The sequence below is a fragment of the Pseudomonas asturiensis genome, from assembly GCF_900143095.1.
GTDB lineage: Bacteria > Pseudomonadota > Gammaproteobacteria > Pseudomonadales > Pseudomonadaceae > Aquipseudomonas > Aquipseudomonas asturiensis.
In genome coordinates this window covers 458267-500749 of the sequence record NZ_FRDA01000003.1, presented here as the reverse complement: position 1 = coordinate 500749, position 42483 = coordinate 458267, and the positions used below count along the sequence as shown (strand labels likewise).

Annotated in this window: 44 protein-coding genes and 1 tRNA gene (1 of these 45 running past the window's edge); 21 read left to right on the top strand and 24 right to left on the bottom strand. The window is 58.9% G+C overall.

The genetic code is table 11. From position 1 onward, the window contains the following. Positions 1-198 (top strand): transposase (locus BUB69_RS08065; protein WP_141121831.1); only part of this gene is annotated, 198 nt, incomplete at its 5' end. A gap of 141 nt (positions 199-339) precedes the next feature. On the opposite strand, the gene BUB69_RS08060 is transcribed toward BUB69_RS08065, so the two are convergent. Genes BUB69_RS08060 through BUB69_RS08045 form a run of 4 tightly spaced genes read right to left on the bottom strand, consistent with a single transcriptional unit; the run spans position 340 to position 3029 of the window. Continuing rightward, positions 340-1092, bottom strand: coding sequence for a 5-oxoprolinase subunit PxpA (locus BUB69_RS08060; RefSeq protein WP_073164297.1), 753 nt, complete (start codon positions 1090-1092; stop codon positions 340-342). Positions 1093-1132: 40 nt separating this feature from the next. Then, positions 1133-1657 carry a DUF2937 family protein gene (locus BUB69_RS08055; RefSeq protein WP_073164294.1) on the bottom strand — a complete coding sequence of 175 codons (525 nt, stop codon included), beginning with the start codon at positions 1655-1657 and terminating at the stop codon, positions 1133-1135. Positions 1658-1698: 41 nt separating this feature from the next. Beyond that, positions 1699-2487, bottom strand: coding sequence for a class II glutamine amidotransferase (locus tag BUB69_RS08050; protein WP_073164291.1), 789 nt, complete (start codon positions 2485-2487; stop codon positions 1699-1701). 59 nt (positions 2488-2546) lie between these two features. Further along, the gene (locus BUB69_RS08045) at positions 2547-3029 is read right to left on the bottom strand and encodes an MFS transporter (RefSeq protein WP_073164372.1); all 483 of its coding nucleotides are present in this window, start codon (positions 3027-3029) and stop codon (positions 2547-2549) included. Between the two features lie 133 nt (positions 3030-3162). On the opposite strand from BUB69_RS08045, the gene BUB69_RS08040 reads away from it, so the two are divergent. From BUB69_RS08040 to BUB69_RS08010, 7 genes are all read left to right on the top strand, one after another. Further along, positions 3163-5223, top strand: a complete 2061-nt coding sequence (locus BUB69_RS08040; protein WP_073164288.1) for a S9 family peptidase — start codon at positions 3163-3165, stop codon at positions 5221-5223. A gap of 82 nt (positions 5224-5305) precedes the next feature. Next, positions 5306-5782, top strand: coding sequence for a cyclic nucleotide-binding domain-containing protein (locus BUB69_RS08035; protein WP_073164285.1), 477 nt, complete (start codon positions 5306-5308; stop codon positions 5780-5782). A 65-nt stretch (positions 5783-5847) separates the two neighbouring features. Then, positions 5848-6222 (top strand): YajD family HNH nuclease, encoded by a 375-nt coding sequence (locus tag BUB69_RS08030; protein ID WP_024686287.1) that lies wholly within the window; start codon positions 5848-5850, stop codon positions 6220-6222. Between the two features lie 186 nt (positions 6223-6408). Next, the gene (locus BUB69_RS08025; RefSeq protein ID WP_073164281.1) at positions 6409-8148 is read left to right on the top strand and encodes a copper resistance system multicopper oxidase; all 1740 of its coding nucleotides are present in this window, start codon (positions 6409-6411) and stop codon (positions 8146-8148) included. 23 nt (positions 8149-8171) lie between these two features. Continuing rightward, complete coding sequence (locus BUB69_RS08020; RefSeq protein WP_141121833.1) at positions 8172-9053, top strand: copper resistance protein B; 882 nt, start codon at positions 8172-8174, stop codon at positions 9051-9053. A 49-nt stretch (positions 9054-9102) separates the two neighbouring features. Continuing rightward, a complete protein-coding gene (locus tag BUB69_RS08015; RefSeq protein ID WP_024686284.1) occupies positions 9103-9603 on the top strand; it encodes an RNA methyltransferase in 501 nt (166 codons plus the stop codon). Positions 9604-9680: 77 nt separating this feature from the next. Beyond that, complete coding sequence (locus tag BUB69_RS08010) at positions 9681-10061, top strand: YgaP family membrane protein (RefSeq protein ID WP_073164275.1); 381 nt, start codon at positions 9681-9683, stop codon at positions 10059-10061. A 4-nt stretch (positions 10062-10065) separates the two neighbouring features. Here BUB69_RS08010 and BUB69_RS08005 read toward each other — a convergent pair whose 3' ends face one another. Then, complete coding sequence (locus tag BUB69_RS08005; protein ID WP_073164272.1) at positions 10066-10515, bottom strand: YcgN family cysteine cluster protein; 450 nt, start codon at positions 10513-10515, stop codon at positions 10066-10068. Between the two features lie 211 nt (positions 10516-10726). Between BUB69_RS08005 and BUB69_RS08000 the strand changes: the two genes are divergently transcribed. Next, positions 10727-11320, top strand: coding sequence for a nitroreductase family protein (locus BUB69_RS08000; protein ID WP_073164268.1), 594 nt, complete (start codon positions 10727-10729; stop codon positions 11318-11320). Positions 11321-11460: 140 nt separating this feature from the next. Here the strand turns inward: BUB69_RS08000 and BUB69_RS07995 are convergent, their stop codons facing one another. The 5 genes from BUB69_RS07995 to BUB69_RS07975 all read right to left on the bottom strand — a co-directional run bounded on the left by BUB69_RS07995 (position 11461) and on the right by BUB69_RS07975 (position 17597). Continuing rightward, positions 11461-12393, bottom strand: coding sequence for a D-2-hydroxyacid dehydrogenase (locus BUB69_RS07995; RefSeq protein ID WP_073164265.1), 933 nt, complete (start codon positions 12391-12393; stop codon positions 11461-11463). A gap of 72 nt (positions 12394-12465) precedes the next feature. Beyond that, a complete protein-coding gene (locus tag BUB69_RS07990) occupies positions 12466-12759 on the bottom strand; it encodes a YcgL domain-containing protein (protein ID WP_073164261.1) in 294 nt (97 codons plus the stop codon). After that, positions 12756-13889: a ribonuclease D gene (gene rnd / locus BUB69_RS07985; protein WP_073164258.1), complete on the bottom strand. Its 1134-nt coding sequence runs from the start codon at positions 13887-13889 to the stop codon at positions 12756-12758. Before rnd ends, BUB69_RS07990 begins: the two co-directional genes overlap by 4 nt. A gap of 141 nt (positions 13890-14030) precedes the next feature. After that, on the bottom strand, positions 14031-15671 hold the full coding sequence (locus BUB69_RS07980) for a phosphoethanolamine transferase (RefSeq protein ID WP_073164254.1): 1641 nt from the start codon (positions 15669-15671) through the stop codon (positions 14031-14033). 234 nt (positions 15672-15905) lie between these two features. Further along, positions 15906-17597 (bottom strand): NAD-dependent malic enzyme, encoded by a 1692-nt coding sequence (locus BUB69_RS07975; RefSeq protein ID WP_073164250.1) that lies wholly within the window; start codon positions 17595-17597, stop codon positions 15906-15908. 382 nt (positions 17598-17979) lie between these two features. On the opposite strand from BUB69_RS07975, the gene BUB69_RS07970 reads away from it, so the two are divergent. After that, positions 17980-18546 carry a manganese catalase family protein gene (locus BUB69_RS07970; RefSeq protein WP_073164246.1) on the top strand — a complete coding sequence of 189 codons (567 nt, stop codon included), beginning with the start codon at positions 17980-17982 and terminating at the stop codon, positions 18544-18546. Between the two features lie 56 nt (positions 18547-18602). Here BUB69_RS07970 and gvpU read toward each other — a convergent pair whose 3' ends face one another. Then, positions 18603-19073: a gas vesicle accessory protein GvpU gene (gene gvpU / locus BUB69_RS07965; protein ID WP_073164242.1), complete on the bottom strand. Its 471-nt coding sequence runs from the start codon at positions 19071-19073 to the stop codon at positions 18603-18605. A 309-nt stretch (positions 19074-19382) separates the two neighbouring features. On the opposite strand from gvpU, the gene BUB69_RS07960 reads away from it, so the two are divergent. Next, entirely contained in the window at positions 19383-20753 is a 1371-nt protein-coding gene (locus BUB69_RS07960; RefSeq protein WP_073164239.1) for a GntT/GntP/DsdX family permease, read from the top strand. A gap of 12 nt (positions 20754-20765) precedes the next feature. Here BUB69_RS07960 and BUB69_RS07955 read toward each other — a convergent pair whose 3' ends face one another. Beyond that, the gene (locus BUB69_RS07955) at positions 20766-21959 is read right to left on the bottom strand and encodes a XylR family transcriptional regulator (RefSeq protein ID WP_073164236.1); all 1194 of its coding nucleotides are present in this window, start codon (positions 21957-21959) and stop codon (positions 20766-20768) included. Between the two features lie 167 nt (positions 21960-22126). Here BUB69_RS07955 and xylA point away from each other — a divergent pair, with 167 nt between their 5' ends. From xylA to BUB69_RS07935, 4 genes are all read left to right on the top strand, one after another. After that, positions 22127-23443, top strand: coding sequence for a xylose isomerase (gene xylA, locus BUB69_RS07950; protein WP_073164231.1), 1317 nt, complete (start codon positions 22127-22129; stop codon positions 23441-23443). A gap of 168 nt (positions 23444-23611) precedes the next feature. Then, positions 23612-24613 carry a D-xylose ABC transporter substrate-binding protein gene (gene xylF / locus BUB69_RS07945; RefSeq protein ID WP_073164228.1) on the top strand — a complete coding sequence of 334 codons (1002 nt, stop codon included), beginning with the start codon at positions 23612-23614 and terminating at the stop codon, positions 24611-24613. A 109-nt stretch (positions 24614-24722) separates the two neighbouring features. Next, positions 24723-26279, top strand: coding sequence for a D-xylose ABC transporter ATP-binding protein (xylG, locus tag BUB69_RS07940; RefSeq protein WP_073164225.1), 1557 nt, complete (start codon positions 24723-24725; stop codon positions 26277-26279). Next, positions 26280-27416, top strand: a complete 1137-nt coding sequence (locus tag BUB69_RS07935) for a sugar ABC transporter permease (protein ID WP_073164221.1) — start codon at positions 26280-26282, stop codon at positions 27414-27416. Between the two features lie 15 nt (positions 27417-27431). Here the strand turns inward: BUB69_RS07935 and BUB69_RS07930 are convergent, their stop codons facing one another. Further along, positions 27432-27833, bottom strand: a complete 402-nt coding sequence (locus tag BUB69_RS07930) for a type II toxin-antitoxin system MqsA family antitoxin (RefSeq protein WP_073164218.1) — start codon at positions 27831-27833, stop codon at positions 27432-27434. Positions 27834-27835: 2 nt separating this feature from the next. Beyond that, entirely contained in the window at positions 27836-28138 is a 303-nt protein-coding gene (locus tag BUB69_RS07925; RefSeq protein ID WP_073164215.1) for a type II toxin-antitoxin system MqsR family toxin, read from the bottom strand. Between the two features lie 575 nt (positions 28139-28713). Between BUB69_RS07925 and BUB69_RS07920 the strand changes: the two genes are divergently transcribed. Then, positions 28714-29040: a hypothetical protein gene (locus BUB69_RS07920; RefSeq protein WP_073164212.1), complete on the top strand. Its 327-nt coding sequence runs from the start codon at positions 28714-28716 to the stop codon at positions 29038-29040. 100 nt (positions 29041-29140) lie between these two features. On the opposite strand, the gene BUB69_RS07915 is transcribed toward BUB69_RS07920, so the two are convergent. From BUB69_RS07915 to dapA, 5 genes are all read right to left on the bottom strand, one after another. Then, positions 29141-29230 (bottom strand) — tRNA-Ser (locus BUB69_RS07915). A 93-nt stretch (positions 29231-29323) separates the two neighbouring features. Further along, on the bottom strand, positions 29324-30034 hold the full coding sequence (gene purC, locus BUB69_RS07910; RefSeq protein WP_024686265.1) for a phosphoribosylaminoimidazolesuccinocarboxamide synthase: 711 nt from the start codon (positions 30032-30034) through the stop codon (positions 29324-29326). A 28-nt stretch (positions 30035-30062) separates the two neighbouring features. Continuing rightward, positions 30063-30821, bottom strand: a complete 759-nt coding sequence (locus tag BUB69_RS07905; protein WP_073164209.1) for an MBL fold metallo-hydrolase — start codon at positions 30819-30821, stop codon at positions 30063-30065. Beyond that, positions 30822-31940 carry an outer membrane protein assembly factor BamC gene (gene bamC / locus BUB69_RS07900; RefSeq protein ID WP_073164206.1) on the bottom strand — a complete coding sequence of 373 codons (1119 nt, stop codon included), beginning with the start codon at positions 31938-31940 and terminating at the stop codon, positions 30822-30824. It lies immediately after the preceding gene. A gap of 18 nt (positions 31941-31958) precedes the next feature. Continuing rightward, complete coding sequence (gene dapA / locus BUB69_RS07895; protein ID WP_073164202.1) at positions 31959-32837, bottom strand: 4-hydroxy-tetrahydrodipicolinate synthase; 879 nt, start codon at positions 32835-32837, stop codon at positions 31959-31961. A 325-nt stretch (positions 32838-33162) separates the two neighbouring features. On the opposite strand from dapA, the gene BUB69_RS07890 reads away from it, so the two are divergent. Both BUB69_RS07890 and BUB69_RS07885 read left to right on the top strand, forming a co-directional pair. Beyond that, positions 33163-33726 (top strand): glycine cleavage system transcriptional repressor, encoded by a 564-nt coding sequence (locus BUB69_RS07890; protein ID WP_024695049.1) that lies wholly within the window; start codon positions 33163-33165, stop codon positions 33724-33726. A 9-nt stretch (positions 33727-33735) separates the two neighbouring features. Continuing rightward, positions 33736-34209 carry a peroxiredoxin gene (locus BUB69_RS07885; RefSeq protein WP_024686260.1) on the top strand — a complete coding sequence of 158 codons (474 nt, stop codon included), beginning with the start codon at positions 33736-33738 and terminating at the stop codon, positions 34207-34209. A 52-nt stretch (positions 34210-34261) separates the two neighbouring features. On the opposite strand, the gene BUB69_RS07880 is transcribed toward BUB69_RS07885, so the two are convergent. Together BUB69_RS07880 and BUB69_RS07875 are read right to left on the bottom strand one after the other, a co-directional pair. Then, on the bottom strand, positions 34262-35332 hold the full coding sequence (locus BUB69_RS07880; RefSeq protein WP_073164200.1) for an AI-2E family transporter: 1071 nt from the start codon (positions 35330-35332) through the stop codon (positions 34262-34264). A 36-nt stretch (positions 35333-35368) separates the two neighbouring features. Next, positions 35369-35620, bottom strand: coding sequence for a sulfurtransferase TusA family protein (locus tag BUB69_RS07875; protein WP_073164197.1), 252 nt, complete (start codon positions 35618-35620; stop codon positions 35369-35371). A gap of 140 nt (positions 35621-35760) precedes the next feature. Here BUB69_RS07875 and BUB69_RS07870 point away from each other — a divergent pair, with 140 nt between their 5' ends. Further along, complete coding sequence (locus BUB69_RS07870) at positions 35761-37194, top strand: M48 family metalloprotease (protein ID WP_073164195.1); 1434 nt, start codon at positions 35761-35763, stop codon at positions 37192-37194. Positions 37195-37273: 79 nt separating this feature from the next. Here the strand turns inward: BUB69_RS07870 and nadA are convergent, their stop codons facing one another. The 3 genes from nadA to BUB69_RS07855 form a co-directional block, all read right to left on the bottom strand. Beyond that, positions 37274-38332, bottom strand: a complete 1059-nt coding sequence (nadA, locus tag BUB69_RS07865) for a quinolinate synthase NadA (protein ID WP_024686256.1) — start codon at positions 38330-38332, stop codon at positions 37274-37276. Between the two features lie 252 nt (positions 38333-38584). Further along, a complete protein-coding gene (locus BUB69_RS07860) occupies positions 38585-39814 on the bottom strand; it encodes a lipase family protein (RefSeq protein ID WP_073164191.1) in 1230 nt (409 codons plus the stop codon). A gap of 39 nt (positions 39815-39853) precedes the next feature. After that, complete coding sequence (locus tag BUB69_RS07855) at positions 39854-40336, bottom strand: Lrp/AsnC family transcriptional regulator (RefSeq protein ID WP_073164188.1); 483 nt, start codon at positions 40334-40336, stop codon at positions 39854-39856. A 188-nt stretch (positions 40337-40524) separates the two neighbouring features. Between BUB69_RS07855 and BUB69_RS07850 the strand changes: the two genes are divergently transcribed. Then, positions 40525-41565 (top strand): zinc-dependent alcohol dehydrogenase family protein, encoded by a 1041-nt coding sequence (locus BUB69_RS07850; protein ID WP_073164184.1) that lies wholly within the window; start codon positions 40525-40527, stop codon positions 41563-41565. A gap of 381 nt (positions 41566-41946) precedes the next feature. Beyond that, a protein-coding gene (gene katG / locus BUB69_RS07845; RefSeq protein ID WP_073164179.1) for a catalase/peroxidase HPI crosses the window boundary here: on the top strand, positions 41947-42483 show its start. 1734 nt of this gene lie beyond the right edge of the window; only the first 537 of its 2271 coding nucleotides appear in the window; its start codon is at positions 41947-41949; its stop codon lies off the right edge, out of view.

Genomic DNA, 42483 nt, shown 5'->3' with positions numbered 1-42483 from the left:
AAGATCGAGTACTGCAAAGCTCAGACACGGGCCAAGGTCGAGCATCCGTTTCGCGTAATCAAGCGTCAGTTTGGCTACGTGAAAGTGCGCTTTCGTGGGCTGATGAAAAACACAGCTCAGCTGACCACGCTGTTCGCCCTGTCGAATCTGTGGATGGCTCGAAAACAGCTGATGGGTATGGGTGAGTTGCGCGTTTAACACGGAAAACCGGGCGGAAACGCCCTCAACGCGCGCTGCATCAGGCCATTTTCAGAAAATAGCGCTGGGTGCCGGGCAAATTGCGACTCGCCGCCGCTGCGCAGCAAGTTGATCGGAGCATCCTTAACAGTTCGCTGCGCCTCACCTGACTGACGGCTCGCTCAGAGCCGCCCGAATACGCTGTACCGCTGCAACCGAACTGGCGTTATCACCATGCACGCACAACGTGTCGGGCGACAGGAACAGCTCGCTGCCATCAGAGGCGTGCAGCGGCTCGCCACGTGAAAAGCGGATGGCCTGAGCAATGATCAGTTCAGGGTCATGATGAACGGCACCGGGCAACTGACGGGACACCAGACGCCCGGCACCATCATAGGCACGGTCGGCGAATGCCTCGAACCACAACTTGACGCCGAACTCATCGGCGATGGCCTGCGCCCCACTGTTGTCGCGCATGGCCAGCAACATCAGCGGTAACTGATCGTCGTAGCGGGCAATGGCTTCGACGACAGCCCGCAGCTGTGCGGGATTGGCCATCATGTCGTTGTACAGCGCGCCGTGCGGCTTGACGTAGCGCACCTCGCCGCCCTGCGCACGACAGACACCGGCCAGCGCGCCGATCTGGTAATGCAGCAGGTCCTGAATTTCCTGCGGGCTGCAGGCCATCGAGCGGCGACCGAAACCGACCAGATCCGGATAGGCCGGATGTGCCCCGATCATCACGTCGTGCTTGAGCGCAAGGCCGACAGTCTTGCGCATGACGCTCGGATCGCCTGCGTGAAAACCACAGGCGATATTGGCGCAGTCGATGAAAGGCATGATTTCGGCATCCAGGCCCATGGTCCAGGCGCCGAAGCTTTCGCCGATATCGCAGTTCAGTAACAGGCTGCCCATGGGCGTGCCTCCTGTGTTAATGGGTGCTCGCCTGACGCGCCTAGCGCCAGTCTCTTTCCAGCTGCGGCTTGCGACGTCCGCCATGAACGACCCAGCCGAGCAACAGCACAACGCTTTCGATCACCAGCGCCAGCAGCAACGCGCTGATGATGCCCCAGGCGATGACCTCAGGGGCCAGCAACACCTGCCAGGTATAGCCATTGAAGGTCTCGCGACGAATGTCAGGATCCGAAGACGTGGCCACATAGAACGCTCGCGAGTACCACGGCCCTTGCAGGCCCAGCCACTGACGTTCCAGCACATGGGTGCGGGTCAGCAGGGTTTCGATGTTGTCGGCATCACTGCGGAACACTGGATCTTCGCTGCTGCGGTAATGCTGGATCAGCGCCTGTATATCGCCCTTGAAGAACTGCGCAGCGGTGTTGTTGTAGCCCTTGATCGCTTGCTGGGCTTCGATCAGGTGCGCTTCGACACGCTTGCTGTAGTCACTGATGAAGCCGGGCACCTGTACACCGAACAGCAGGCCTGCGGTGAACAGGACCAATCGCAGATAACTTCGCAGCATGGACATCCCTCTTGCGTTGAATTCCGTTTGAACGCGCGCCCTTATGGCATGACCGCTTCAGTAGAGCCCTTGGCGACACACTCACCCTTGCGCCACAGACTCCACTGGCCCGGCTCATAGGCGTTCCAGTTTTCGTTCGCAGTCAACGGCTCGGTGGCAATGACTGTGACCACATCGTGCGGCGTGGTTTCCGCCTGAAAATCGACAATCACGTCAACGTCCTTCAAACGGGCCGGACCAAACGGCGCGCGCCGGGTGATCTGGACCAGCTTGGTACTGCAAAAGCAGAACAGCCAGTCGCCGTCGCTCAGCAAGCAATTGAATACACCCTTGCTACGGTATTCGCTGCAGGCCTGAATCAGTGTCGGCAACAATTGCTCGACGTCGACAGGCTCGGGAAAAGCTTCACGCACGCGGTTGAGCAGATCGCAGAACGCGGCTTCGCTGTCGGTATCACCCACAGGACGATAGAACGTGGCGCCCGGACTGAAGTCGGCGAGCTGGCCGTTGTGGGCGAAACACCAGTTGCGACCCCATAACTCACGCACGAAGGGATGGGTATTGGACAGGCAGACCTTGCCGACGTTGGCCTGGCGAATGTGGCCAATCACGACTTCGCTCTTGATAGGGTAACGCTGCACCAGTTGCGCGACTTCCGACTCGCAACTGGCGGCCGGGTCCTGGAACAGACGCAGGCCGCGGCCCTCATAAAAGGCGATGCCCCAGCCGTCACGGTGCGGACCGGTCTTGCCGCCACGCTGCATCAGCCCGGTAAAGCTGAAGACGATGTCGGTGGGGACATTGGCGCTCATGCCCAGTAGTTCACACATGTTCAGGTTCTCGCTTCAAGACGTTTTCAGGCTGCAAGGCAGGCCGACGAAGCGGGACCCTACAGACGCGGCTCGACCCGCGCGCCCCGCGCCGAAGCGGCCGGTGCCGGCGTCGTGGCTTTGCGAGCATAACGCTCGTCACCGGCAAACGGTTCGTCTTCAGCGTCTGCTTCAACAGGTTCGGTGACAGGCTGAGGTTGACGGGCCTTGCGGCTTTTTTCGATCGGCCAGCGGATCAGCCCGAACACCAGGTAGGCAGCAAACGCAAACATGCCGTACATGGCCAGATCCGAAACGGCAGCCCACACATTGCTGCCGACCTTGAACATCAGGTCCAGCGCAGTAATTGCCACCGCAGGGGCATAGACGTCCTTGGCGGGATCCACCATGGTCGGGGTGAACAGCAGCACGGCGGCGATGACCCGCAGCGGCTCCTTGAGGTAGCGCCACATCCAGCCGGTCATCAGAAACCATACCAACAGGCAACCCAACGCAGCAAAGGCGTAGAGGCTCCAGGCGATCAGATAGTCGTTCTCGGTCATGTCGTCCGTGGTAAGGCAGGTAAAGAGGCGCTTATGATAACGGCTTTTCACTGGCCCGGCTTGCATGGGTTGTTCATTCAGTGCAGCGTCTACTCATATTTCATTCTATTGACGCCTTCAAAGAGAGCCCCGCATGTCCTTTTCGAATGCCACCTCAAGCGCCCCCATCGCTCGCAAGGCCGACGGCTCCGATCCTTATGCCTGGCTGCAGAACCGCGACACCGATGAGGTGCTCGACTATCTGAAGGCCGAGAACCAGTATCAGGAAGAGCAACTCGCGGACCAGAGTGCATTGCGTGAAACGCTGTTCCAGGAAATCAAAGGTCGTATCCTGGAAACCGACCTGTCGCTGCCCTCGCCGTGGGGCCCTTACCTGTATTACACCCGCACGACAGAGGGTGACGAGTACGCGCGCCATTACCGCTGCCCGCGTCCGGCGGATGATTCGAACACCGTGGACGAAGGTCGCGAGGAGCTGCTGCTGGACCCTAACGTGCTTGCCGACGGCGGCTTTTTCTCGCTGGGTGCGTTCAGCATCAGCCCTGACCATCAACGTCTGGCCTATAGCCTGGACACCACTGGCGACGAGGTCTATCAGCTGTACGTCAAGGAACTGGGCACCGGCCAGGTCAGCAGCCTGCCGTTCGAGGATTGCGACGGCAGCATGACCTGGGCCAACGACAGCCAGACGCTGTTCTTCGGCGAGCTGGACGACACCCATCGTCCGCACAAGCTGTACCGCCACAGATTCGGTGACGAGTCCGCAGAGCTGGTGTTCAGCGAGCCGGATGGCCGCTTTTTCCTGCACTGTTTCCGCACCAGCTCCGAACGCCAACTGGTGCTGCTGCTCAACAGCAAGACCACCAGCGAAGCCTGGGTGCTGGACGCCGAACATCCCGGGCAGGCGTTCGTCTGTCTGGCGCCCCGCGTCGAAGGCCACGAGTACTTTCCGGATCACGGCCTGCTGGACGGCGTCTGGAACTGGTTCATTCGCAGCAACCAGAGCGGCATCAATTTCGCGCTGTACCACGCACCCGAGAAGGCGAGCGGCGTTGTGACCCGCGATGACTGGCAGACGCTGATCCCGCACAGCGATTCGGTCATGCTCGAAGGCGTCGGCCTCAATGCCAAAGGCCTGAGCCTGAGTTTGCGCGAAGGCGGCCTGCCGATTATCGAAATACGCCCTCAGGACCTGCCCGCCTATCGCGTGCAATTGCCGGACGCGGCGTACAGCCTGTACGTGCAGGACTCACTGGAGTTCGACAGCCCGCGCATCCGCCTGCGTTACCAGTCATTGAATCGTCCGCCTCAGGTTCGTCAACTGGAACTGGCGACCGGCGAGCAAATGGTGCTCAAGGAAACGCCGGTACTCGGCACCTTCGACGCCGACGCCTATGTCAGTCAGCGTCTCTGGGCAGCGGCTGCCGACGGTACGCAGGTACCGATCAGCCTGGTGGTCAAACGCGAACTGGCCGGTCAGGCGACACCGCTGTATCTCTACGGTTATGGCGCCTACGGGGAAAGCCTGGACCCGTGGTTTTCCCACGCACGCCTGAGCCTGCTGAACCGTGGTGTCGCGTTTGCCATTGCGCATGTGCGTGGCGGCGGCGAGCTGGGCGAAGCCTGGTACCGCAGTGGCAAGCAGGAACACAAACAGAACACCTTCGGCGATTTCATTGCCTGCGCCGAGCACCTGATTGCCGAAGGGCTGACCCGTTCCGAGCAACTGGTGATCAGTGGCGGCAGCGCAGGCGGTCTGCTGATGGGCGCGGTGCTCAACCAGCGCCCGGATCTGTTCAAGGCGGCGATTGCCGAAGTGCCGTTCGTGGATGTGCTCAATACCATGCTCGATCCCGAACTGCCGCTGACGGTTACCGAGTATGACGAATGGGGCAATCCGCAGGAGCCCGAAGTCTACGAGCGCATCAAGGCTTACGCGCCCTATGAAAATGTCAGCGCTCAACCCTACCCGGCCATGCTGGTGATCGCCGGTTACAACGACAGCCGGGTCCAGTACTGGGAGGCCGCCAAGTGGGTCGCGAAGTTGCGCGCCACGAAGACCGACGACAACCTTTTGCTGCTCAAGACCGAACTGGGTGCCGGACACGGCGGCATGAGCGGACGCTATCAAGGCCTGCGCGATGTCGCGCTGGAGTATGGGTTCATCTTCAAGGTATTGCAGACGGGCGAATGAACTTGGCTCCAAACGCCTGTCTTACTAGCATCGGGAGCAAGGATCTGCTCCCCTCTCCAACGCGTGATTACAAGACCGAACCATGTCAGAACAACTGTCCAACCTGAACAACGCCATACGCGACATGCTGCTGGACTGCGGCCTGTTCGATACCCTGCTGCCGGGCGATTTCCTGGCGGTGGCCGGTTACTTCAGCATCACCGACATCGAAAAAGGTGAAGCCGTGTTCGCCGAAGGCGATGCCGGAACCTTCATGTGCATCATTCATCAGGGCACCGTGTCCGTGCAGAAGCTCAACAGCGACGGCCAGCAGGTCGAGATCGCCACCCTGCGCCGTGGCCGGGCGTTTGGTGAAATGGCGGTACTGGACGGCGAGCGTCGTTCGGCCAGTTGCATCGCGGCGACCCACTGCCAGTTGCTGAATCTGGGCCGCGACTCGCTGGACAAGATGCTTGAGGATGCGCCAAAGATCGCGGCCAAGATCATCCGCGCTCTGGCCATTTCCCTGTCGCGACGCCTGCGCATGGTCGACGGGCAACTGCTCTCGCAGCAGGTGTGAGTTTGTTCATCTGGCGCTAAACTGCCGACATTCCGCTTTCAACGCGCACACGAACAGGTGACACCATGAGCACGGCCAATCCTCCTTCCAACACTGCCAAGCTGGACCGCATTCTGGCCGACGCCCAGCGCGACCGCGAAATGGGCTATCGCGACAAGGCCCTGCGCATGTACCCGCACGTCTGCGGCCGCTGCGCCCGCGAGTTTGCCGGCAAGCGCCTGAGCGAACTGACCGTGCACCACCGCGACCACAACCACGACAACAACCCGCAGGACGGCTCCAACTGGGAACTGCTCTGCCTGTATTGCCACGACAACGAACACTCGCGCTACACCGACCAGCAGTATTTCTCCGACAGCTCGCTCAGCTCGCCGAAAGCCTCCAAGGCCACCCACAACCCGTTCGCCGCCCTGGCGGGGTTGATGAAGAAGGACGAATGACGGGATCGCGCTGACGGAATGCGAGATCGTTGTATGGCGCCCCGCACAGTCATGCTGCTCCGTCCGTAGTTGACGTGGCGCCACCTGACTGAAATGTAATCCCCCGACCTTTCGCGTTGTGGCATCTTCCCGTCGAACCCGCAGGCCGTCTGGCCTGCGACGAGCCGACAGACCGGATCCGCCATCATGCTTCCCAGAACATCAAGACGAACCTTCGTGAAAGGACTGACCGCAGGCGGGCTGCTCGGCGGGCTGGGGCTTTGGCGCAGTCCGGTCCGGGCTGCGCCGCGTCAGGGGCAGTTACTGGAGTTGTCGGGCACGGAGTTCAACCTGTTCATCGGCGAAACGCCCGTCAATATCACCGGCAGTCCGCGTACGGCCATGACGGTCAACGGTGGACTCCCCGGCCCTCTGCTGCGCTGGCGGGAAGGCGACACCGTTACGTTGCGGGTGAAGAACCGGCTCAAGGACACCACGTCCATTCACTGGCACGGCATCCTCCTCCCCGCCAACATGGACGGCGTGCCGGGCCTGAGCTTCGACGGCATCGCTGCGGACGGCCTGTATGTCTATCACTTCAAGGTCAGGCAGAACGGCACCTACTGGTATCACAGCCATTCGGGATTTCAGGAGCAAGCCGGGGTTTACGGGCCGCTGATCATCGACGCGAAAGAACCCGAGCCGTTCAGCTACGACCGCGAGCATGTCGTCATGCTCACCGACTGGACGGACGAAAACCCGACCCGGCTGATGAAAAAACTCAAAAAGCAGTCCGACTACTACAACCAGAACAAGCGCACTGTTGGCGATTTCATCAGCGACGTCAGCGACAAGGGCTGGGGCGCGGCGGTGGCCGACCGCACTATGTGGGCGCAGATGAGGATGAATCCGACTGATCTGGCGGACGTCAGCGGCGCGACCTACACCTACCTGATGAACGGCCAGGCACCGGACATGAACTGGACCGGTGCTTTCAAGCCCGGCGAGCGTCTGCGGCTGCGCTTTATCAACGGCTCGTCCATGTCCTACTTCGACGTGCGCATCCCCGGCCTGAAGATGACCGTGGTCGCCAGCGACGGCCTGCATGTCAAACCGGTGATCGTCGATGAGTTCCGCATCGCAGTGGCCGAAACCTTCGACGTGATCGTCGAGCCCGCCGATGGGGCCTACACCGTCTTCGCCCAGGCAATGGACCGCAGCGGCTTTGCCCGAGGCACGCTGACCAGCGTGCCGGGTCTTACAGCCGCCGTGCCACGGTTAGACCCACGTCCTTTGCTGAGCATGGACGACATGGGCATGGAGCATGGCGCCATGAAGCCGGACAACATGCCGGGCATGGACCACAGCCAGATGGGCCATGACATGCCAGGCATGGATCACAGCACCATGCCGACACGAACGATGCAATCGCACCCGAACAGCGAGACAGATAACCCGCTGGTCGACATGCAGGCCATGAGCACCTCGCCCAAACTCGACGACCCGGGCATCGGCCTGAGAAACAACGGCCGCAAGGTACTGACCTACGCCGACCTGCACAGCACCTTCGAAGACCCGGACGGCCGCGAGCCGGGCCGCACAATCGAACTGCACCTCACCGGCCACATGGAGAAATTCGCCTGGTCATTCGACGGCGTGAAGTTCTCGGACGCCCAGCCCCTGAAGCTTCAATATGGCGAACGGGTCCGCGTGGTGCTGGTCAACGACACGATGATGACTCACCCGATCCACCTGCATGGCATGTGGAGCGATCTGGAAGACGAGAACGGCAGGTTCAAAGTGCGCAAACACACGATCGACATGCCGCCGGGCTCCAGACGCAGCTACCGCGTGACCGCCGACGCGCTCGGGCGCTGGGCGTATCACTGTCACCTGCTGTACCACATGGAAATGGGCATGTTTCGCGAAGTGCGGGTGGAAGAATGAAAAAGACTCAGGCATCGCACGTCATGCTGAACCGCCCTTGCCTGCCCATCGCAGTGTTGGGCCTCACGGTACTGATGACCGCGAAGGCGACGGCCGCCGACATGGAGGGCATGGACCCTGGCATGAGTCACGCAATGGACCACTCCAGCCACGTCATGCCCGACAAGCAGGCAACGCAATCTCCGCCTGAACAGAGCCGGACACCGATCCCGCCCATCACCGATGCAGACCGGGCAGCGGTGTACACCAGTCATACGGGCCATCAGGTCCACGATGCTGCGATCAACTCGTTTTTTCTGGCCGAGAAACTGGAATGGCAGAACGCAGACGACGGCAGCGCCCTGGCGTGGGATCTTTCCGGCTGGATCGGCGGCGACATCGACAGACTGGTGCTGCGCTCGGAAGGAAAACGCCTGAACGGCAAGACCCACGAGGCCGAAGTGCAGGCACTCTGGGGGCACGCCATCAGCCCATGGTGGGACGTGGTCGCCGGCGCTCGTCAGGATTTCAAACCCGGCGCTGCCCAGACCTGGGCGGCGTTTGGCGTGCAAGGCACCGCCATTTCCGGTCTAGAGGTCCAGGCCACCGCTTTTCTCGGCGAAGCCGGACAGACTGGCGCGCGGCTTGAAGGCGATTACGACGTGCTGCTGACCAACCAGTTGATCCTTCAGCCCACCGCCGAAATCAACGCGTATGGCAAAAACGACCCGCAACGCGGCATCGGCTCAGGCTTTTCCAATAGCGAACTCGGGCTCAGGCTGCGCTACGAAGTGCGCCCTGAGTTTGCGCCCTACATCGGCGTGACCTGGAACCGAACCTATGGCAAAACCACCGATTACGCGCGCGATGAGGGCGAGGACCCAAGCGAGGCGCGGCTGGTGCTCGGTGTGCGCATGTGGTTCTGACGTCCGGCACTCTTGTATAATCGGCGGTTTTCCCCAGAGCACCCTCCTCGTGGCCAACAAACGTTACGCCTGCATCGGTCTTTACAACCCCAAGTCCCCGGAAAACGTCGGCTCGGTCATGCGCGCTGCGGGCTGCTACGGCGTGGCTTCGGTGTTCTATACCGGCAAGCGCTATGAGCGCGCGCGTGACTTCATCACCGACACCAAGAAAATCCACCAGGACATCCCGTTGATCGGCATTGAGGATCTCAAGAGCATTCTGCCGCTGGGCTGCATTCCCGTGGCGGTCGAGCTGGTGGAAGGCGCCAGGGCGCTGCCGGAGTACACGCACCCGGATCGTGCGCTGTATATCTTTGGCCCGGAAGACGGCTCGCTGGATCAGGACATTCGCGACTGGTGCGAAGACGTGGTTTACATCCCCACCGAGGGCTGCATGAACCTGGCGGCCACGGTCAATGTCGTGCTCTACGACCGTATGGCAAAAGGCATAAACACCCGCTCAGGCCCTCAGTTCGGTCGCGAGAAGGTCGATCCGTCCAGCGAAGCCTGAAGCAAAAGCATTGAACCAGTCTCGCTCGCGGGCAGTCAGTTTCTCTGAACCGACTTACACCACTCTGGAGAGCCATCATGCGCGACACCCCGATTATCGAGCGTATCGACACACCTGATACCTTTCAGCCGCATCCCGATCAGAACGTGCAAGGCTGGGAGCGCATCGGCTCGCTGGCAGGCGGCGTACTGATGATGGGTAAAGGCGTGCGTCGCGGCGGGTTCCTGGGCCTGATTCAACTGGCCATTGGCGGCGCAGTTCTGGCACGCGGCATCACCGGCCACTGCTCGGCCAAGAGCCTGATGGAAAAAGGTCGCAGCGACCTGCAAAGCGCACGCTCCACCCTGGAACGTGCCGGCGCAGAACTGACTGAGATGAAAGACAACGCTGAAAAAGCCGTGAAGACTGCAGCCGTTAACGGCGTCGACGCACTGACCGAACCCAAGTCCGGCGTCTGATCATTCAGCCAGCGCGAAAGATCAGGTGATCCTCCCAGTCGTCTTCGGCCACGCTCAGTTCACTGAGCATGCGTCCGGACTGGGAGATACGCTCGTGATGCACGGCATCCCGATCACCGCATACCAGATGATGCCAGAGCGGCAAGTCCTTGCCCTCGCTCACCAGCCGATACCCGCAGGTCGGCGGTAACCATTTGAACTCATCTGCCTGACCGGGCGTGAGCTGAATGCAGTCCGGTACCGACGCCCGGCGATTGGGGTAGTCGGAACACTGACAGGTCTTCAGGTCCAGCAACTTACAGGCGATACGCGTGTAGTACACACTGTTGTCTTCTTCGTCCTCAAGCTTCTGCAGACAGCACAGCCCGCAGCCGTCGCACAGCGATTCCCACTCGTTGCTGTCGAGCTGTTCGAGGGTCTTGCGGATCCAGAAGGGTTCAACTTTGGCGGCCATGGTTCAGACAACGGTATCGGCTGTGGAAAAGGCCGCCAGTCTAGTAGCACATTGAGTGCGGGCCAAGCACTTGCGACTGCCGGTAGCGAGGCTCTTGTCAGCAGTAAGGCAAAACAGTAGCGTTAGAGCGCTTCCAACGCGTCAACGCGATGCCTGCCGACACCGGCCCATCGAGCCACGCTCCCTTTGCGCTTTTCTTGACAGGATTTCCATGAGCACAAACTCTCGCATCGCAGAACATTCCATCGACCCGCAATTCACCGAGCGCTGGTCGCCACGCGCCTTTACCGGCGAAAGCATTCCCGAAGAAACCCTGCTGAGCTTTTTCGAAGCCGCACGCTGGGCGCCTTCGGCCTACAACTCGCAGCCATGGCGGTTTCTGTACGCCCGTCGCGACACGCCGAACTGGGAGCGTTACCTGGGTCTGCTGAACGAATTCAACCGCAGCTGGGCGCAACATGCCTCGGCACTGGTGATCGTCATTTCCAAGACCACGTTCACCGCGCCAGGCGCGACCGAAGAGGGTCCGGCCCTTTGGCACACGTTCGATACAGGTTCTGCATGGGGTTATCTGGCCCTGCAGGCCAGTCTGAGCGGCTGGCACACTCATGGCATGGCCGGCTTCGATCAGGACCTGACGCGCAAGGAGTTGAATATCCCTGAAGGCTATGCGCTGCATGCTGCCGTTGCGGTCGGCAAGCAGGGCGACAAGTCGACACTGCCTGAATACCTGCAGGGCCGCGAAGCGCCAAGCCCGCGCCTGCCGGTCGCGCAGCTGGCAGCCGAGGGCGATTTTTCGCTTTAAGACGTGGATCGTTTTCTCGCCGCGTCTCGACGCGGCGCTGCCTCAGAGCAAACACCCTTCCACTCAAAGAAGGGTGTTTCTTCAGTCAATCACGCGTTTGAGTGTGAGAGAGCGTGCTCCCGAAGCCTGACTTGAGCCACTCAATACCCGCGTGAAAAATCCACTTCCCCGCGCAGCGCTTCACCGGCGTTCCAGGCTTTCAGGTTCTCAACGAACAATTCAGTCATGGCCACTGGCGAGGTCGGCGCGGAGCTGTGCCCGGTCAGCAGCAAGCCGTAGGCCGTCCAGAAGGGATGGCGCTGCGGCAACGGCTCCTGACGGCAGACATCAATCACGGCGCCCGCCAGATGACCTTCCTTCAAGGCCTCGACCAGATCGGCATCGACCACGGCAGCGCCACGTCCGACGTTGATGAACAGCGCCGAGGACTTGAAGCTGGCAAATAGCTTCGCATCGAACAGATCCTGCGTCTCAGGGGTGTTGGGCAGCAGGTTGATGACGTAATCCATGTCGCCGACCCGATCGTCGATATCGGTCAACGCCGAGACCTCGACGAACGGTGCCTGGGTGCGCGCCGCAGAAGCGACGCCGAACACCTGCACACCAAACGGCACCAGAAACTCGGCAACCCGTTGACCGATGTCGCCTGCGCCCACAATCAGCGCCTTGCGCCCAGCCAGGCTCTGGCCCGGACGGTTGTCCCACTTGCGCTCGACCTGGCTCATCAGACGCGCCAGCACTTCGCGCTCGTGACCGAGCATGTAGGTCAGCAGGAACTCCGCCATGACCTGACCAAAAATGCCCACCGCACGGGTCAGGCGATACTCACGAAACAGGCCATCGACCAGCAGCGGCGTGATGCCGGCCCAGGTGGATTGCAGCCATTGGGGCTTGTGGCCCTGACGCAACAGGTTGGCCATCAGATCCGGCTGTCCCAGCCAGACCGGACAGTCGCAAGCCATTCGAGACAGCTCGGCGGAGTCGCCGCTGCTCAATACTTCCAGGTCAGGCGCGGCCTTGCGCAGTAGCTGGGTGTATACGGGGTAATCGTGCTCGGCAATCAGGACGCGCATGCTTCAGAAACCTTAAGAACGGGACAGTCAACCCACGTCAGGCGTGGGTCGCTTTAAAGCGTGTAGGGTCAATCATATCGGATCGTTGCGGCGCAGCAGCTCTTCGGGCAGATGCTCGATGTACTCGTCTTCGGCAGGCGGCATCTGCAGGTGATAACCCTGGGTGTCGAGGTTTTCCAGCACCTTGTGAATGTCCTCGCGCGACAGTGCCCGCTCAGGACTGAGCACCAGATCGAATGCATGATGCGGCGTGCCGAACGCCACCAGCAGCTCAGGCGGCACACGTTTGAGCACGTCGCTTTTCAGGACGTAGAGGTACATTTCATTTCTTTTCGGGCTGCGATAGATCGAGCAGATACGTTTCAAGGCTGTTCTCCCGGAGTCGCCAGACTGTCGAGCAGCGCCTGGCCCATCAATTCGCGACGCCAGCCACGCAGCGAATCGGGCAATTGATAGGGACCGTCGGGGTAACCGCTCTTGAGCAGGGACTCGAGGGTCTTCTTGCGAAGCATCAATTCCGGCGCCATGTCCAGTTGCTCGGCGTACTGCTGACCGATCATCCGCAGGCGCTTGATGGCACCCGAGGCATCGATGGGCAATGGCTCCGGCAACGCAGGTGGCCACTCTTCAGGCGGCGTACTGGCGGCGGTCTTGATCAGCTCCAGCAGAAATTCACCGTCCTGACGAACCGTGCGCGGGTGCATGTCTTCGACCCGGGCCAGTGCGCCAAGGTTGTCTGGCTGGGTCTTGGCCAACGGCCAGAGCGAGTGTTCCCGCACGATGCGGTTACGCGGCACGTTGCGGGCACGGGCCTGCACTTCGCGCCAGGCGCAGAGCCCACGCAAGACCGCGAGCTGCGCACGGGACAGTTTCCAGGCCAGCTTGGCGTCACGGTAGACCTCGTAAGGGTCGACCTCACGGCGCAGGTTGGCGACCAGCTCGGCACCGTCTTCCAGCAACCAGGCGTACTTGTCATCGGAAAGACGCGGACGAAGCACTCCGAACAGCTCGGCCAGGTGCACGGCATCTTCAGCCGCATAGCTGATCTGGGTTTCCGACAGCGGACGCTGCAGCCAGTCGGAGCGGGTTTCACCCTTGGGCAGGTCGATGTTGAGCACCTCCTGCACCAGACGCGAATAACCCATGGAAAAACCGAGATTCAGGTAAGCGGCGGCCAACTGAGTGTCGAACAGCGGAACCGGCAGGCTGCCGGTCAGGCGCAGCAGGACTTCAAGGTCTTCGCTGCACGCATGCACGACCTTGATGACCTCGGGGTTTTCAAGCAACGCAGCCAGTGGCGTCCAGTCGTTGATCAACAACGGATCAATCAACCAGGCACGTGAGCCGTCGCCGATCTGCAGCAACGCAGCGATCGGGTAAAAAGTGTCGACCCGCATGAACTCGGTGTCGAGCGCAACGAACGGCAGAGACTGCCACTGAGCGCAATGCTGGGCGAGGCTGTCGTCGTCGCGAATCCAGTGAATATCGATGGCCACACGGCTCTCCCTTCAACAATGGCGCGCAGTATATATCGCGACCGGGTGTTATCGCGCATCTGTCGTCCGGGTCTTGAGCATCTTCATCCAAATGAGTGATGGCAATAGCCGGTTTGGCGGCGATTTCTGACACAGGCAGGCTCATTGAGCGCTGGCCGCCACCTCACTGCGGCACCGGGCAAACATGTCCAGGCCGGGGTTATAAACCTTCGTGTCGACTTTCAGCAAACCGAGCATGGAATGAAAGAGATTATCCTGGCTGAGCGGCGCATTGCGTTCCTTGGCCAGGCACTCCGGAGTGACGGCAAACGAATGTTGATAGCTGTCCGACAACCAGATCATCATGGGGACATGTTTCTGCTGATCCGGGGCCAGCAGGTACGGCGTGCCATGCAGGAAAAGATTGTATTCACCCAATGATTCGCCATGGTCGGAAAGATAGATCATGGCCGTGTCGACGTTGTTCTGATGGGCGCGCAGCACATCGATCAGTTTCGACAGCACATGATCGGTGTACAGCAAGGTATTGTCGTAACCATTGACGATACTGTCGCGGCTGCAATTGTTCAGCGCGTTGCTTTCACACACCGGAGTAAACGTTTCAAATGCTTTAGGGTAACGCTTGAAGTATTCAGGACCATGGCTGCCCATCTGATGCAGGACCAGCACGGTGTCTTTGTCGAGACTGTCGATAAACCCTTCCAGACCTTGCAGCAAGATCTCGTCCCGGCACTCATGGTTGTTGCACAACGATGGGTCCTTGAGATTGCTTACATCCTGAAAAGCCACGCGGTCGCAGGTGCCCTTGCAACCGGCCTGATTATCACGCCAGATCACATCGATCCCGGCGCGCTTGAGGACATCAAGCAACCCTTCCTGATTACGCGCCTTGGTGGCGTTGTAATCCTTGCGTCCCATATTGGAAAACATGCACGGCACCGACACGGCCGTTTCAGTCCCGCACGAATACACGTCGGTAAAGGCCACCAGACCACTCTCTTTGTTGAGATTCGGGGTGGTATTGCGGCCATAACCAAGAATCCCGAAGTTTTCAGCCCTGGCACTCTCGCCGACTACCAATACTGTCAACGACTTGCGGGTGTGCGTCGCCCAGTCTGGTGAGCGCTTCGCGTCTTCACCCAGCTTCACGAACGGCCGCTGGGCCGAGATGATCTGCTCGCTCAGATAGCCCGCCGATGCGCCAATGTAGTTGCTCGGCACCACCATCAAGCGCAGTTCATGGTGATTGCGAAACAGGGAAGACAGCCCCTGGTAATTGGCCAGCGCTGCCCCGCCGATCACCAGACTGCACACCACGCCCACCACCAGCTTGCTGAACAACTCGCGGTGCCAGCGGCGGTAATTGATGGGGGTTTTCCATAGCAGAAAAGACGGCAGAACACCCAGCAACAGGATGTAGACAATCAGTTTCAGGGAGAGCAACCCTTGCACTTCAGTCACATTGGTTTCCGCGAAATTGCGGAACATGCCGGCGTCGATCATCACGCCGTATTCGGTCATGAAATAGACCACCCCGGCGCTGATCATGAACATCAGGGTCAGCACCGGTTTGAAAATACGCCTGAACGCAATGAGCGTCAGGAAGATATTGAACACACAGAAGATCATTACGCCAAACGCAATGCGCATGGCGATGCCCTTGGTGTCAGCGCTGGTTATCGCGAAAAGATGCTGCCAAAGATTGACATTGAAGCCGACTAATAAAAAACCGCTGGCCAGTAACGTTACACACTCAGGTCGAACACTTCTTATTCTCGGCATCGCGGTCTGCTTATGGAATGGATATGCATCGGGACACCCAGAGTCAGGCAACTCTCCGATGGAGCGGACTGTAAGCAGCCGCCTATCAATTTTATGTGAAAATCATGCGAACCCACTGTTGGATGAATTTTATTTCACCGCAGCGTCGCCAACGCGCGGCCAAGGTACTGAACAGGCTAAAAAAAACCCTCGCAAGCGGGCTTGCGAGGGCTTCGGTGTTACGCGCTGGATCAATCAGACAGAGCGACGACGGTAGGCGCGATAATCGGGCAGCCAGAAGTTGCGTTCAATGGCGGCCAGCAAGACTTCTTCAGTGGTTTCCAGCGCCAGGCCTTCAGCCTGGGCTTCCTTGGCCACAGCCAGTGCGATCTTGCGGCTGACCTTCTGGATATCTTTGAGCGGCGGCAGCACGGCATCACCCTGCCCGGTCACCATCGGCGAGCATTCGGCCAGGGCGTTGGACGCTGCCATCAACATGCGATCCGTGATGCGCGAGGCTTTGCAGGCCACTACGCCAAGCCCGATGCCGGGGAAGATGTACGAGTTGTTGCACTGAGCGATGTGTACAGTACGGCCATTGATTTCGACCGGTGCGAATGGGCTGCCGGTGGCGACCAGTGCATTACCGTCAGTCCAGCGCAGGATCTCTTCCGGCGTGGCTTCGACTTTGGACGTCGGATTCGACAGCGGCATGACCAGCGGTTTGGCGCAATGTTTGTGCACCTCGCGAATCACTTCTTCAGTGAACAGGCCACGCTGGCCTGACACACCAATCAGCACAGTAGCGCCCGCATGCGTCACCACGTCGAGCAAGGTCGGAAACGCATCAGAGCCGGCAATCCAGCCCGATACGTCAGAAGTCTTCTGCGCCAGACGCTTCTGGAAGTCCAACAGGTTGTCCATGCTATCGGTCAACAGGCCGAAGCGATCAACCATGAAGATGCGCTTGCGGGCTTCGCTTTCGCTCAGGCCTTCGATCTGCATCGCGGCAATGATGTGCTCGGCGATGCCACAGCCGGCCGACCCGGCGCCGACGAACACCACTTTCTGCTGCCCGAGGGTTTCATTCTTGGCCTTGCAGGCCGCCAGCAAGGTGCCAACGGCAACCGACGCGGTGCCCTGAATGTCGTCGTTGAAGCAGCAAAGTTCGTCACGGTATTTTTCCAGCAACGGCATGGCGTTGGACTGGGCGAAATCCTCGAACTGCAGCAACACGTCAGGCCAGCGACGCTGCACGGCATCGATGAACAGGGCAATGAAATCTTCGTACTCCTTGCCCGACACACGCTCATGGCGCCAGCCCATGTACATGGGATCGTCGAGCAGCTCACGGTTGTTGGTGCCCACATCCAGCACGATAGGCAGCGTGTAGGCCGGGCTGATACCGCCACACGCGGTGTACAGCGACAGCTTGCCGATGGGAATGCCCATGCCGCCGATCCCCTGGTCACCCAGACCGAGAATGCGCTCGCTGTCGGTGACCACGATAATCTTGATACGGTCCTTGGTGGCGCTGCGCAGGATATCGTCGATGCGGTCGCGTTCCGGATAGGAAATGAACAGGCCGCGGTGCGTGCGATAGATCTTGGAGAATTCCTGACACGCCTGGCCAACCGTTGGCGTGTAGATGATCGGCAGCATTTCGTCCAGGTGCGAGTCCAGCAACCGGAAAAACAACGTCTCGTTGTTGTCTTGAATCGAACGCAGGTAGATGTGCTTGTCCAGATCAGTCGCGCACTGCTTGTACTGACTGTAGACCCGCGTGACTTGCTCCTGGATCGTCTCTACGTTCTGCGGCAGCAGCCCGATCAAATTGAATTCGACCCGCTCTTGCGGGGTAAAGGCACTGCCCTTGTTCAGCAGGGGCATTTCCAGCAGTGAAGGTCCTGCGTAGGAAATATACAAAGGTCGCGAAGTGTTGGTCATTTTTTCTGATCGCCTTTTTCGTCTACTCATTGATTCTGTGCATCGACCGGGGCGGGCAGCCTGGCGTGTTCTTCTTCTTTTTCTTTGCGTGCCAGCACTTTCAGTGCCATACCGGATATTAGTCAGTGTGCTATGTCAGGCCGACATCTTACTCGTCTCACCATGCATTGCGGCATTTTGTCGCGCAATAGATAGCCATATGACACTATCCGTTCGGCGGAGCGGCATCTTCAAGGGCCTGCGCAAAGAGGCAGAATAGATGACCAGCGCCGGTCTCTTTTTCTACCAGGGTGTCGGCCAGCGCTTCAAAAACTCTGAACCATGATTGGCGCAGCGCGCTCATAAATAACAAATAAAGGCTGCCCGGTAACTGGAGACTGGTATGACCGACGCGACCGGCAACACCTTCATGTCCAATGTCGCTTTCTTCGACCTTCTCCTGGAACAGTTCCGAGGCACTGAAGGCGAACTTCCCATGGCGACCACTTACCTGAGCCAGGCGATCACCGAAGAGAACCCCTTACACAAAGCGGTACTCATTCGAATCGCCAAAGAAAAGATCAAGAGTGCCACTGTGCTTGCGACCATTCTTCTGGCGCTGTCAAAGGGTCGTACGGCGTCTGTTTCCGGCCAGTCTGACGTCACGGAGGTCGGCAGGCCTCTTAAAAGCAACGGTATCGCCAGCCACTCGCTTGAGCGTGCCAAGGCCTCGGTGCAAGACACGCCTGACCACTCACAGCCACGCTCATCCGAACCACAGGATGATCATCGGCCTGACGATTCTCTACGGTCAAACATTGCCACCGAAAAAAGACAGGTTGCCATTTATGAACAACTCACCCGGCTGACCTCCAACCGCCACTTCATCAGTGCGTTGAATCAGGTCAGACGGCGTCAGGTCAAACACCTGAATGAGTTCTCCAATCTGCTGAAAAAGATCAGCCGCTAGGCCATCGCCCGACGCAGTTGCGACGGTTGTCGAAACCGGGCGCCAGGCACCGCGCCTTACTTCTTGGCAATAAGGCCGATGGTAAACCCGTCAACGGCTGCGATACGCCCGCGCCACAGTACACCCGCATCACAGATAGGGTTGCCGTCACTGGAGTAAGTCTGACAATCCTTCAGGTGAATAAAGTGAAAGGCTGGTGTGTCCTCGAATGAATCTCCCGGTTTGAACGACAGAATCATTTCTTTCATGGAAGCGTCAGTGCCATTGGCGAACTGACTGAACGGCGCAGAAATATCTTCGGCCAGTTGCTCGAAATAGGCGTCATGGGAAATCAGGTTGCCCGACACCAGATTGCCGCCCACCGACAGGGTTACGCCCATTTCCACCTTGGTGTTGGCAACGAACTTGACCAGCCATTGCAGCAACCAGTCGATCTGCTTGCCCTGCCATTTGATCTGGGCAATGACATCATCGTGGCTCTGATCAGGAGACGGTTGTGAGTATTGCGATTGATCGACGTCCGACATCTGAAAGCTCCTTGCTTCACAAAACGTGAACCCAAGGTATAGATCACATCGACCCAAAGCGAAACCGATAGTGCGCGGGAAACGCGATTTTCAAGCCGCCAGACCGTTCCCCAGGGCAATGCCCTCCTCGCCAGTGGCGTTATGCATCTTCGCGATCGGTATGTATGCCGACACCTGTGAAAATTTAACTGCGGCGCACTGCCGCATTCCGGTATCGTTGGGAAAATTGAAACAAATTGTATCAATTCATGCTCAGGTACCACCCGGAGCCTGCGCATAAATTCCGCCTGAACAATAAGGGGGTCCGCGTTGGATCTGTCGTCTGCTGCCTGGGTGTTTCACGACACCCGCCTGATTGTCTGCTGCCTGATTGCTATCGCCACGATCATCGTGCTGATCAGTGCCACCAAACTTCCACCTTTCCTTTCGATCCTCGTCGGCACGTTCATCGCAGGCATCGGCGCCGGACTGCCTGCCGAAGCCGTCGCAAAAGCCTTCAGTAAAGGTGCTGGCAGTATTTTGGGCGAGGCCGGGATCATCATCGCCCTGGGTGCGATGCTCGGTGCGTTGATGGCCGAATCCGGCGCGGCGGATCGCATCGCCTCCACCCTGCTGGGACTGGGCAAGGGCAAGACGTTACCGTGGGTCATGGCGCTGGTGGCGATGGTCATCGGCCTGCCACTGTTTTTCGAAGTGGGCCTGGTGATGATGGTGCCGATCATCTTCGTGATGGCGCGCCAGTCCGGTCAGCCATTGCTGAAAATCGCCATCCCGGCCCTGGCGGGTATGACGACCTTGCACGCGCTGATGCCGCCCCATCCAGGTCCACTGATCGCGGTCAGCGCCCTGCATGCTGATCTGGGGCTGACCATGCTGCTGGGGCTGTGCGTCGCGATCCCTGCGGTGATTCTTGCTGGTCCGCTCTATGGCAACTGGCTCTCGAAACGCATGCACATTGAAGAACCTGCCGAGCTGGGCAAACTGTTCAGTGCCAAGCCTGACGTCAGCCGCCAGCCCAGCTTCGGCATGTCGTTGCTGATCATCCTGCTGCCCGTAATTCTCATGCTCGGCAGCACGCTGGCCAAAGTCGCGATGGCGCCAGAGAGTAGCGCTGCGCTGACCCTGAAGTTTCTCGGCGAGCCGCTTGTGGCACTGGGTATCGCCGTGCTGGCCGCGACCGTCTGCCTGGGTTGGGCCAATGGCCTGTCGCGTGAGCATGTCGGCGGCACGTTGCGCAAAAGCCTGGCACCTATTGCCGTGCTGCTGCTGACCATCGGTGCCGGGGGCGGCCTGAAGCAGACGCTGCTGGACGCAGGTGTCAGCCAGACCATCAGCAAAGTGGCCGAAGGCGCGCACATGCCGTATCTGTTGCTGGCCTGGCTGATTGCCGTCGCTCTGCGTCAGGCCACAGGCTCAGCCACCGTCGCAACGACCACGACGGCAGGTATCCTCGCACCGATGATGGCGGGGCTTGCGCCAGTCGAGGCGTCCCTGGTGGCGTTGGTGATCGGCGCAGGCTCGGTGTTCTTCTGTCACGTCAACGATGCGGGCTTCTGGATGGTCCGCGAATACTTCGGCCTGCAGCTGAAACAGACACTCTGGGTGTGGTCGGTACTGCAGACCATCGTTTCGGTGGTCGGGCTGGTGGGTACTTCGCTGTTGTGGCATTGGTTGACGTGAGCCCACGTGGCCTCAGAGACCTAGCGACCTGCCACTGCCGCCCTGCTGATATTCCCTCGGCGTGCAACCGAACTCGCGGCGGAACACGGTGTGCAGGTATTGCGCCGACGTGAAGCCGCAGTCGCGAGCGATGTCGGCGATTGCCGAATCCGTGTTCTCCAGCCCGCTGGCCGCTGCGGCCAGTTTGAAGCGCAGGATTTCGTCGTGCACGCTGCAGCAGCGCACCTTGCGGAAATGCGATTCCAGCGAAGAACGCGATATCCCCACATAGGCCGCCACTTGCGCGGTCTTGATGCCCTGACACGCGTACTGGCGGATGAACAACAGCGCCTGCATCACGTAAGGATCGCCCAGCGGTTGATGCAAGCTTGAAGCCTGTACGTTAATCGCATCGGGCGGTATCAAAACCTGTGTTCCGGTCGACGGCATGCCGTGCAGCATTTGATGCAGCAGGTGCGCAGCTGTCCGGCCCATGGTTTCGGTTCCTTGAATCACCGAGCTCAACGGTACGCGGGTCAAGGTACGGGTCAGCGGGTCGTTATCAATGCCGATCAACGCCACCTGCTCCGGCACGGCAATGCCCGCTGTCAGGCAGGCTTGCAACAACTGCCGGGCGCGAGCATCACTGACGGCGATGATACCGATGGGTTTGGGCAGGCTCTGCAGCCACGCAATCTGCTGTTCGACGGCGCTGTCCCAGAGCGGCGCGCTGGTGCCCATGCCGCGATAGATATCGACCTGCAACCCATCGCGCTGCAACAACCTGCGAAAGGCCTTTTCCCGCTCTTGGGCCCAGCGATTGGCCTGGGACTCCGGCAGGCTGAAGCAGGCAAAACGTGTCAGCCCGGCTTCTATCAAATGCTCGTAAGCCAGCTTCATCAAGGCGTCATTGTCGGTGGCGACGTAGGGAATCCCTTTCGGATAAGCGCGCGCATCCTGATAGGACCCTCCTACCGCGACCACCGGCAATTTGATCCCCGCCAGCGCTTCGCCGATCAATGGGTCATCGAAGTCGGCGATGATCCCGTCGCCCTGCCAGCGCTCGATACCGCGCAACCGGCAGAGGAAATCCTCCTCAAGAAACAAGTCCCAGGATGCGCGGGTGCTGCTCAGGTAGTTACCGATGCCGCTGATGATGCCGCGGTCGTAGATTTTGCTGCCGTTGAACAACAGCGCGATTCGATGAACAGGAGGAAGCGTTTTCATTGTTTTTACACTGCGTCGATAAACAGCGTGTTTCGACACAGACTAGGCGCGTGGACGACAGATCTCAATACTCAAAATCGCACTGCCCGTTGGTGACTTTCATAATCAATGGGCACAGGGACGTTGCTAGGATCGAAAGACCGCCAAGAACAATAAGGAACCTGCCCATGTCGCACTTCCCCACCGTCGACAAGATTGTCTACGAAGGGCCTTCCAGCGATTCCCTTCTCGCTTTTCGCCACTACGATGCCAACAAGCTGGTCCTCGGCAAACCCATGCGAGAGCACCTGCGCATGGCGGTCTGCTACTGGCACACCTTTGTCTGGCCAGGCGCCGACGTGTTCGGAGCCGGCACCTTCAAGCGCCCGTGGCAGCGCCCGGCTGACCCTATGGAACAGGCCATCGGCAAGGCTGAGGCCGCTTTCGAGTTCTTCTCTAAGCTGGGCATCGACTACTACTGCTTCCACGACACCGATGTAGCGCCGGAAGGCAGCTCGCTGAAGGAGTATCGCAACAACTTCGCACAGATGATCGACCACCTTGAGCGCCATCAGGAGCAAACAGGAATCCAACTGCTATGGGGCACGGCCAACTGCTTCAGCAACCCGCGCTTTGCCGCAGGAGCCGCCAGCAACCCGAACCCTGAGGTGTTTGCCTGCGCCGCCGCTCAGGTGTTCAGCGCGATGAACGCGACCCAGCGCCTGAAGGGCTCCAACTACGTACTGTGGGGCGGCCGCGAGGGCTATGAGACGCTGCTCAACACCGACTTGAAACAGGAGCGCGAGCAACTGGGCCGCTTCATGCGCATGGTGGTCGAGCACAAGCACAAAATCGGTTTCCAGGGCGATCTGCTGATCGAACCCAAACCTCAGGAGCCGACCAAGCACCAATACGATTACGACAGCGCCACCGTGTTCGGCTTTCTGCAGCAATTCGGTCTGGAAAACGAGATCAAGGTCAACATCGAGGCTAACCACGCGACCCTCGCCGGGCACAGTTTCCATCATGAAATTGCCACGGCGGTTTCGCTGGGTATCTTTGGCAGCATCGACGCCAACCGCGGCGACCCGCAGAACGGCTGGGATACGGATCAGTTTCCCAACAGTGTCGAAGAGATGACCCTCGCCACGTACGAGATTCTGAAAGCCGGCGGCTTCAAGAATGGCGGTTTCAACTTCGACTCCAAGGTGCGTCGTCAGAGCCTGGATGAGGTGGATCTGTTCCACGGCCACGTCGCGGCCATGGATGTCCTTGCCCTGTCGCTGGAGCGCGCCGCCGCCATGGTGCAGAACGACGCGCTTCAGCAGTTCAAGGATCAACGCTATGCGGGCTGGCAACAGCCGTTTGGCAAAGCCGTACTGGCCGGCGAGTTCAGCCTTGAGTCACTCGCCCAGAAGGCATTCACGGACGAGCTGAATCCGCAGGCCGTCAGCGGTCGACAAGAGATGCTCGAAAACGTGGTCAATCGGTTCATCTACCGCTGACCAATGGCTGTAATGGCTAGACTTTGGAGAGTTTGCAGGCCCGGCGAGGCAGTTACATTCTCACGACAAATCTCTGCTCACAGAGCGTTGCAACTCTCTACAGTTCTACCGGCAATCCGTTAAACGTCAGGCAGTGTCTTTCAAACAACAATAAAAGGACGCACCACCATGAAAAAACTACGAATCACGTTACTCGCCAGCGCTCTGGCCCTACTGTCGCTTCCCGTCATGGCCGACTCCGCCAACCCTAAAATCGGTTTTTCCATTGATGACCTGCGTCTCGAACGCTGGTCTCGGGATCGAGACTACTTCGTCGCGGCCGCCGAGAAGATGAATGCCAAAGTCTACGTCCAGTCGGCTGACGCCAATGAGCAGAAGCAGATTTCGCAGATCGAAAACCTCATTTCCCGTGGCGTCGATGTGATCGTCATCGTACCGTTCAATGCCACGGTGCTGACCAATGCCGTGGCCGAAGCCAAGAAGGCCGGGATCAAGGTCGTGTCCTACGACCGGCTGATCCTCAACGCCGATATCGACGCCTATATTTCCTTCGATAACGAAAAGGTCGGCGAAATGCAGGCCAACGGCGTGCTGCAAGCCGCGCCCAAGGGCAACTACTTCCTGCTGGGTGGCGCGCCTACGGACAACAACGCCAAGATCCTGCGCGAAGGCCAGATGAAGGTACTGCAACCGGCCATCGACAAGGGCGACATCAAGATTGTCGGCCAACAGTGGGTCAAGGAATGGAACCCGACCGAAGCCCTGAGCATCGTCGAAAACGCCCTGACCCGTAACAACAATAAAATCGACGGCATCGTCGCCTCCAACGACGCCACTGCAGGCGGTGCAATCCAGGCCCTCGCGGCACAGAAGCTGGCAGGCAAAGTGCCGATCTCCGGTCAGGACGCCGATCTGGCAGCGGTCAAACGCGTGATCGACGGCACCCAGACCATGACCGTCTACAAGCCGCTCAAACTGATCGCCTCCGAAGCCGCCAAGCTCTCGGTGCAACTGGCGCGCAACGAAAAGCCGACCTACAGCTCGCAGTATGACAACGGCAACAAGAAGGTCGACACCATCCTGCTGACGCCCACACCGCTCACCAAGGACAACATCGACCTGCTGGAAAAGGACGGTTTCTACACCAAGGCTCAGATCTCGGGGCAATGACCGGTCAGGCTCGATTGAACGCCTGAGGACATCTCGCAGGACCGGCTCAACCCTGTCCTGCGCAGACTTGCGAGATGTCCGTCTGTTGCCAACGTGTGAGTACCTCGTCATGTCCGACTACCTGCTGCAAATGAACGGCATCGTCAAAAGCTTCGATGGCGTCAAGGCTCTGAACGGCATCGATATCAAGGTCCGGGCCGGTGAGTGCGTGGGCCTGTGCGGTGAAAACGGTGCTGGCAAATCCACGCTGATGAAAGTCCTGTCGGCGGTCTATCCCTACGGCACCTGGGAGGGCGAAATCCTCTGGGACGGCCAGCCGCTCAAAGCGCAATCGATCAGTGAAACCGAAGCCGCAGGCATCGTCATCATCCATCAGGAACTGACGCTGGTGCCTGACCTGTCGGTGGCCGAAAACATCTTCATGGGCCACGAACTGACCCTGCGTGGCGGGCGCATGAACTACCCGGCCATGATCCACCGCGCCGAAGCGCTGATGCGTGAACTCAAGGTGCCGGACATGAACGTGGCATTGCCGGTTTCACAATACGGCGGCGGCTATCAGCAACTGGTGGAAATCGCCAAGGCGCTGAACAAAGACGCGCGGCTGTTGATCCTCGACGAGCCCTCCTCGGCCCTGACCCGCTCGGAAATCGAGGTGCTGCTGGACATCATTCGCGACCTCAAGGCCAAAGGCGTGGCGTGCGTCTACATCTCCCACAAGCTCGATGAAGTCGCTGCAGTGTGCGACACCATTTCGGTGATCCGCGACGGCAAGCACATCGCGACCACCTCCATGGCCGACATGGACATTCCGAAGATCATCACGCAGATGGTCGGTCGGGAAATGAGCAACCTTTACCCCACCGAGCCCCACGACGTGGGCGAAGTGATGTTCGAGGCACGTCACTTCACCTGCTACGACGTCGACAACCCGAAACGCAAACGCGTCGACGACATTTCATTCGTGCTCAAGCGCGGCGAGATTCTGGGCATTGCCGGGCTGGTCGGTGCCGGACGCACGGAACTGGTCTCGGCGCTGTTCGGTGCCTATCCCGGTCGCTACGAAGGCGAAGTGTGGCTGGAAGGTCATCAGATCGACACGCGCACGCCTCTCAAATCGATCCGTGCCGGGCTGTGCATGGTCCCGGAAGACCGTAAACGTCAGGGCATCATTCCGGACCTGGGCGTGGGCCAGAACATCACCCTCGCGGTACTGGACAGCTACTCGAAAATGACCCGTATCGATGCGGAAGCCGAGCTGGGCAGCATCGACCGGGAAATCTCGCGCATGCACCTCAAGACCGCGAGCCCGTTCCTGCCGATCACCAGCCTGTCCGGCGGCAATCAGCAGAAGGCGGTGCTGGCCAAGATGTTGCTGACCCAACCGCGTGTGCTGATTCTCGATGAGCCCACGCGCGGCGTCGATGTTGGCGCCAAGTATGAAATCTACAAACTGATGGGCGCGCTGGCGGCTGCTGGCGTGTCGATCATCATGGTGTCCTCGGAGCTGGCCGAAGTGCTGGGCGTTTCCGACCGCGTACTGGTGATCGGCGAAGGACAGTTGCGCGGCGACTTCATCAATCAGGACCTCACCCAGGAACAGGTGCTCGCTGCCGCGCTCAGCCATCCCGATGGCCATAACAATAATGATCGGAAGACCGCGTAGATGAATCAGGTCAAACAGCTTTTCTCACGCTACAAAATGCTCGCACTGGTCATCGCCGTGGCAATCATCTGGCTGTTCTTCAGTTGGCAGACCGAAGGTGGCTTCCTGACCCCACGCAACCTGTCCAACCTGCTGCGGCAGATGTCGATCACCGGGATCCTTGCCTGCGGCATGGTGCTGGTGATCATCAGCGGCGAGATCGACCTGTCGGTGGGCTCGTTGCTCGGTCTGCTGGGCGGCCTGGCGGCGATTCTCGATGTGATTTACCACATACCGCTACTCGCCAACCTGAGCATCGTCGCCCTGTGCGGGCTGATGATCGGCCTGGCCAACGGCTACATGACCGCCTACCTGCGCATCCCGTCGTTCATCGTCGGTCTGGGCGGCATGCTAGCGTTCCGTGGCATTCTGCTGGGCATCACTGGCGGTACGACTATCGCACCTGTATCGCCGGAACTGGTCTACGTCGGCCAGGGCTACCTGCCCCACTCGGTAGGCACTGGCCTGGGGATCGTCCTCTTCGCCCTGACCCTGTTCCTGACCTGGCGACAACGCCACAACCGCGCCCTTCATGGCCTGGCTGCACATTCCATGGTTCGTGACGCGACCCGCGTCGTGCTGATTGGCGCGGTGCTGGCAGGCTTCGTCTACACCCTCAACAGCTACGATGGCATCCCGGTGCCCGTGCTGCTCCTGCTGGTGCTACTGGGCGTGTTCAGCTACGTCACCAGCCAGACCGTGTTCGGCCGTCGCGTCTACTCGGTGGGCAGCAACATGGAAGCCACCCGCCTGTCCGGCATCAACGTACAGGCCGTCAAACTGTGGATCTTCGGCATCATGGGCGTCATGTGCGCCCTCGCCGGCATGGTCAACACCGCCCGCCTGGCGGCAGGCTCGCCCTCCGCCGGGAACATGGGCGAACTGGACGCCATCGCCGCCTGCTTCATCGGCGGCACCTCCATGCGCGGCGGCTCCGGCACGGTTTACGGCGCGTTACTGGGGGCGCTGGTGATCACCAGCCTGGATAACGGCATGTCCATGCTGGATGTGGACAGTTACTGGCAGATGATTGTGAAAGGCAGCATTTTGGTGTTGGCGGTGTGGGTGGATGTGAGTACGCGGACGGGGCGGCGGTAGTCTGGGGTTGAGGCGCTAAGCTGTTCGGACTTCGCTCAGAAGCTCGGGGTGTCGATCCAGCAGCCTGAGCAGTTTGATCAATGCAAGGGGCGGTTTCGTCTTGCCGTTTTCATAGCGTGAAAACGCATTGACACCTCCGCCGAAAATTTCCGCCGCCTCGCGCTGATCAAGCGCCAGCTTCTTGCGAACCGTGGTGATGAACGCCGGGTCCACAATCGAAGCGTTCACCTGCTTGTTGAACTCAAGCATCGCAGTGCTGACCCGGGTGGATTCGATCGAATCCAGGATCGCTTCGCCACACGCAGGGCAATAATCGCCCGTCACCAGGGGAATCAAAGTCGATTCGGTTTTGTACACGTATGACATATCACGCCTGTCATGCACCAACTCTGCCGCGCCACAAGATGGGCATTTCATGTTCACAGCTCCTTGAAGGACACGATGAGCACGTCATCAATGACCGTAAGTTTCAGGTAGACCTCTCCCGCAACCGTCTTGCAACGATAAACGTCCTGCCAGATCCGATGGTCCGCATGTGTTGTCATGCTTTTGTAGAAATCCGATGCGGCCAATGCTTTGACGATCCCGACAATGTCGTCAAAATCGAAGCCCAGCGCCGCGCCACCCATCAGAGCCGAGCGCGTCGAGCGCACCTTCCCCGCTTCAATCAGGCTTCTGACGACAGTCAGCTTGCAGTGAGGTGTCCTTTTCTCAACGCTCAAAAAATTAACCTACTTGGTTTAAATTGGCAAGTAGGTTAATTGAGATCGCTGACGCAGGCTACGCAGGGTCTGTAGCTAGCCGTGACAGAGGTTTTCGACGGTTACGATGAACGCAGCCTAAGCAATGGCAATCGCATTCCTTATGTCTAGACAGAGCCAGCAATAACGGCAATTTGAAATCACAACAATAAAACCGTTTGCTTAGTTTTGAGCAAACTAAAGCGGCTTTAGTGATCGCATCCCTGCATCATGAAACGGTGGTAAATGGAGTTACACACGGGGCGCGATTAGGATTCGCCATGGAGTAAGCTGGCTGCCCAGCAGTTTCAAGATGGATGCAAAGCGCTGCTGGCGAAAAGAAGATGTTCTTAGCTTCCTGCGAGGGCTCCGCGATGAGGAGCACAGCAGGGTGAAAGTAGGCAGGCAGCAGAAGGAACCGCCTTCACTGCGGATGGTTTAAAGGCCGTTCGTCTTCAGGAAATCATCACCGCGCGATACTTCAGCTATACCCAATAGGCCAACGATGGCGGGCTTATGAAGTGCTCCTCAACAAATCATAAAAAAGAGGTGGCAACATGACTACTAAGCTGCTTGTTCAAAAAGACGCTTTATCAAATGTATCTGAAGAAGACTTATCGAGAATCAAGAAACAATTGGTAGAGTTCAAAGTCGCGCCCCCGGATATAGAGATTGAGCCTGACCCTAACGACCCCTTTTCATCCAACACAGTGGTTTTTGGCTTCCCAGGCAACCTATTAGAAAGTATCGGAGACGCGGTGGGTTTGAGTAAGTGCGATTTAGCAGGTCAGCTGGCATACACTGCTTGCATGGGCGCATCTGGAGCGAACGCTATAATCTGTGCAGGTATAGGGGCCGCGGTCAAGGATGCTTGTGAAGGCTAGTGCCCTGACCCACTTGCGCCTGGTTGGGGGAGTAACCTTCTCCCCCATTCCCACGAACGAAAAAAACCCCGAGCGGTATAAGCGCTCGGGGCCTTGAATATGGCGGAGAGATAGGGATTCGAACCCTAGGTACCGGTGAAGGTACAACGGATTTCGAATCCGTCCCATTCGGCCACTCTGGCATCTCTCCAACGGCGCGCATCATAACAGCATCGAAGCGTAACGCGAAGCCCTTAGGCTAATTTTTTTTCGTGCTATCAAATGGTTGCGTCGTTTTTGTCGCTTAAAGCGGTACGCCGAGACGGTTGGCGACTTCTTCGTAGGCTTCGATGACGTCACCCAGGCCCTGACGGAAGCGGTCCTTGTCCATTTTCTTGCGGGTGTCTTTGTCCCACAGGCGGCAGCCGTCGGGGCTGAATTCGTCGCCCAGGACGATTTCGCCGTGGAATACGCCGAATTCAAGCTTGAAGTCGACCAGCAGCAGGCCAGCATCGTCGAACAGTTTGCTCAGGACTTCGTTGACCTTGAGCGACAGTTCTTTCATGCGGACCAGTTGCTCGGCGGTGCCCCAACCGAAAGCCACGACGTGGGATTCGTTGATGAACGGGTCGCCCTTGGCGTCGTCCTTGAGGAACAGCTCGAAGGTGTAAGGATTGAGCTTGGTGCCCTCTTCGATGCCCAGGCGTTTGACCAGGCTGCCAGCAGCGTAGTTACGCACGACGCACTCGACCGGGATCATGTCCAGCTTCTTGACCAGGCACTCGTTGTCGCCCAGCAGCTTGTCGAATTGGGTAGGAACGCCCGCTTCTTCCAGCTTTTGCATGATGAAGGCGTTGAACTTGTTGTTCACCATGCCTTTGCGGTCCAACTGTTCGATGCGCTTGCCGTCGAACGCCGAGGTGTCGTTACGGAACAGCAGGATCAAGCGGTCAGCGTCGTCGGTCTTGTAAACCGACTTGGCTTTGCCGCGGTAGAGTTCTTCACGTTTTTCCATGATGGGCTCCGCTTGCTAAGTAGTTGGGCTAGGCGATGTGTCGCCAGTCGAGCCCTGAATCTTGATCGGCCAATTGTAGCCAGTCCGGGTCGCACCCGAGGGTGTCGACAAAACATTGCCGGGCCAGATGCGGCAGGTTGTTCTTGCTGCTGAGATGAGCCAGCACAAGGTGCTGCAAGCTCTGCCATCCCAGTTCGCTCACCAGGTTGGCGGCCTGGTGGTTGTTCAGATGTCCTGTTTCACAGCCTACGCGCTGCTTGAGAAAGACCGGGTAATGGCCTCGGGCAAGCATGTCGCGGCAGTGGTTGGCTTCGATCATCAAGGCATCCAGGCCGTGATAACGCTGCAGCACGTTCGGGCAATACGACCCAAGGTCGGTCAACAGGCCAAAACGGCGTCGACCGTCATTGAAGACGAATTGCGTGGGTTCGAGCGCATCGTGCGAGACGGACACCACATCGATGTCCAGCGCGCCGACCTGCAATCGTTCGCCGCCGACCAGCAACCCCGCAGCCTCCACAGGCTTGCGCATCCCGCGCAAGGTACCGCCGCTGAGGTAGACCGGCAGATTGTAGCGCCGAGACAGCAAACCCACGCCATGCACATGATCGGCATGTTCGTGGGTCACCAGAATCGCGCTCAACTGTTCGGCGGCGACGCCCAGACGAGCCAGGCGCCGCTCGGTTTCCCGCAGGGAGAAACCGCAATCGACCAACACGTACGTATCGTTGCTTGTGACCAGCGTGCCGTTGCCACGGCTGCCGCTGCCCAGAACCGCGAAGCGCACTTAACCCAGGTTGTCTTGAATAACGCTCAATACGCGGCGAGCCACATCGGCTGGCGCGACAGTATTGATGTTCTTCTCGACAGTGACCTGAACGTTGTCACCCACTTTGCTCAGGCGGACCTGATAGCGCTCAGCGCGTGCATCGATCTCTTCCTTGCTGGTATTGCTGCCGAACATTCGGCCGAAGAAACCAGGCTCGTTTTCAGGCTTTTTGGCCTTCTCTGCGAGGTTGATGTAGTACAGGCCCAGGCTGCGGTTGATGTCCTCGACACGCCAGTCACCCTGATCCAGCGCACGACCGACGCTCGACCATGCACGGTCCAGGTCGGCACCCAGGTTCAACACCGGGTTGCCGCTGCCGTCTTCGCTCAGGGCGACACGGCTAGGGGTGTCGTAGTCACGCGCCGCCAGCAGGGAGACCGAACCGCCTTTCTCGGCGTTGCGGCTCATGCTGGCCAGCAGATCGTCGGTCAAGGCGGCATCCAGGCCCAGGTTGGTGGTGCGCGACGGGAACGCCACGTCGGCAGTGCTGCCGGCAGGACGCTCAACGCTGACCACATAAACTTCACTGGTGTTGCGCTGCACGCCTGGCTCGATGCGAACCCGCACGCGAGTCTCGGAGTCGGCTGCGACACCGCTGGCGGTCAGACGCTTGGCCACCGAAGCGGACAGTTCGTCGAGACGCTGCCAGGAGGAGCTGAATTCGCCAGTCTGCGGACGCTCTTCAGCGATGCGGAAGCCGTTGTCTTCAAAGTACTGGTGCGCGACCGGCCAGACTTCGGCAGGCTGGCGTTGCGCCAGAATCCAGCGAGCGTCACCACTCTTCTGCAGACTGTAGTCGCTCGACTCGGACGTCGTGGCCAGCGGCAGTGGGCGTGGAACGATGTATTCACCGTTCTTCTGCGTGCTGTCGGCAACGTTGCGTGGAATCGGCAGCAGCGGGTCCAGGCGCTTCACGCCAGAGACGTCGGCAGGCACCTGCATCGGCGCTGTCTGGGACGCTTGAAGGTAATCGCTACCGCGATCACGGAAGTAACCATCTTCACCAAACAGCCAACCGCAACCGCTGGTGCTGGAGATAATCAAGGCAAGTGCGGAAAGTCCGGCCAATCGCTTCATTGCGTAGTACTTCCTCAATTAAACCAGGACGCCGGACTGGCGCATGGCCTGTCGCAGCGGTTCGTGGCAGGCTTCGCTGAGCCAGGTGAGCGGCAGACGGATACCGTCCGGCATCAGACCCATTTCATGCAACGCCCACTTCACGGGGATAGGGTTGGATTCGATGAACAGTGTGTTGTTCAGCGGCATGAGCGTCTCATGGATCGCTCGTGCAGCAGCGGCATCGCCACGCATGGCCGCAGCGCAGAGATCGCTCATGGCGCGCGGGGCAACGTTGGCGGTCACGGAGATATTGCCCTTGCCACCGAGCAGCATCAGCTCGACGGCAGTGGCGTCATCGCCGGAATACACCAGAAAATCGCTGCTGACGCCCGCCAGGATGTCACGGGCGCGCTGCAGATTGCCGGTGGCTTCCTTGATACCGATGATGTTCTTCACGACAGACAGGCGCACCACGGTCTCTGGCAGCATGTCACAGGCGGTACGGCCCGGCACGTTGTAGAGAATCTGCGGGATGTCGACCGCATTGGCGATGTGGCTGAAGTGCTGGAACAGGCCTTCCTGGGTCGGCTTGTTGTAGTAAGGCGTCACCAGCAGGCACGCGTCAGCACCTGCAGTCTTGGCGTTGGTGGTCAGTTCGACCGCTTCACGCGTCGAATTGGCGCCCGTGCCCGCAATCACCGGAATACGACCTGCCACTTGATCGACCACGCGACGGATGACTTCGATGTGTTCGTTCACATCGAGCGTCGCCGACTCGCCTGTCGTGCCGACGGCAACAATGGCGTTGGTGCCCTCTTGCAAGTGGAAGTCCACCAGTTTGCTCAGGCTGTCCCAGTCAAGACGACCTTGTGCATCCATGGGTGTGACCAGTGCCACCATACTGCCCGCAATCATGCAACCGCTCCTGCCGGAAAAAGAGAGCCGTAATGGTACTGGCGCTATCATCCTTGTACAAGCGAAGTACCGCGCTCTGAGCATTCCCCTGAGCGATGGTTTTCGCTACCCTTCGTCCTTTGATCGGTACTGGTCACCTGCGCACCTCGCTCAATCGGTCGAATTTGTCGCCAGAAGCCCTGCCCCAGCGCATTCCAGCCCAGCCATGGTTCTGCCATGCAGGCAAGGCGTGCCGGGGCCAAGGTCGGCATCCGGCGCTCTCGATTGTCGAAAAAGCCCCGCAAGACCGAAAAAGTACCGACCGCTCATCGTCTAGGAATGCTGCATGTCGTCCACCCCCACAGTTCGCGAACAATTCCTTGTCATCAGTGCCCTTGGCGCAAACCCCATGGAGCTGACCAACGTCCTGTGCCGAGCCAGCCATGAAAATCGCTGCTCGGTGGTTACCTCGCGCCTGACCCGCCACGGCGAGTGCAGCGCACTGATCCTTCAGGTGTCCGGCAGTTGGGACGCCCTGGCGCGTCTCGAAACCGGCCTGCCGGGCCTTGCCAAGAAGCATGCGTTCACGATCAGTGTCGTGCGCAGTGCCACGCTTGAAAACCGCCCCGAAGCCCTGCCCTACGTGGCGTACGTCAGTTCGGCGTATCGCCCGGACATCATCAATGAGCTGTGCCAGTTCTTCATCGACCATAACGTCGAGCTGGAAAATCTGATCTGTGACACCTATCAGGCTCCGCAGACAGGCGGCACCATGCTCAATGCCACGTTCACCGTCACGCTGCCTGCCGGTACGCAAATCAGCTGGCTGCGCGATCAGTTCCTCGATTTTGCCGACGCACTTAATCTGGACGCGCTGATCGAACCCTGGCGCCCACAAGCCCCGATGTAAGGAATCCTCATGGCCGTTGCAGTCAATCAACCTGTTTCCGATTTCCAGGCAGCCGCCACCAGCGGCGTGACCGTCACCCTGTCAGAGCTCAAGGGCCGGCAGGTCGTGATTTATTTCTATCCGAAAGACAACACGCCGGGCTGCACCACCCAGGGCCAGGACTTCCGCGATCACATCGCGAATTTCCAGGCAGCCAACACCGTGGTGTTGGGTGTGTCCCGTGACAGCCTGAAGACGCACGAGAACTTCAAGGCCAAGCAATCGTTCCCGTTCGAGCTGATTTCGGACAAGGACGAAGCGGTCTGCCAGTTGTTCGACGTGATCAAGCTCAAGAAGCTGTATGGCAAGGAATACATGGGCGTTGACCGCAGCACCTTCCTGATCGACAAGGAAGGAGTGCTGCGTCAGGAGTGGCGCGGCGTGAAAGTGCCAGGTCATGTGGCCGAAGTGCTGGCCCAGGCAGAAGCCTTGAACAAGGCGTGATGTGGCAAATCGCTGCGGTGCGCAAGGCTCCGCAGCGATAGTTTTTCCAACGCTACAACAACGGCGCGACGGTTGGCTCGTTTCGCGGCCAGGCATCGATGACGGCCTTGAACAGAGTTGCCAGCGGAATCGCGAAAAAAATCCCCCAGAAACCCCACAACCCACCGAACAACAGCACCGCGCAGATAATTGCGACAGGATGCAGATTGACGGCCTCGGAAAACAGCAATGGCACCAGCACGTTGCCATCCAGCGCCTGAATGATGCCGTGCACCATCATCAGGTAGATGAACTGGTCGCCCCAGCCCCACTGAAACAAACCGATCAGCGCGACGGGCACCGTCACCACCACAGCGCCGACATACGGCACCACCACAGAAATGCCGACCAGCATCGCCAGCAGCGCCGCGTAATTGAGCCCCAGCGCGACGAAGGCGACGTAGGTCACGCCGCCACAGATGAAGATCTCGATGACCTTGCCACGAATGTAGTTGGCGATCTGGCGATTCATTTCCTCGGCAACACGGTTCAGCAACGCTCGCTCGCGGGGCAGATAACCTCGCACCCAGCGACCGATCATGCGGCGGTCCTTAAGGAAAAAGAACACCAGAATCGGCACCAGCACCAGATAGATCATCAGATTGACCAGCAGCGGCAGGCTCGACAGGGAAAAGGTCAGCGCCAGTTGCCCGAACTTGCCGATCTCGCCGCGTGCCACTTCAATGGCCTGCAACACCTGCTCGTCGGACACCAGGTGCGGGTAACGCTCCGGCAACAACAGCAACAAGGATTGCCACTTGGCGAGCATGCCCGGCAACTCGTTGAACAGCGTGATCAGTTGATGCCAGAGCAAAGGCACCAGCACCAGCAGAAACACCAGTAATGCGCTTATGAACAGCGCAAAGACGAAAGCGACCGCGCCCACCTCGGGAATGCGAAAGCGCTCCAGAAAGTTGACCACGCCCTGCATCAGAAACGCCAGGACCAGGCCGGCGAGAACCGGCGCCAGCATTCCACCCAGCGTGAGCACCAGGGTAAACGCCAGAAACAACAGGACTGCCAGCACAACGGCTTCTTCATCAGAGAAGTAGCGTTGCACCCAGCCGCGAAGCACATTGAACATCAAACATCCTTTTCGAAAAGAAATCGCGGCGACCCGTCAGGCCTTGCGCAGCCAGTAACGGTATATCCCCGCCTCCACTTCTTCATGCACCAGTTCATGGCCAGCCAGTCTGGCAAACGTTCGGAAATCACGCTGAGAACCTGCATCGGTCGCAATGACTTTCAGCACGGCACCGCTGGCCAGACGATTGAGTTCCATCTTGGCCTTGAGCAAAGGCAACGGGCAGTTGAGCCCACACGCATCAAGCTCGGCGTCACACGCCTCGGGGCGCGTTACTGGGTCAGACATCGTTTCTCTCCTGGCAGACACATCGAATTACAAAGCAGGCTGCGAAAGGAGTCGCTGGCCAGCCAGCAAGAATACCTCACTCTGGTCAGCACGCCATTTAGCCAGCTACAGTACAGGCTCTTAAGAAAAGAGCTTCGTGCATGAATTTTTTGCGTCCCACACTGCTCACGCTCGCCTGCCTGTTTGCCGTGCCAGGCATGGCCGATGACCTGCCATCCCTTGGCGACGCCAGTTCGTCCATCGTCTCCCCCGAACAGGAGCACAAGCTGGGGCGCGCCTGGCTGGGCCTGTTGCGTGGTCAGGTCAGCCAGCTCTCGGATCCGCAGCTCAAGGATTATGTCGAGACGTCGGTCTATCGTCTGGCCGAAACCAGTCAGGTGCAGGACAGGCGTCTTGAATTCATTCTGATCAACAGCCCACAGCTGAACGCCTTCGCTGCACCGGGCGGCATCATCGGCGTCAACGGCGGCCTGTTTCTCAACGCCCAGACCGAAGGCGAATACGCTTCGGTGCTCGCCCACGAACTCGCTCACTTGTCTCAACGCCACTTCGCTCGCGGCATCGAAGCGCAGCAGCGTATGCAAGTGCCGGTCATGGCTGCGATGCTGGCGGGTATCGTGATGGCGGCTGCCGGTGCCGGTGACGCCGGCATCGCCGCCATTGCAGGCTCTCAGGCCGCCGCCATTCAGGAGCAGCGTCGCTTCTCACGCCAGAACGAGCAGGAGGCTGACCGCATCGGCATCCTGAACCTGGAAAAAGCCGGCTATGACCCACGCAACATGCCGACCATGTTCGAGCGCCTGATGCGCCAGTATCGATTCGATGCACGGCCGCCAGAGTTCCTGCTGACTCACCCGGTCAGCGAATCGCGGATTGCCGACACCCGCAACCGCGCCGAACAGGCCAAACCGGGCGGCAAGGAAGACAGTGTCCTCTATCAATTGATGCGGGCACGCGTCGCGCTCATCTACGAAGAAACACCCGGCATCGCCGCCAAGCGTTTCCGTGCGCAGCTGGTGGAGAACCCGAAATCCGACGCGGCACGCTACGGCCTTGCCATTGCACAGATCAAAGGCGGCCAGCTCAATGAGGCCCGTGAGAGCCTGAAGCCGCTGCTGGAAAAAGCGCCGAACGACATCACTTACAACCTGACGCAGATCGACCTGGACATCACCAACAATCGTCTGTCCGACGCGCAGCAACGGGTTGAGCGCATGCTCACGCTGTACCCGAACAACTACCCGCTCAATGATGTGCGCATCGACGTGCTGCTCAAACAGAACCGCACTGCCGAGGCGGAGAAAGGCCTTGAGGCGTTGCTGAAGACGCGTCCCGATGATCCTGACATCTGGTACGTCGTGGCGGAAACCCGCGGCCTCAATGGCAACACAGTCGGCCTGCACCAGGCCCGGGCTGAGTACTTCGCGCTAGTGGGTGATTTCCGCCAGGCCATTCAGCAACTGGACTTTGCAAAACGGCGCGCGAGCAATAACTTTCAACTCGCATCACGCATCGATGCACGGCAGAAGGATCTGATCGAGCAGGAGCGGATGGTCAAGGACATGATGAACTGACAGCGCTTGAGTCATCAGCCCTGAAAATACAAAGCCCGACATCTGAGTCGGGCTTTTCGTTTGCGCCAGTCAACGCCTGTCAGGCATTGCCAGCTTGCCGGATGCGTGCGGCCTGGGTGAAATCCAGCATGCGTTGCAAGGGGCGTATGGCATTGGGGATCAGCGCCGGATCGACGAAGATCTCGTTGGAGCCCTCTCGCAGACACTGCAAGGTGCGCTCGAGCGTGTTCATCGCCATCCACGGACAATGCGCGCAACTGCGGCAGGCCGCGCCATTTCCGGCGGTCGGGGCTTCGATGAAGATCTTGTCCGGGCACACCTGCTGCATCTTGTAGAAAATGCCGCGATCGGTGGCCACGATGAAGGTCTTGTTCGGCAACCTTTGCGCCGCGGCGATCATCTGGCTGGTCGAACCCACAACGTCGGCCAGTTCAATGACCGCTTCCGGCGACTCCGGGTGAACCAGAATGGCAGCTTCGGGATATAACGCCTTCATGTCCTCAAGCTGCTTGGATTTGAACTCTTCGTGGACGATGCATGCGCCATCCCACAACAGCATGTCGGCACCGGTTTCGCGCTGGATGTAGCGGCCCAGGTGCTTGTCCGGCGCCCAGATGATCTTTTCCCCGTTGTCCATCAGGCTTTCAACGATCTCCAGTGCGCAACCTGAGGTCACCACCCAGTCAGCCCGGGCTTTGACAGCCGCCGAGGTATTGGCATAAACAACGACCGTTCGCTCTGGATGCTGATCGCAGAACGCAGAGAATTCGTCCACCGGGCAGCCCACATCCAGCGAACAGGTGGCTTCCAGGGTCGGCATGAAGACACGTTTTTCCGGGTTGAGGATCTTGGCCGTCTCGCCCATGAAACGCACGCCCGCTACCAGTACGGTGCTGGCAGCGTGATTGTTGCTGAAGCGCGCCATTTCCAGTGAGTCAGCCACGCAGCCGCCTGTTTCCTCGGCCAACGCTTGAATCACAGGGTCGCAGTAATAGTGAGCGACCAGCACCGCGTCCTGCTTCTTGAGCTCGGCTGCGATCTCGGCGCGATAATGCGCCTGTTCTGCTGGACTCAACGCCTTGGGCTGCTTGGCATCGAGATGCGCTTGTACCAGAAAGCGTTCGGAAATCTGTGTCATGTTCGCGGGACCTGAAGGCGCTTGAGCGCGAAAGGCAAGTTTACACCCGAAAGACAGGCATTAAAAAATGCCGAAACGCTCAGTGTGCTGAGACTTTCCGGCCTGTGTGCAGGTGTCTGTACTGCGTGTGAAGCGTGGCCGATTCTAGCTATAAAAAACTGATTTCACAGTAGTTTTTAAGACGGCCCGAACAATGAGAATGACTCTTATCCTAAACGACAACAGACCGGTAATACGCACTGAAACAAACGTCTAGGTACCTGGCAGGACGACCTTGCAGTTACCCGTAATACGCTCACCTGAAAATGCCTTGCGAACGAAAATTACCGAATCCACCAGCGAGCCATTGACCGCCCCAGAATGATCCAGTTCAGGGTAAAGATGCCACTCGATCCGACTGCCTGCTTTACAGGCATCAGCGACCAACGCAGTCTGCTGTGCAACAGAAACATCGTGATCCTGACCACCCGTCCCGATAAAAACTGGAATATCCGACTTCAACGTCGGGTAGGCCGACGCGGCATTTATCCTGTCGAGCATTGGCTTTGGTGATTGCTTGAAACTGTTGTCAAAGGTGAGCTGATCCGCAATCACTTGCTGTTCGATGGCGTGCAGACAGGCACGTTGACTGAGTTGGAATGCAGGAATTGCCCGCTCGCTCAAATAGTCGCTGGGCACAAAGGATGGATCGAGCAGCGCGCCGGTACTCAATCTCAACAAGTTGTAAGAAAACGTCGAAGGTGTTGATCCGCTTGGCGTACCCGATCGTTTTCGTACGCCGGCGTAAGGCGTGCCTGTGGCAACCACGCCAACAATGTCCAGATCAGGCGCATAGGTTCGGGCATAGACCGCCGTAGCGAAAGCCGCTCGTCCACCCTGGGACTGACCAAACACGAGAACCCGCTTTGAAAGGTCGAAGCCGCCGCTCATGACCGCTCGAACGCTGTCGAGGATGTTATACGCAAGCGGTCGGGTGAGCCCGTAAGGATGAAGCCCGGGCGTTCCAAGCCCCTGATAATCGGTTGCCACCACTGCGTAACCCTGTGCAAGCCAATGATTCAGGTAGCGGGTATCACGCGGGCTGCGACTTGCAAAGGACGGCGCGCAGATGTCGGCGCTACCCACCGTGCCATGCGCCCAGGCCATCAGCGGCCAGCCACCCGGTGGTGGACTGCCTTGGGGAATGAACAGAGCGCCGGAAACAATGACCTGTTTACGGCCCTCGATGCCCTCGGTGGAGGTGTATAGAAAGCGGATATTTCTCGACGCACCGTCAAGACTCTGGGATACCGTCATGGGCTCGGATCGCAGCAGTTTCCCCGGCGTTGCCGGCACGCTGTCGGTCCAAGTGTAAAAGTCCGGAACCCCGCCATCGCCGATCGGGGAGCCATGGGTGGCAATACTGCACCCGCCCTGCTGGGTCATCAGCAACACAAACAGTGCGCTCATCAAGCGGTGCGCAGATACAGACAGTGGGTACATTTTCGCCTCTCGTGACGTTCAAGACCGGACGGTCTTCCCTCAGAGACTCAACAACTCCGTTACCGGCAATCGATTGGTGGTTTTCATTTCGCGCAATGAAAGATTCGAGCGAATGCTTGATACCCCCGGAAGCTTTCTCAGCACGCGTTCAACGAATCGGCTGTAGCTGTCCAGGTCCTTTGCAACAACCTGCAGTAAAAAGTCAGCCTCGCCTGTGGTGTTATGACAGCTGAGCACCTGAGGCGCCAACTCAATAATCTTTTCGAAACGGGCGGTTGCCTCCTCACTGTGATCGGTGCAGGAAATCTGCACGAACGCCATGACACCAAGTCCCAACTTCTTTCGATCCAGAATGGCCTGATACCCCTGGATGATTCCACATTCCTCAAGTCGCTTTTGCTTTCGCCAGCAGGAGGCTTCGCTGAGAGAAAGTGTCTCCGCCAGTTTGACGTTGGACAACCGGCCGTCTCTTTGCAAGCGATCGGCAATTGAAACGTCAACCTTGTCCAGCACTTCATACATGACAGAACCTTTCTTTATTATCGATTGTATTGAAAGTTAATTTCACAATTTACGTATTGTCAATTGAAGTCTGAAAAGTCATTTCAACGCTTTTATCCATAATGGGGTGCAACAGGCGGATCGATTTCATCGCCGAATCGAACCCGCACCGACAGGCAGGGACAACTACTCAAGCACAGGTCGCTTTCATGAAAGCCATAGTCTACGAAGCCTTCTCGACACCGCCACGCATGATGAACGTGGACGATCCAACCCCTGAACGCCACGGCGTTGTGATTCAGGTACAAGGTACAGGCGTGTGCCGCAGCGACTGGCATGGCTGGAAAGGTCATGATCCGGACATCCAGTTGCCGCATATACCCGGGCATGAACTCGCAGGCATCGTGGCCGAGGTAGGCCATGAGGTCACCAAGTGGAAAGTGGGTGATCGTGTGACCGTACCGTTCGTGGGTGGCTGCGGCGCTTGCCCTGAATGCAACAGCGGCAATCAACAGGTCTGCCACACTCAGTTTCAACCCGGCTTCACTCACTGGGGATCGTTTGCCGAATACGTCGGGATCCATCGCGCAGACCTGAACCTGGTGGCGCTGCCTGAAAGCATGGACTTTGCCACTGCCGCCAGCCTGGGGTGCCGCTTCGTGACGTCGTTTCGCGCCGTTGTTGACCAGGGCAAAGTCTCTGCGGGTCAGTGGGTCGCTGTCCATGGGTGCGGCGGTGTAGGCCTGTCGGCCGTGATGATCGCCCAGGCCTTGGGCGCGAACGTCATTGCCATCGACATCTCGGACGACAAACTGGAACTCGCCCGCACGCTCGGCGCCGTTGCGACGGTGAATGCAAACCGGGTTGCAGACGTCACGGAGGCCGTTCTGGAAATAACACAGGGCGGTGCCCATGTTTCGATTGATGCGTTGGGTCACCCCACCACGTGTTTCAACTCCATCAATAACCTGCGCCGTCGCGGCAAACATATTCAGGTTGGGTTGATGCTCGCCGACCACGCAAAGCCGGCGATCCCGATGAGCAAAGTCATTGGCTATGAGCTTGAAATCTACGGCAGTCACGGCATGCAAGCGCATCGCTATGACGCCATGATGGCGATGATCACGTCAGGGAAATTGACCCCGGAGAAGCTCATCGGCAAAACCATCAGCCTTGAGCAATCCATTGATGCACTGGTGAACATGGACCGGTTTGAAACGGCAGGTGTAACTGTCGTGACGCAGTTCTAAGCCATGATGACTGCGCGGTCGCACCGACCATGACAAGAAACACAGGATCAATGTCGCCAGTGATACAGGTCAGAGTCTGACTATCAGACCTTAACGTTCTTTCTATTAGAAATCTTCGTGAAGAGGGCTAATCTGGAGGGGCATCGGCGAAAGCCGTGCGATTTCACCCTGATAAGGAGATAAGAATGAGCTCAAGCCTGTTTTGCACGTTGTGGGCTCGCCCCGCAGCAATCTGATCATCGCTGTGCGGCGTATAGAGAGCCGGCCTGATCGCTGATCGAGCGGCCGTTATGAACCCTGTGCTATTGAGTTCCGTCACTGCTGTCTGAAGTCCGAGTGGACTGGGCGGCCGGATGCAATGACAAAAAAGGTGTGTCAAGCATGTCAACTGAATCGAAATGCCCCTTCAACCACGCTGCTGGCGGCGGCACCACCAACCGTGATTGGTGGCCCAAGCAGCTGAATCTGAAGATTCTGCATCAGCATTCCGCGCTCTCGGACCCGATGGGCGAGAGTTTCGACTATGCCAAAGAGTTCAAGAGCCTTGATTTCGAAGCGGTCAAACAGGACCTGCGCGATGTCATGACCCAATCTCAGGACTGGTGGCCAGCAGACTTCGGTCATTACGGCCCGCTGTTCATCCGCATGGCCTGGCACAGCGCCGGGACGTATCGTACAGGTGACGGTCGTGGCGGCGCGGGTGCCGGTCAACAGCGTTTTGCACCGCTCAATAGCTGGCCTGACAACGTCAGCCTGGACAAGGCACGTCGCTTGATCTGGCCGATCAAGCAGAAGTACGGCCGCAAGATCTCCTGGGCAGACCTGATTGTACTGACCGGTAACGTCGCGCTGGAGTCCATGGGGTTCAAGACGTTCGGTTTCTCCGGCGGTCGCCCGGATGTCTGGGAACCGGAAGAA

Coding starts and splice junctions, on each gene's coding strand:
- BUB69_RS07850 (WP_073164184.1), top strand. CDS start 40,525: ATGAAAGCCATAGTCTACGAAGCCTTCTCGACACCGCCACGCATGATG.
- BUB69_RS07970 (WP_073164246.1), top strand. CDS start 17,980: ATGACCGACGCGACCGGCAACACCTTCATGTCCAATGTCGCTTTCTTC.
- BUB69_RS07890 (WP_024695049.1), top strand. CDS start 33,163: ATGTCGTCCACCCCCACAGTTCGCGAACAATTCCTTGTCATCAGTGCC.
- BUB69_RS07875 (WP_073164197.1), bottom strand. CDS start 35,620: ATGTCTGACCCAGTAACGCGCCCCGAGGCGTGTGACGCCGAGCTTGAT.
- BUB69_RS07980 (WP_073164254.1), bottom strand. CDS start 15,671: ATGCCGAGAATAAGAAGTGTTCGACCTGAGTGTGTAACGTTACTGGCC.
- BUB69_RS07870 (WP_073164195.1), top strand. CDS start 35,761: ATGAATTTTTTGCGTCCCACACTGCTCACGCTCGCCTGCCTGTTTGCC.
- BUB69_RS07995 (WP_073164265.1), bottom strand. CDS start 12,393: ATGCGCGTCCTGATTGCCGAGCACGATTACCCCGTATACACCCAGCTA.
- xylA (WP_073164231.1), top strand. CDS start 22,127: ATGTCGCACTTCCCCACCGTCGACAAGATTGTCTACGAAGGGCCTTCC.
- BUB69_RS08020 (WP_141121833.1), top strand. CDS start 8,172: ATGCTGAACCGCCCTTGCCTGCCCATCGCAGTGTTGGGCCTCACGGTA.
- BUB69_RS08025 (WP_073164281.1), top strand. CDS start 6,409: ATGCTTCCCAGAACATCAAGACGAACCTTCGTGAAAGGACTGACCGCA.
- BUB69_RS08030 (WP_024686287.1), top strand. CDS start 5,848: ATGAGCACGGCCAATCCTCCTTCCAACACTGCCAAGCTGGACCGCATT.
- BUB69_RS08040 (WP_073164288.1), top strand. CDS start 3,163: ATGTCCTTTTCGAATGCCACCTCAAGCGCCCCCATCGCTCGCAAGGCC.
- BUB69_RS07855 (WP_073164188.1), bottom strand. CDS start 40,336: ATGTATGAAGTGCTGGACAAGGTTGACGTTTCAATTGCCGATCGCTTG.
- BUB69_RS07920 (WP_073164212.1), top strand. CDS start 28,714: ATGACTACTAAGCTGCTTGTTCAAAAAGACGCTTTATCAAATGTATCT.
- BUB69_RS07880 (WP_073164200.1), bottom strand. CDS start 35,332: ATGTTCAATGTGCTTCGCGGCTGGGTGCAACGCTACTTCTCTGATGAA.
- BUB69_RS08050 (WP_073164291.1), bottom strand. CDS start 2,487: ATGTGTGAACTACTGGGCATGAGCGCCAATGTCCCCACCGACATCGTC.
- BUB69_RS07975 (WP_073164250.1), bottom strand. CDS start 17,597: ATGACCAACACTTCGCGACCTTTGTATATTTCCTACGCAGGACCTTCA.
- BUB69_RS07935 (WP_073164221.1), top strand. CDS start 26,280: ATGAATCAGGTCAAACAGCTTTTCTCACGCTACAAAATGCTCGCACTG.
- purC (WP_024686265.1), bottom strand. CDS start 30,034: ATGGAAAAACGTGAAGAACTCTACCGCGGCAAAGCCAAGTCGGTTTAC.
- BUB69_RS08035 (WP_073164285.1), top strand. CDS start 5,306: ATGTCAGAACAACTGTCCAACCTGAACAACGCCATACGCGACATGCTG.
- gvpU (WP_073164242.1), bottom strand. CDS start 19,073: ATGTCGGACGTCGATCAATCGCAATACTCACAACCGTCTCCTGATCAG.
- nadA (WP_024686256.1), bottom strand. CDS start 38,332: ATGACACAGATTTCCGAACGCTTTCTGGTACAAGCGCATCTCGATGCC.
- dapA (WP_073164202.1), bottom strand. CDS start 32,837: ATGATTGCGGGCAGTATGGTGGCACTGGTCACACCCATGGATGCACAA.
- BUB69_RS07955 (WP_073164236.1), bottom strand. CDS start 21,959: ATGAAAACGCTTCCTCCTGTTCATCGAATCGCGCTGTTGTTCAACGGC.
- BUB69_RS07930 (WP_073164218.1), bottom strand. CDS start 27,833: ATGAAATGCCCATCTTGTGGCGCGGCAGAGTTGGTGCATGACAGGCGT.
- BUB69_RS08045 (WP_073164372.1), bottom strand. CDS start 3,029: ATGACCGAGAACGACTATCTGATCGCCTGGAGCCTCTACGCCTTTGCT.
- xylF (WP_073164228.1), top strand. CDS start 23,612: ATGAAAAAACTACGAATCACGTTACTCGCCAGCGCTCTGGCCCTACTG.
- BUB69_RS08010 (WP_073164275.1), top strand. CDS start 9,681: ATGCGCGACACCCCGATTATCGAGCGTATCGACACACCTGATACCTTT.
- BUB69_RS07860 (WP_073164191.1), bottom strand. CDS start 39,814: ATGTACCCACTGTCTGTATCTGCGCACCGCTTGATGAGCGCACTGTTT.
- xylG (WP_073164225.1), top strand. CDS start 24,723: ATGTCCGACTACCTGCTGCAAATGAACGGCATCGTCAAAAGCTTCGAT.
- BUB69_RS08000 (WP_073164268.1), top strand. CDS start 10,727: ATGAGCACAAACTCTCGCATCGCAGAACATTCCATCGACCCGCAATTC.
- bamC (WP_073164206.1), bottom strand. CDS start 31,940: ATGAAGCGATTGGCCGGACTTTCCGCACTTGCCTTGATTATCTCCAGC.
- BUB69_RS08060 (WP_073164297.1), bottom strand. CDS start 1,092: ATGGGCAGCCTGTTACTGAACTGCGATATCGGCGAAAGCTTCGGCGCC.
- BUB69_RS07885 (WP_024686260.1), top strand. CDS start 33,736: ATGGCCGTTGCAGTCAATCAACCTGTTTCCGATTTCCAGGCAGCCGCC.
- BUB69_RS08005 (WP_073164272.1), bottom strand. CDS start 10,515: ATGGCCGCCAAAGTTGAACCCTTCTGGATCCGCAAGACCCTCGAACAG.
- BUB69_RS08055 (WP_073164294.1), bottom strand. CDS start 1,657: ATGCTGCGAAGTTATCTGCGATTGGTCCTGTTCACCGCAGGCCTGCTG.